This window comes from Actinoplanes sp. G11-F43, from assembly GCF_050589265.1.
Taxonomy (GTDB): Bacteria; Actinomycetota; Actinomycetes; order Mycobacteriales; family Micromonosporaceae; genus Actinoplanes.
Map to the genome: position 1 here is coordinate 113,825 of NZ_JBNZCE010000003.1, position 56,235 is coordinate 170,059.

The window sequence follows — 56,235 nt, forward strand, 5'->3', positions numbered from 1 at the left end:
GCCGCTGCTCGTGCGTTGATCGCGGGCCCGGACGTGCCGGCCACTCGCGCCGAGCTGGCCACGGTGCGGCGTGAGCTGTTCGTCATCCGTACGGCCCTGGTCGGGGCGGTCGCTGTTCGATCAAGAGAGATGTGCGGCGGCGGTTGAGCAGTTGGACGAGGTGACGAGGCGTCTCCAAGGGTTGCTGAGGCGGTCATGATCTGCTGGATCCACAACCGCAGCTCAGACGTTCGTCAGGTATTGAACTACGTGTTCGGGCCGGGAGACCACAGTCCGCATGTCGATCCCCGGGTGGTCGGTGCGTGGCCGATGGCGGTCGGCCGGCGGAGTGTCGGTCAGCAGGCTGGCGAACCTGCTCGAACAGCCTGTCGCTGCTGGCTTCAACCCGCCGCCGCGGCACTGCACGGTGAGCAACAACGCCACGGATCCGGTCCTGCCCGACGAGCAGTGGGCCTCGATCGCGGCCGAATACCTCGCCCGCATGGACCTGTTCATCGGCACCGTTTCCGCCAGCGCCCAAGCAACCCGGCTCCCGCCCGCGGACGGCACCTTCGACTACGTCCGGCCGACAAAAGCCGAATCCGATCACCTGGACACCGCCGTCAGCCCGGCACCATGGCCAACTCGACAAGATCCGACAGCGGAGCATCGCGGCGGCCGGCCCCTTCTCGGACGCGAGCGCAGGACATTCGCCGCTATGCCAAGACGCTGACTAGATCCTGATCACTCGCGGCCGAAGTCGGCCGGAACCTCCCTCGCCTTTGCTTGGAAAGCACTGTCCAACACATCGCCATCGATCAGGCCGTTGAAGCCGTCATCGGTCGGCCAAGATTCGGAGTCCTGGCCCTTCAAACTGCGCCCCAGGGTGTCTTCCAGAAGCTCGGCGGCCGCAGCCAGCCCGAAGTAGTGCAGGGCTTCGACGGCGCGTTTGACGCGAAAAGGTTCGTTGACCTCCACGGCGAAGGCCAAGCCTCCGCCCATCACCGAACCGTGGATGCGCAGCAAGGAAGCAAGGTGCTGAATGCCGACCGGAGTGCCTTCGGGGGCTTCTCCGTCCGCCCCATAGTCACAGGCGTCATTCCAGATCGCGTCGAGGTCCTCCATCACGCTGACATAGGCAAGCACCTGGGAAAGTGCGGCGATGGTTTGGATTGCCTCGACGGTGTCAGCGTCTTCTGCCCGTTCCTGAATCCACCGGTCGGTGACAGAGTCGAGCGCTTTGAGCGCTGCACCGGCCAGGTCCCCCGCCAGCGGCGGCAGTCGAGCGTCAACGGCGGGATCATCCATGGCCAGCGCTTGGAGACGCTCGTCGAACTGGTCACCACCGAGAGCCGTCGCCGCAACGATGACGGACGCGGCGACTACTTGATCCGGAAGGATGTCATGCCCGACCTCCTCGGGCCGGTCTTTCACAGACTGGAACAGACGTTCCAGAGTTGCGGCACGCCGTTCGGGAGTCTCTTCGGCGAGTTCCGTCAAGAACGCCAGGGCCTCATCGCTGGAGAAGGCGCCAGCCCCGGACGCTGCCATGCCGCGCTACCTTCTCCGCAGATCGATTCGCCGACGCCAACCTACAAGATCAGGCCGACCACCCGACACCCTCCCGCGAACTGGTTCAGGCCCAACTCGGTCATCGAATCCGAAAAGTAGGTCTCGGGGGTACGCGTTGAGCCTGAACGTCACCGCGACCGGTGAGCGGACCGCCGCTGTGGCGTTCTATCGGGCCACCGGGTGGCGGTACACGCACACGACGGTGGCCGGGTGGACCGCGCCGGACGGGGCGCCGGTGCGGGTGCGGCACCACCTACTCGACGGTGACCGGGACCGGGAGGCCCTGCCGGGTCTCCAGGACGGCACGCTGCCCGAGGGGTGAGGCCAACTCCACGGTGACCGTGCGGGTGCCGCCGAGGTCCTCGCAATCGGCCTGGTCGGCTGTGGTGGCGCGGACCTCGACGACCACCGCCGTCGTGGACTCGAAGGCGCGGCCGGTGTAGTCGGCGCCGCACGGTTTCGACGCCGGTTCGGGGGCGCCGGTGAACGTGGCGGTCAGGGTTCGGCCGCCGTCGGTGACGACCGCTGACTCGATGCTGATCAGGCCGGGGGAGAAGCCGTCGTCCCAGAAGCGGTCCGCGCTGCCGCTCGGGGCCGCGTGCTGGTACAGCAGGTCCCGGGCGTGGTCGTCGATCCGGTCCGGCCACACTGCCCAGCCGGTGGCGGTCGCTCCGAGCAGCCCGGCCGCCGCCGCCAGTGCCGTCCATCCGTGTCGATTCACCGGAGTGCTCCCTTCAGCGGGGTGGTAGGTGAGACGGCGGGCCGGCCGGATCGGTTCCGCGAAGACAGCGAGTCGGCGGGACGACGGGACGGCGGTGGGTGGTGGCGAGAGGGCGGCGGTGGGATGGGGGACACCCGGGCGGAGGTGGCCGGGAGCGGACGGCCAGACTGTGCCGATGGCTCTGATCCGGTGTGATTTCTACTCCGAGGCGCTGGAGACGGGCACCTCGCTGACGGTGATCCTGCCGGACGACGGGGTGGATCCGCCGCCGGTGCTCTACCTGCTGCACGGGCTGAGTGACGACCACACGGCGTGGAGCCGGTTCAGTGCGGTGGAGCGGTACGCGCAGGAGCGCGGGCTGGCCGTCGTCATGCCGCAGGCGCACCGGAGTTTCTACGCCAACGAGACGTACGGGATGCGGTTCTGGGACTACCTGTCGGCGGAGTTGCCGGAGGTGGTGGGCCGGTTCTTCCGGGTGTCGGGGCGGCGGGACGAGACGTTCGTGGCGGGGCTGTCGATGGGCGGCTACGGCGCGTTCAAGTGGGCGCTGCGGGAGCCGGAGCGGTTCGCCGCCGCGGCCAGCCTGTCGGGGGCGCTGGATCTGGCCTACATCCAGGAGCACGATCTGCGGCCGCACATCCGGGCGCTGACCGCCCGGGTCTTCGCCGACCGGATCGTGGCCGGTGGGGACGAGGATCTGATGCACCTGATCCGGGTCGCGGATCCGGCGGTCCTGCCGCGGCTGGTGCTGCGCTGTGGTGACGACGACCTCCTGGTGGCGCAGAACCGCCGGTTCATCGCCGCGTGTGCGACCGCCGGGGTGGAGCTGGACGCCGGGTTCGAGCCGGGGGACCACAACTGGGAGTTCTGGGATCGCTGTCTGCCGGCGGTGCTGGACCGGATGCTCAAGCCGCTGACGGCGTGACGGGCCGCATCCGCCCGGCGGTCGCCGGACGGTCCGGGCGGGCCGCCCACCTCGCGCGGACGAGACGGGACCGTTTCGTCGGGCGTACCGTCAGAGGGTTTGCTGATAGATCGCCAACCCGGTGTGGGCCGCGGTCAGCAACGGCACGCTGACCTGGTGTCTCTCCGCCTCGGCGACCAGATCGCCGATGATCGCGCCGGCTTCGACGGGCAGTCCCCGGGTGAGGTCGCGGTACATCGACGAGGTGGTCGCCTCGGTGGTGACGATGCCGGCTTCCAGCATGGCGGCGGCCTTGCCGCGGATCGGATGCCCGGCGGCCTCGGCGACCGCGGACGTCTCTGCGGCCAGCGCGTGCAGGAACGCGGGGCCGCCGGGCGCCTTGTTGATCGCGCCGATCGGGCCGCGCATCAGGGTGGTCGCCGCGCCCAGGGTGGCCAGCAGGACCCATTTGTCCCAGAGTTCCTGGACGATCGCCGTCGATGCCCGGGCGTCGAATCCGGCGCCGGACAGCGTGTCGGTGACCGTCACCAGGCGTTCGTCGTCGCCGTGCAGCGGGCCGAAGGACAGCCGGTGCAGGCCGCTCAGCTGGACCACGTCGCCGTCCTCGTCCAGCGTCGCGTGGATCATGCAGACGCCGCCCCAGGCCCGGTCGGCGCCGAAGCGCCGGACCAGCGACTCGATGTGCCGGATGCCGTTGAGCAGCGGGATCACCACGGTTCGCGGCCCGACCGCGGGGAGCAGATCGGTGAGCGCGGCCTCCAGCGCGTAGCTCTTCACCGCGATCACCACCAGGTCGTACGGGCCGTCCGGCTCGGTGATCACGCGCGGCGTGACCACTGTCTCACCGTCCGGCGCCTTGATCCGCAGCCCGCGTTCGGCCAGCCGGGCCGCCCGCGGTGGCCGGACCAGGAACGTCACGTCCCGCCCGGCCGAGGTGAGCCGGCCGCCGAAGTAGCCGCCGGTGGCGCCGGCGCCGAGAAAGAGAATCCGCACAGCGCCATCCTGCCGCACCTCACCGTAGGATCTGCGCCCATGGGAAAGGGCATACACATCCAGGAACTACCCGGGGTCGGCACCCGGTACGACGTGGCGCTGGGCGGTGGCGGGCGGCGGGTGTCGATCGTGGTGTCCCGCGACGGCAAACGCCACCTCTACGTCTTCGAGGACGCGGGTGATGAACCCGACGCCGTGGTCGAGTTGACCGAGGAGCAGGCCCGCAAGGTCGGCGCGGTGCTGTCCGGCACCTACTTCACCGACTAGGGATCCCCGTGCACGCGAACCTCATCGGGCTGGGCGCCCTGATCCTCGTCGCCGGGCTGCTCGCCCGGCTGGGCCGCCGGTTCCGGCTGCCCACCGTTCCGTTCTTCATGCTGGCCGGCATCCTGCTCGGCCCGTTCACTCCCGGTCTGACCCTGTTCGACCACCCCGAGGACCTGGACATGCTCGCCCTGCTCGGGCTGGTGCTGCTGCTCTTCCACCTGGGCGTGGAGTTCCCGGTCGAGCAGGTGCTGGGCAGCGGGAAACGGCTGTTCGCGGCGGCCGGGGCGTACATCGCCATCAACATCGGCGCCGGGCTGGGCCTGGGCTTCGCGATGGGCTGGGGCGCCTCCGAGGCGTTCGTGATCGCCGGTGCGGTCGGCATCTCCTCGTCGGCGATCGCCACCAAGCTGCTCATCGAGTTGCGCCGGCTGGCCAACGCCGAGACCCCGGTGATCCTCGGCATCATCGTGATCGAGGACCTGTTCCTGGCCCTCTACCTGGCACTGCTCACCCCGATCCTGTCCGGGGCGAACTCGGCCGGTGAGCTGGCGCTGCGGATCGGCATCAGCTTCGGCTACCTGGCGCTGCTGTTCGCGGTGGCCCGCTGGGGAGCCCGCTGGATCGGCAAGATCATCGACAGCCGTGAGGACGAGCTGCTCGCCATCCTGATGGTCGGCCTGACCGTGCTGGTCGCCGGGATCTCCGCGGAGGTCGGCGTCTCGGACGCGATCGGCGCCCTGATGATCGGTCTGGTGATCGCCCGCACCTCGGTGAAGGAGCGGGTGGAACGCCTGGTCCTGCCGCTGCGGGACGTCTTCGCGGCGGTCTTCTTCGTCGCCTTCGGGATGAGCATCGACGTCGGCGCGATCGGCGCGGTCGTGGTGCCGGTGCTGATCGCGGTGGGCATCACCGTGCTGACCAACGTGTCGGCCGGCCTGATCACCGCCCGGCTGTTCGGCCTCAACCAGCGCGGCGCCGCCAACGTCGGCCTGACCGTGCTGGGCCGGGGCGAGTTCTCGCTGATCCTGGCCACCCTGGCGCTCGCCGCCGGGCTGGACGAGCGGATCGGCCCGTTCGTCGCCCTCTACGTGCTGATCCTCGCGGTGCTGTCGCCGATCCTGGCGGCCAACTCCCGGATGCTGGCCCGGTTCATCCCGGACCGGTTGCTGCACGACCGCTGGCGGTACGTCCGGGAGGAGACGATCAGCACCGCCTGCACCCACATGGACCGGATCCAGATCACCGAGACCGACACCGACGTCTGCGAGCAGTGTGTCGAGTCCGGTGACACGTGGGTGGAACTGCGCATGTGCCTGACCTGCGGTGAGGTCGGCTGCTGCAGCGACTCGCCGAACAAGCACGCCGACGCGCACTACGCCGACACCGAGCACCCGATCATCCGCTCGCTGGAGCACGACGACGGCTGGCAGTACTGCTACGTCGACGGCACGCTGATCCGCGAACCGGCCGGGACGGCTCAATCGGGCGGCTAACCGGATGTGGTGGTCACCACGTGGGACCGGCCGATGGTCTGGGTCTGGACACCGTCCAGACCCAGGTTCTCCCGGGTGCGCACCTTGTCGACGGTGAAGATGTACGGCGTGCCCGGGGTCAGCCCGGTGACGGTGGCGCTGACGAAACCGCACTTGGCCGGCATGCTCCGGGTCCAGCCCAGCTCCGGCTGCATCCCCTTGACCAGGACCTGGCTGGCCGCGGTGATCCGGTAGTCGACCAGGTCGCTGCCGCCCGGGTTGTACCAGGTGACCACGGCGCTGGTGCTGGACGGCCGCACCCCGAGACCGTCGATGGTCTTGATGTGCTGCTGCGGCGTGCAGGTCGGGCTCGGGGTGGGTTTCGGCGAGCCACTGGCCGGCGGCAGAGTGGGCAGCGTGATCGACGGGGTCGGCGAGGCCTTGCCGTACGACGCGGACGGCGCTCCGGACACGGTGCCCTGATCGAACAGGATCCAGTTGCGGCCCGGCCTGCCGGTGCTCTGCGCCTCACCCCCGCCCTCCGATGACGAGGACGACGAGGAGGAGCAGCCGGCCAGCAGCAGCGGCGCCACGACGAGGGTCAGGACGGCGGACCTCACGACAGGGTCATCGGAAGGCCGCCGCCGAACCTTAGGTTCTGTCTCGCGAATCGCGTCGGAGCGATGCGCCGGACGGAACCTAGCCGTTGCGGTAATGCTCCTTGGAACGTTTGGCCAGATCCTTGGTCGCCGCCGAGTTGGCCCACGTGCCGAGGATGATGCCGGCGCCCGGCACCACCTTGGCGAAGACCCGCTTGGCGGCCCGGATGCCGGCCATCTGCGCCAGTTTCACGCTCAGCCGCATCAGCACCCCGGCCAGCGGCCGGCTGCCGTCACCGGTGAAGATCCGGCTGGCCCGCTCCCGCCCGGCGGCGACCCCGAGAGCCGTCCGCGCGGTCACCGCCACCTTGTGCACCCGCTGGAGCACCAGCAGGTCGGTGGCGCGATCGGGCGCGGCCGGGTCGGTGCCGTAGGCGGCGGCCACGTGCAGCACCATGCGGGCCTGGGTCCAGGCGAGCACCCCGACGTCGAGGACCGCGCCGGGCAGCCCGGCCGCGCCGGAGACCGCCCCGGAGACCCGGGCCAGGGTGGTGAAGCGCTTGATCGCGAGATCGGCCAGCTGGTCCGGGCCGAGCTCCGGGCGCTCGGCGCGCAGCCTGTCGTGCCACTCGGCGGCCTCCGGCCCGAGGCGGCGGACCGCCTCCAGCGCGAGGTGCTCCGGAGCGTACTGCGGATCGGCTTTCATCCGGGCCCAGAGAGTGCCGGGTGGGGTAGCGGTGTCTTCGGCCAGTTCCTTCGTCACAGATCACTCCGAGGGGGGCGAGGAAGAGGATCTGCCACCCATTGTGAAGGGTGCGCGCACGTGCCCGCTCGTTTGGGTGGGTGATGATGGATACCCGCCGGAATCAAAGACGCCGCCCGGCTGTTGTCGCCGAAAACTCTTCATGGAGGTTCGCAGCGTGCTCGACCCGTACGAGCTTTACGAGATCACCGGTGAACTGCCGGAACTCGACGGCCCGGTGCTCATCCAGGCGCTGACCGGATTCGTCGACGCGGGCAGCTCGATCCAGCTCGCCCGGGAGAGTCTGCTGGACAATCTGGAGAACGAGGTGATCGCCACGTTCGACCTGGACCAGCTCCTGGACTACCGCTCCCGCCGCCCCCCGATGATCTTCGTGGCCGACCATTTCGAGAGCTACGAGGAGCCCAGTCTCGAACTGCGCCTGGTCAAGGACCAGCTCGGCACCCCGTTCCTGCTGCTCGCCGGCCCCGAACCGGACCTCCAGTGGGAGCGTTTCATCGCCGCCGTCACCCTGCTGATCGACCAGCTCGGGGTCAGCGTCACGGTCGGCCTCAACGCGATCCCGATGGCGGTGCCGCACACCCGCCCGGTCGGGGTCACCGCGCACGCCACCGACAAGCGCCTGCTCGGCGAGCACGAGTCCTGGCTGCAGCGGGTCCAGGTGCCGGCCAGTGTCGGCAATTTGCTGGAGTTCCGGCTCGGCGAGTCCGGCCGGGACGCGCTCGGCTACGCCGCCCACGTGCCGCACTACCTGGCCCAGACCGGCTATCCGGCGGCTGCCGAGGTGCTGCTCGACTCGGTCACCGCCAGCACCGGCCTGGCCCTGCCGACCGGTGGCCTGCGCGAGTCGGCCAAGCTGGTGCGCGGCGAGGTGGACAAGCAGATCGCCGACGACGAGCAGGCCGCGCGCCTGGTCACCTCGCTGGAGGCACAGTACGACGCGTTCGTCCGGGGCCGGGAGGCCAACCTGCTCGCCGACTCCGACACGCCTCTGCCGACCGCCGACGAGCTCGGCGCCGAGCTGGAGCGGTTCCTCGCGGAGCAGAGTCGCGACGACTCCTGACCCGCCCGGTCCGGAAGAATGACCGCAGGCGCGGGCGCGCAGGATTAACCCACCCCCGGGATGGGCAAACATCTCGCGCGCCGGCCCGCGATCATTGAGGACGGCCGAGGGGTAGGAGCACCGTATGCAGGTCTGGCCTGGTCACCGGTACCCATTGGGTGCCACCTACGACGGGACGGGCACGAATTTCGCGATCTTCTCCGAGGTGGCCGAGGCGGTCGAACTCTGTCTGTTCGACCCGTCCGGCAACGAGCGGAAGGTTCTCCTGCACGAGCAGGACGCGTTCGTCTGGCACGCGTACCTGCCGGGGGTGGAGCCCGGTCAGCGGTACGGCTATCGCGTGTACGGGCCGTACGAGCCGCACCGTGGCCTGCGGTGCAACCCGCACAAGCTGCTGCTCGACCCGTACGCGCGGGCCGTCGACTCGGACATCGACTGGCATCCGTCGCTGTACGCGTACGACTTCGACAACCCGGATCAGATGTCGGAACTCGACTCCGGGCCGTACATGCCGAAGGCCGTGGTGGTGAACCCGTACTTCGACTGGGGCAACGACCGGCGGCCGGACATCCCGTACCACCACTCGGTGATCTACGAGACGCACGTCAAGGGCCTGACCCAGCGGCACCCGGACATCCCCCGGGACATGCGCGGGACGTACTCGGCGATCGGCCACCCGGCGATCATCGAGCACCTGAAGAGCCTCGGCGTGACGGCCGTCGAGTTGATGCCGGTGCACCAGTTCGTGCACGACAACCGGCTGCACGACCTCGGGCTGAACAACTACTGGGGCTACAACACCCTGGGCTTCTTCGCGCCGTACCACGGATATTCGGCGATGGGCTCACTCGGTCAGCAGACCCAGGAGTTCCGGGGCATGGTGAAAGCCCTGCACGCGGCCGGTATGGAGGTGATCCTCGATGTGGTCTACAACCACACCGCCGAGGGCAACCACCTGGGCCCGACGCTGTCGCTGAAGGGCATCGACAACCGGACCTACTACCGTCTGGTCGACGATCAACCCCAGTTCTACATGGACTACACCGGTACGGGTAACAGCCTCAACGTCCGCAGCCCGCAGAGCCTCCAGCTGATCATGGACTCGCTGCGGTACTGGGTGACCGAGATGCACGTCGACGGCTTCCGCTTCGACCTCGCCTCCACCCTGGCCCGCGAGTTCTACGACGTGGACCGGCTCTCCACCTTCTTCGAGGTGGTGCAGCAGGACCCGGTGGTCGGGCAGGTCAAGCTGATCGCCGAGCCGTGGGACGTCGGGCCCGGCGGGTACCAGGTCGGCAACTTCCCGCCCAACTGGACCGAGTGGAACGGCAAGTACCGGGACACCGTCCGCGACTTCTGGCGGGGGGAACCGGCCACCCTGGCCGAATTCGCCTCCCGGATCACCGGCTCCGCCGACCTCTACCAGGACGACGGCCGCAAACCCTTCCACTCGATCAACTTCGTGACCGCGCACGACGGTTTCACGCTCAACGACCTGGTGTCGTACAACGACAAGCACAACGACGCCAACGGTGAGGAGAACCGGGACGGCGAGAGCCACAACCGGTCCTGGAACTGCGGGATCGAGGGCCCCACCGAGGACGCCGGGGTGCTCGAACTGCGGGCCCGGCAGCGCCGCAACTTCCTGGCCACCCTGATGCTCAGCCAGGGCGTGCCGATGATCTCGCACGGCGACGAGCTGGGCCGCACCCAGCAGGGCAACAACAACGCGTACTGCCAGGACAACGAGCTGGCCTGGATCGACTGGGAGAACGCCGACGAGCAGCTGCTGGAGTTCGCCCGCAAGCTGACCGCGTTCCGGCACCGGCACCAGGTGTTCCAGCGCCGCCGGTTCTTCACCGGGCTGCCGGTGACCGCCCGTGGTGGTGGCGACCCGCTGCCCGACCTGGAGTGGTTCACCCCCGACGGGCGGCAGATGGCCGGCGACGACTGGGGCAACGACTTCGGGCGGGCCGTCGCGCTGTTCGTCAACGGCGAGGGGATCCGCGAGCGCGGCCAGTACGGCCAGCGGCACGTGGACAGCTCGTTCCTGCTCTTCTTCAACGCGCACGACGCGCCGCTGGAGTTCGCCACTCCTCCCGCCGAGTACGGGGAGAAGTGGGAGAGAGTCATCGAAACCGCCGAGCCGTCACCCGATCGGCCGTCCGTCGTGGAGGCCGGACACAAGATCTGGGTGCCGGACCGGTCTCTCATCGTCTTGGACAGGACGGTCTGATGCACCCGAGCAGTACGTATCGCGTACAGGTTCGCCCGGATTTTCCTCTTGGTTCTACCGCCGAGATCGTCGACTATCTCGCTGATCTGGGGGTCGGGCACCTTTACACAGCGCCATTGCTGGTTTCGGCTCCCGGGTCCGAGCACGGTTACGATGTCGTCGACCACTCCCGGATAAATCCGGCATTGGGTGATATTTCCGTTTTGAGTTCGGCGTTGAAGGCTCGCGATCTTGGCCTTGTCGTCGACATCGTGCCCAATCATGCCGGGGTTGCGGTGCCGCACGAGAACCCCACCTGGTGGGATGTGCTGAAAAATGGGCGCAAGTCGGATTTCTCGGGCTTCTATGACATCGACTGGGAGCGTGGACGGATCCTGCTTCCCGTCCTGGCGGACGAACCGGACGCCCTCGACGATCTGCGGATCGAGGACGGCGAACTGCGCTACTACGACAAGCGCTACCCGATCGCCGACGGGACCGGCGAGGGCACGCCACAGGAGGTGCACGACCGGCAGCACTACGAGCTGGTCAACTGGACCCGCGGCGACCGGGAGATCAACTATCGGCGGTTCTTCGCCATCACCGACCTGGCCGGCCTGCGCGTCGAGGACCCCGAGGTCTTCGCCGCCACCCACGCCGAGATCCTCCGCTGGTACAACGAGGGCATCGTGCAGGGCATCCGCGTCGACCATCCGGACGGCCTGCGCGACCCCGGCGAGTACTTCAACCGGCTCCGGGACGCCGCCCCGGACGCGTACATCGTGGTCGAGAAGATCCTCGAACCCGGGGAGAAGCTGCCCGCCTGGCCGGTCGCCGGGACCACCGGATACGACGCGATGGCCGAGGTCAACGGGGTCTTCGTGGACACCGGCACGGAGGCCTTTTTCAACACCCTGGACCACCACCTGACCGGGGTCACCACCTCCTGGCAGGACCTGGTCCACGATGCCAAATACCGGGTCGCCACCGAGGTCCTCGCCGCCGAACTGGCCCGCCTGGCCCGGCTGGCGCCGGAGATCGAGCACGCCCCGGTGGCCCTCGCCGAGCTGGCCGCCTGCTTCCCGGTCTACCGCTCGTACCTGCCGGCCGGCTCCCGCGACCTGGCCACCGCGCGGGCCGAGGCGGGCCGCCGGCGCCCGCAGATGATCGGTCTCCTGGACCGGATCACCGCACGGCTCCGCAACCCCGCCGACGAACTGGCGATCCGCTTCCAGCAGTTCACCGGCGCGGTGATGGCCAAGGGGGTGGAGGACAACGCGTTCTACCGCTGGACCCGGTTCGTCGCCCGCAACGAGGTCGGCAACGACCCGGCCAAGTTCGGCGTCACCCCGGACGAGTTCCACGACTTCGCCGCGCAGCGGGTCCTGGACTGGCCGTTCACCATGACGTCGCTGGCCACCCACGACACCAAGCGCGGCGAGGACGTGCGGGCCCGGCTGGCGGTGCTGGCCGAGGTGCCCGGCGACTGGACCGAGGTGGTGCGCCGGTGGGTCCGGCTCGCTCCGCTCCCGGACCCGGCGCTGGCCCATCTCATCTGGCAGGTCGCGGTCGGCGCGTGGCCGGTGTCCAGGGACCGATTGCGGGCGTACGCGGTGAAAGCCGCCCGGGAAGCCGGCACCTGCACGTCCTGGATCCGCCCCGACGAGTCCTTCGAGAACACGTTGCAGCAGATGGTCGACCGGCTCTACGACGACCCGGCACTGCACCGCGAGGTGACCGACTTCGCGGCGTCGATCACCCCGCCCGGCTGGTCCAACTCGCTCGGCCAGAAGCTGACGCAGCTGGCCATGCCCGGCGTCCCGGACGTCTACCAGGGCACCGAGCTGTGGGACCACTCGCTGGTCGACCCGGACAACCGCCGCCCGGTCGACTTCGCGCAACGCCGCGAACTGCTCGGGCGTCTCGACGACGGCTGGCAGCCCCCGGTGGACGACACCGGCGCGGCCAAACTGCTGGTCACCAGCCGGGTGCTGCGCCTGCGCCGGCAGCGGCCGGAACTGTTCGCCGGGTACCGCCCGGTCTGGGCCGAGGGCCGGTCCGCCGAGCACGTGCTCGCCTTCGACCGCGGTGGCGTGGTGGCGGTGTCCACCCGGCTCCCGGTCGGATTGTCACGGCACGGCGGCTGGGGCGACACCACCCTGACACTGGACGGCCACAGCTGGACGGAAGTGTTCACCAACACCGGCTACGGCGGGAACCGCCTGTCGGTGGCCGAACTGCTGCGTACCTATCCCGTCGCACTCCTGGTGAAGGAATGACCCGATACTCGGTCTGGGCGCCGGACAAGCCCGTCACACTGCACCTGGACGGCCGTGAGCACCCGATGGAGCCCGGCGAGGACGGCTGGTGGCACGCCGACGTCGACTCCACCGCCGTCGACTACGGCTTCGTGCTGCCCGGCCAGGACAAGCCGCTGCCCGACCCGCGGTCGCCGTGGCAGCCGGACGGGGTGCACGGCCTGAGCCGGCGGTACGACCACACCGCCTTCGACTGGACCGACCAGCACTGGACCGGACGGCAACTGCCCGGCTCGGTGCTGTACGAGCTGCACATCGGCACGTTCACCCCGGCCGGCACCTTCGACGCCGCGATCGAGCGCCTCGACCACCTGGTCGACCTCGGGATCGACCTGGTCGAACTGCTGCCCGTCAACGCCTTCAACGGCACGTACAACTGGGGGTACGACGGGGTCTGCTGGTTCGCCCCGCACGAGGCGTACGGCGGTCCCGACGGCCTGAAGCGTTTCGTCGACGCCGCCCACGCCAAGGGCCTCGGCGTGGTGCTCGACGTGGTCTACAACCACTTCGGGCCGAGCGGGGCGTACGCGCCGATGTTCGCGCCCTACCTGAGCAGCGGCAGCAACGCCTGGGGCAGCTCGGTCAACCTGGATGGGCCCGGCTCCGGCGAGGTCCGGCGCTACATCACCGACAGCGTGCTGATGTGGCTGCGCGACTACCACATCGACGGCCTGCGGCTGGACGCCGTGCACGCGCTGCACGACGAAGGCGCCGTCCACCTGCTCGAACAGCTCGCCGTCGAGGTCGAGACCCTCTCCACCGAGCTGCGCCGGCCACTCTCACTGATCGCCGAGTCCGACCTCAACGACCCGAAACTGATCACCCCGCGCGAGGCGAACGGGTACGGCCTGCACGCCCAGTGGGACGACGACGTGCACCACGCCCTGCACACCCTGCTCACCGGGGAACGGCAGGGTTACTACGGCGACTTCGGGTCGCTGGACTGCCTGCGTACGGTGCTGGAAGGGGCCTTCTTCCACGCTGGCACCTGGTCCTCGTTCCGGGGCCGCCGGCACGGCCGCCCGGTCGACCGGCAGCGCACCCCCGGCCACCGGTTCGTCGCCTTCCTGCAGAACCACGACCAGATCGGCAACCGGGCGGTCGGCGACCGGCTCACCGCCAGCCTCTCGCCCGGCCTGCTCAAGGTCGGCGCCACCCTGCTGCTCACCTCGCCGTTCACCCCGATGCTGTTCATGGGGGAGGAGTGGGCGGCCAGCAGCCCCTGGCAGTTCTTCACCTCACACCCCGAAGCCGAACTGGCCGACGCCGTACGCAACGGGCGGCGCCGGGAGTTCTCCCGGCACGGCTGGGACGAGGCCGACGTGCCCGACCCGCAGGACCCGGCCACCTTCGAGCGCTCCAAGCTCGACTGGTCCGAGCTGGGCAAACCCGGGCATGCCGAGATCCTCGACCTGTACCGGCGGCTGATCGCACTGCGCCGGAACACCCCCGGGATCAGCGACCCGTGGCTGCACCGGGTCGAGGTGTGGCACGGCGACCAGCACGTGGTGATCCGGCGCGGGCCGTCGGTGGTGGCCGCCAACCTCGCCGGTACGGCACAGACGGTCAGTGTGCGGGCACTGCCCAAGGCGGTGCTGCTGGCCACCTCGCCCGGCGTGATCGTGGAACGGGACCGGCTGGTGCTGCCCCCGGAGAGCGCCGCGGTGGTGTCCGTGCGCTGACCCGTCATCATGTGCTGGTGAGTGCCGAGGAGCCGCCGGAATCGGAATCGCTGGAATCGGGTTCGCCGTCGCCGGACGAGCCGAAGAAGAAACGGGACTGGGATTGTGACCCGGGATGCTGTGAGTGCAGCCTCCCGTTCTGCGACCTGTTCTCGCTGAGCACGCTGATGCTGGTCGCGGCCCTGTTCACCCGTACCTCCGCACCGCGGCGGTCCTGGGGCGAACGGGCCGTGACCGGCGCCATCCGCGCCTACCGGCGCATCTCGCCGCGCCTGCCCACCCGGTGCCGGTACCAGCCGACGTGCAGCGCCTACGGGCTCCAGGCGATCGAACGGCACGGGCTGCGTGCCGGGCTGAGACTCACCGCGGCCCGGCTGGTCCGGTGCCGTCCGGGCGTGCCGTTCGGCACGGCCGATCCGGTGCCCTGAACTTTGGTCGGGGGTGTCCCGTTACCTCCGGGGGATCCCGTTCCCGGCCCGTCTCGGGCACGATGACCTGTCTGGGGAACGGGAGGACGGGGCGATGGGGGACACCGACAACGGCGGCGTGCCGGGCGACCGGCCGACGTCACCGGCGCCGTGGCGGCTGCCACGGCAATTCGCGCCGGAGCTCGTCCGGATGCTGCTGCGCACGCCGCCACCGCCGGCGCCGGGCGATCCGGAGCCGACCGCCGAGGAGATCGCCGACCAGAACATCGCCCAGCAGGAGGTGATCCAGGAGGTCATCTCCGAGGTCGAGCGGGAGATGGTGGTCGACCGGGAGTACCGGTTCAAGGTCTGGCGGCTGGCCGGGCTCGGGCTGCTGATCGTGGTGACCATCGCGGTGGCCGTCGGGCGGCTGCTGATCGGCGGGCCGCCGACCGTCGCCGAGCTGCGCGCGCAGGCCGGCGTGGACACCTGGACCGAGCTGCGGATCGGCGTCAAGGACGACCAGTTCGGCACGGCCTACTACGACCCGGCGACGAAGCAGTGGTCCGGCTTCGACATCGACGTCGCCTACATGATCGCCGAGGATCTCGGGTTCCGGCGCTCCGACGTGCGGTTCTACGGCCTGGAGAGCGAGGACCGGGCCCGGATGCAGGCCGCCGACCCGGCCGAGGCGAACCAGCGGGTCAGCGTGCAGCTGGTGATCGCCAGCTACAGCATCACGCCGGAGCGCGAGGCGATGACCGGAGTGACGTTCTCCCAGGGCTACCTCGACACCGAGCAGTCGGTCATCGCCCTGAAAGGGCACCCGCCGATCTCCGCCCTGGAGGATCTGAAGGGCAAACGGGTCTGCACGCTGTCCACCGCGACCAGCCGGTCGGCGCTGGACAACTTCGGCGCCATCGTGACCCAGAAGAACCGGGTCCGGGAGTGCTTCGCCGCGATGGACGCCGGACAGGTCGAGGCGATCAGCACCGACGCCGCGATCCTCGCGGGATGGAAGTGGAAGTTTCCGGATAAGTATTCTCATTTTGATCTGGGCGTCCACACCACCGAGCGATGGGGCGTCAACGTCGGGGAGAACGCTGCGCTGAAGGAACTGGTCGACCTCACCCTCTATCGCTCGTGGGCGGACCCGGAGGACAACCGGTGGGAGGAGGCGTTCGAGGACAACTTCCAGGTGGAGGTCGAGGCCAACGAGAACACGCCGATCGCCGTCGGTGAGCAGCCCCCGGTGGCGCGGCCCGACGTGCGGTGGATGCCGTGGGAGGACCCGCTGGGATGAGCGACGTCGAGATCCACACCGGAATGGTGTCCAAGGAGCGGGTGCTGCCCCGGACCAGCTACCGGGCCGAGCTCAACTGGCTGCTCGCCGTCCTGCCCGGGTTCCCGCTGCTGCTGCTCGTGCTCCGGCTCTGGTACCTCTCCCGCCAGGACATGCCGACCATGCTGCTGCTGGTGCAGTACATCAACCCGCTCGGCATGATCGGCGCCCTGTTCATCTCGCTGAGCTGGACGATCCCCGCCGCGATCCTGCTGGTCCGGGTGCTCGGCGGCATCCTGCTGGTGAGCGTGCCGGGCCGGACCGCCACCTCGTTCCTCGCCGTCGCCGCGCTGCGGATGCCCGGCTGGGTGGTGGTGATCGCCACCGGGATCGCCGCCTTCACCTGGCAGCTGCGGATGCTGCCACTGCTGATGATGCTGATCGTCGCCATTCTCGGGCTGACCGCGGTGCAGGGTGAGCCCGGCGACCGGTGGGTGATGCGGTGGGTCACCCTGGGCGTCCCGGTGGCCGTCGCGATCCTGGTCTGGATCTTCGTGTGGCCGGGAGTGGTCGCCGCGGTCCGGGCCGGCGATCACACGACCGCCCTGCTGCTGGCCGCGCCGCCGCTTTTCGGGCCGGTCCTGACCGGTCCCGTCCCGGAGCGCTGGGCCCGCATCGCCACCCACTGGCCGGCCCTCGCCTGCGCCTTCGCCCTGCCGTTCACCGTCGGGTTCGCCTTCCTCCAGGCCCCGGTGCTGCCGGACACCGCCGTCGAGGTCACCACCGAGGGAGAACCGGTCCGGGTGATCCGCGGCCAGCTCATCGCCGTCGACGACACCTCGACCACGATGCTCCAGGAGACCGGGCAGGTGAAATTCATCCCCAACGGCGAGGTCACCTCGAAAACGCTCTGCCCGCAGGCCGCCGACACCCCGGACAGCGGCCTCACCGTCCGCGGCTGGCCGGTCGAGGCCCCGGCACTGGAATGGATCGCCCCGGCACGGCCGGTGACACAAATCGATCCACGATGCCTCGGGCGACCCCTGGAGAGGGGCGCGAGTGGTGGATAAGTGTATTTTCACCGACGACATGTGCGACATGCCGCCTACCACGTGCAGACAGGCTGGCGTCGACCTGGCAGGCTGCACGCCATGACCTTGCACCTCCGGTGGGCGGCCGTCACCGACCAGGGACACGTCCGAAGCAACAATGAGGACTGTCATTACGCCGGTGATCAGCTTCTCGTCGTCGCCGACGGCATGGGCGGCATGGCCGCCGGTGATCTGGCCAGCCGGATCACCATCGAAGCCATGGTCTCGCTCGACACGCGGATCGAATCAGAGCACCAGATGGACGCCCTGCACCAGGCGCTCGAACTGGCCAACGGCCGGATCGCCGAGCAGGTGGCCGCCGACCCCTCGCTCCAGGGCATGGGCACCACGCTGACGGCGGTGCTCTTCAACGGGGAGCGGGCGGCGATGGCCCACGTCGGCGACTCCCGGGCCTACCTGCTGCGCGACGGCCGGCTCAACCAGCTCACCAAGGACGACACGTACGTCCAGATGCTGGTCGACCAGGGCCTGATCAAGCCGGAGGAGGCGGCCGTGCACCCGCGGCGGGCCGTCGTCACCCGCGTGCTGCAGGGCGAGCCGGTGACCCCCGCCTACGTGATCGTCGAACCGCAGCGCGGCGACCGCTGGCTGCTGTGCAGCGACGGTCTCACCGGCGTGGTGGCCGATCCGGTGCTGGAGGAGGAGCTGCGGACCGTGGCCGATCCCAAGTCCTGCGCGGAGCGCCTGATCGATCTCGCGCTGCGTGGCGGCGGCCCCGACAACATCACGGTGATCGTTGCTGATGTGGACGCATCGTCGATGTAGGCGCGATGCCGACGTGACCTCCGGAGACTGAGCAGGTATTTTACTCCGGCCGCGATCCTCGCGGCCCGGACTCTGGTGGTGATCACGACGGCGCGACTGATCGGCACGCTGGCGCTCACCCTGGGAGTGGTCGCCTTCGGCGAACTCGTCCTCGGCACGCCACGGCTCTACACCGACACGGCGCAGCTCATCGCCGGCCTCATCGCGGCCGTGGTCTGCCTGCGGATGGGCCGGCAGCGGACCGGCATCCCGCGCAACTGGCGGCTGCTGGCGGCCGGCGGGCTGCTCGTCTGGTCGCTCAACCGGCTCTGGTGGGTCGTCCAGGACCTGGCCGGCATCGACCGGGTGCCGCCGCAGCAGCTGACCGACGTCGGTCTCTTCGTGCTGCCCACGTGCATGCTGCTCGGGCTGCTCGGCGCGGTGCGCACTCGTCCCCGGCCGGCGCCCACCTCACCGTTGCGCGACCAGATCGCCCTCCTGCTCGACAGTGTGCTGATCACCGGGTCGGTGCTGGCGCTGGCGTGGTCGCTGTTGCCCGGCGTACCGGCGGTCCAGGGTTTTCAGGTCTTCCACCTGGTGTACCTGATCGTCGACCTGATCCTGCTCACCATGGTGGCGCTGCTGCTCACCACCCGGCCCGACTCGCCGGCCGGGCGGCGGCCGCTGCGGCTGGTCGGGTCGGCGCTGCTCGCCTTCGGTGTCGCCGACACGGTCCGGCTCCTCGGCGACGGCCCGATCTGGCTGTCCGGTAGCGGCCCCGCGTGGTTCTCCGACGGCGGCCCCGGGTGGTTCTCCGACGGCGGCCCCGCGTGGTTCTCCGATGGCGGCCCCGGGTGGTTCTCCGATGGCGGGCCGGTGTGGCTCTTCAGTGGCGGGCCGGTGTGGCTCGAAGGGCTCGGTCATCTGCTCGGGCCGGCTTTCATCGCGCTGGCCGCTCTCAGCCCCGCCCAGCCGGCGCTGCCACAGCCGGAGCCCGCATGGCTGGAACGCGACTGGTTCCGCCTCCTGCTGCCGTACGGCCCGGTCGTCGTCGCCGGGGTGGTCCTGGTGGCCCGGACGGTCACCGGCGGGACGCTCACCTCGTTCGAGGCCTACCTCGGATGGCTCGGCCTGGCCCTGGTCGTCACCCGGCAGATGCTCACCATCATCGACAACACGGTCCTGTTCGACCGGGTCGCCCTCACCCAGCGCCGGCTGCAACACCAGGCCTACCACGATCCGCTGACCGGCCTGGCCAATCGCACCCTGTTCCGGGAGCGCCTGGTCGCCGCGATCGACGCCCACCAGCGGCGCGGCACTCCGGTGGCGGTGCTCTTCGCCGACCTGGACGACTTCAAACTCATCAACGACACGTTCGGCCACGGCGTCGGCGACCGGGTGCTGCAGGCCATCGGCGAACGGATGCGGGCCGGCGTACGCTCCCAGGACCTGGTGGCCCGCCTGGGCGGCGACGAGTTCGCCATCGTGCTGGACCAGAGCGGCCTGCCGGTCCCGGCCCCACGCCGCCGGGCACCCTGGCGCCGCCGAGCCGACGCGGCAGTCCGGCAGCGTCGCTACGTCCTGTCCGCGGCCGGCGTCCGGGTCTCCGAAGCGGCCTACGACCCCGCCCGGGCGGCCGATCCCCCCACAACGGTTCCCGCCACCGTCCCGCCATCCTCAGATTCGTCTGGATTGCCCGCCGCGGGTTCGCAGTCCCCTTCTGTTGCCTCCGTCGCCTCCTCCGCTGCTGGTGTGGCGCCGCCACTCGACCCCCGTAACCCACTCGACCCCCGTGACCCAGTCGACCCCCGTGACCCAGTCGACCCCCGTGACCCAGTCGACCCCCGCGACCCAGTCGACCCCCGCGACCGGCTGGACCCCCGCGACCGGCTGGACCCCCGCGACCGGCTCGACCCCCGCGACCGGCTCGACCCCCGCGACCGGCTGGACCCCCGCGACCGGCTCGACCCCCGCGACCCCCGCGACCCACTCGATTCCGAGGATTGGGCCGCCGAGGCCGAGGCCATCGGTCAGCGGGTGCTGGCCCGGCTGCGCGAGCCCTACGTCCTCGACGGCCGTTCGATCACCGTCGGTGCCAGCATCGGCCTGGTCACCGCGGAACCCGGCGACCGTCTCTCCGCCGACCTGCTGCTCCGCCGCGCCGACGCCGCGATGTACGCCGTGAAGCGCAGCGGCAAGGGCGCCCTGATCCGCTACACCGGCCCACGCGACGCCGGCCCGAACGCCGACCTGCCGCAGCTCCTCGCGGGCGCCCTGGCCGGCTCTCCGGCAGCCGCCGGTTTCGACGTCCACTACCAGCCGATCGTCCGGCTCACCGACGGCGCGACGGTGGCCGTGGAGGCCCTGGCCCGCTGGACCGACCCGGTCGCCGGAACGGTCCACCCCGACGTCTTCGTCACGATGGCCGAACGCACCGGTCTGGTCTCGGCGATCGACGACTTCGTCCTGGACCGTGCCTGCGCTGACGCCACCGCCCTCGCCGAGTTGCACGGACGCCCGATCGACGTCCACGTCAACGTGTCGGCGGGCCGGTTGGCCGGCCAGGGTCTGGAGGAGGCGGTCCGGGCCGCGCTGACCCGGCACAATCTGCCGCCCGAGCGCCTGATCATCGAGATCACCGAAACCCTCCGGATCCCCGATCTGCCCTGTGCCGCCGCGCTCGTCGAACGGCTGCGGGCGATCGGCGTCCGGGTCGCCCTGGACGACTTCGGCAGCGGCTACAACGCGCTGGCCCAGTTGCACGCCATGCCCGTCGACATCGTCAAGCTGGACTCCACCCTGACGGACGTGGACGCCTCCCCGGACCGGGCCGGCGCCCTGTGCCGCTCGGTGCTGGCGATCTGCGCCGAGCTGGGCATCACGGTGGTGGCCGAGGGCTTGGAGACCGTGGAACGCTCCCGTGCTCTGGCCGACCTGGGCTGCCCGCTGGGACAGGGCTACCTTTACGGCGCGCCCGCACCCCTGAGCCGCCTGGAGAACACCACCACACCCGAGGCCTGACGTTCATCGCGACCGCGGATTCGTACGCCGGGTCGGTTCCGCCGTGGTCGGGTCCTCCGGCCAGGGGTGCCGTGGGTACCGCCCGCGCATCTCGGCCCGCACCTGCGGATAGCCCTGCACCCAGAAGGAGCCGAGATCCCGGGTGACCGCCACCGGCCGCCCGGCCGGGGACAGCAGGTGCAGCAGCACCGGAACCCGCCCCTCGGCCAACCGTGGCGCCTCCCGCCAGCCGAACGCCTCCTGCACCTTGACCGCCAGCACCGGCGCGGCCGGATCGCTGTAGTCCACCCGCACCTTCGACCCGCTCGGCACCGGCAGCCGCTCCGGCGCGACCTCGTCCAGCCGGCCCGCCACCGACCAGGGCAGCAGTCTCCGCAGGCCACCGGCCACGTCGAGCTTGGCGAGATCGGCCCGGCGCCGGGCCGAACCGAGGTCCAGCCACTCCTCGGCGCCGGCCAGCAGTGCGCTGTCGGACACGTCCGGCCACGGTTCGCCGAGCGCCGCGTGCGCGAACGCCAGCCGGCTCCGCAACTCACCGGCCCCGCGACTCCAGGTGAGCAGCCCTAAACCCTCGTCACGCAGCCCGGTGGCCAGCGCTTCCCGCACGAGCGCCGGATCCGGGTCGGTGAGCCGGGTGGAGGCCAGGGTGATCGCGCCCAGCCGCCGGACCCGCCGGGCCACCACGTCGCCGTCGATCCAGCCGATCTCGGTGGCCTCGGCGAGCAGCGGCGCACCCACCTCCCGCGCGGTCTCCTCATCCAGCGGCGCGGCGCTGCGGACCCGGGCCGTCGGCGCCCCGGCCGCCCGGTCCGCGCTCGCCACAGCGATCCACGGAACCCCGGTCAGCGGGCTCCCGGCGGGCAATTCGGCGGCGGTGCCACCAGCCATCAGGTACGCCCGTCCACCCGGCTCCCTGACCCGCGCCACCCGCTCCGGGTAGGCCAGCCCCACCACGATCCCCGCCGCGAGATCATCGGTGAGCCGCCCTCGTCCGCCTCCACTGCCCTCTGGTCGCGCCCCGCCCTGCCTCTCGACGCCCTGCCTCTCGTCGTCCGGTCTCGCGTCGTCCGGTCTCGCGTCGTCCGGTCTCGCGTCGCCCGGTCTCGCGTCGCCCGGTCTCCTGTCGCCCAGCCTTCCGCCGCCCGGTCTCCTGTCGCCCGGAACAGAGCCGCTGGGACCGTCTGGTGGCTGCTCCTCCAGGGACTGTGGGGAGGTGTCGTCCGTGCCGGGGTTGAGGGAGGTCGCGCGGCTGACCGCCCGGGTCAGGCGGCGGACCTCGGTGCGCCAGGTGAAGTCGTCGCTGTCGCGGGCGGCTCGCCAGGCGGTGACCACGTCGCCGGTTGTCGTGCGGTCGTCGTCGAGGACGGCGACCAGTTCGGCGGCCCGGGTCGCGCCCAGCGCCGCGGCGCCGTCGAGCAGCGCCCGGGCCAGGCGTGGGTGCAGACCCGCCCCGGCCAGGGCCCGGCCCCGTGGGGTGACCCGGCCGCCGGCGTCGAGCGCGCCGAGATCGTGCAGGGTGGCGGTGGCGGCTCGCAGCGCGCCTGCCGGTGGCGGGTCGGGCAGGGCCAGCCCGGTCCCGTCGGGATGCCCCCACAATGCCAGGTCCAGCACGAACCCGGTCAGGTCGGCGGCCGTGATCTCCGGCTCGGGCTGGGCGGGCAGCCGATCGTGCAGGGCCGCGGACCAGCATCGGTAGACCCGGCCGGGCGCCTCCCGGCCGGCCCGCCCGGCGCGCTGCTCGGCGCTGGACCGGGAGACCGGCACGGTGGCCAGGGCGCCCAGACCCCGGGCGTGATCCATCCGGGGGACGCGGCTGAGACCGGCGTCGACCACGGCCCGCACTCCGGGGACCGTCAGGCTGCTCTCGGCGACCGCGGTGGCCAGCACCACCCGGCGGCGCGGGCCGGGCCGCAACGCCGCGTCCTGCGCGGACCCGGACTGCCGGCCGTGCAGGGTGACCACGTCGATGTCGCCGAGCCCGCGGAGACGGCCGGCGACGGTCTCGATCTCCCGGGCGCCGGGGAGGAAGGCGAGCACGTCGCCGTCGGCCTCGGCCAGGGCCCGCCGGGCGGTCGCGGCCGCGTGGTCGAGCAGCCGGGGATCGACCCGGAGCCCGAGAGGCGGGGTGACCGGCCCGGCCGGTGGCGCCCAGATCACCTCGACCGGGTGGGTGCGGGCGTGCGCGGTGAGCACCGGAGCGGGGCGGCCGGGCTCGCCGAGGACCGCGGCGAGGCGGTCGGCGTCGGCCGTCGCGGAGGTGGCCAGCAGCCGTAGGTCGGGCCGGAGCGCGGCACGCACCTCGACCAGGAAGGCGAGTGCCAGGTCGGAGTCGAGATGGCGCTCGTGGCACTCGTCCAGGATCACCGTGGTGACCCCGGCCAGCTCGGGATCGGCCTGGAGGCGGCGGACCAGCAGCCCGGTCGTGACCACCTCGACCACCGTCTCCCGGGAGACCTGGCGCTCACCGCGCACCGCGAAACCGACCCGCTGACCGGGTTTCTCACCGAGCAGCCCCGCCATCCGGCGGGCGGCGGCCCGCGCGGCGACCCGGCGTGGCTCGGCGACGATCACCCGCCCGCCGGGCGTGGCCAGCGCGAGCGGGACGAGCGTGGTCTTGCCGGTGCCGGGTGGGGCCACCAGCACCGCGGCGCCGGCCTCGGCGAGGACGGCGGCCACCTCGGGCAGGACCGGGCGGACCGGAAGATCGGGCAGGGACTCGGTGGGAATGAGCACGCGCCAAGTCTGGCCCATCCCGAGGCCGCCTCCCCGGTTGTCCACAATGCCGCTGGCGGCGTTCCGGTTGTCCACAGGCCGGGGCGTTCGGCGAGATTTTCGGGCACGTTTCGTGGCAGGGTGGCGAAACGACCGAGCCTTGTTAATTCTTCGGCCGCCCGGTGCGCACGCCGTGCCCGGCCTGATTGACTGTTCAAGATCGACGAGGGGGTGACCGATGGGTGCGGTGGAAATCTTCAACACTCTGCCCACGGAGCGACTGGAGGGGGAGCTGCTCGCCTGTTGTGCGGCACCCGCCTGGGGCGCCGTGATCGCCGGCCGCCGGCCGTTCGCCGACCGGGCCGAGCTGCTCGCCGTGGCGGATACCGCCGGGCGCGAGCTGAGCTGGGCCGACGTGCTGACCGGCCTGTCCGCGCACCCACGGATCGGCGAGCGGGCCGCCGGTGACTCCCAGGAGGCAGCCTGGTCGCGCACCGAGCAGTCGGCTGCCGCGCGCAGCACCGACGATCAGGCGAAAGCCGAGTTGATCGCGGCGAACAGGGCGTACGAGGAGCGGTTCGGCCACGTCTTCCTGATCTTCGCGAGCGGCCGCACGCAGGCGGAGATCCTGGCCGCCGCGCGGGAGCGGATCGGCAACGACGAGGCGACCGAGCGGGCGATCGTGACCGATGAGCTGCGCCGGATCGCGCTGCTCCGGCTGGAGCGGGTGCTCGATGCCCTCTGACGACGGCACCACGGCCGAGTTCCACGCCCGCATCTCCACCCACATCCTGGACACGGTCTCCGGCGACCCGGCCCGTGACGTCTACGTCCGCCTGGAGCGGCGTGACTCGGCCGGCTGGCTGGCCGTCGGTGAGGGCCGCACCGACGACGACGGCCGCCTGCGTTTCCAGGTGCCGATGCACGACCGCCAGGCCGGTGGTTACCGCCTCTTCTTCTACGTGGAGCCCTACCTGGGCGGTGACTGCTTCTTCCCGGAGATCACGGTCGCCTTCCACGTCCACGACCCGAATCGTCACTATCACGTGCCGCTGCTGCTCAGCCGGTACGGCTACACCACCTACCGAGGGAGCTGACCTTGGGAATCGTGCTGGGACCGAACCGTTACGGCAAGGCGGAGACCCGTCTGGTGCGGGTGCACCGCGACGGTGAGACGCACGGCCTGGTGGACTTCAACGTCAGCATCGCCCTCTCCGGCGAGCTGGCGGCCACCCATCTGACCGGCGACAACTCCGGTGTGCTGCCGACCGACACGATGAAGAACACGGTGTATGCGTTCGCCAAGCGCCACGGCGTCGGCGAGCCCGAGGACTTCGCCCTGCTGCTGGCCCGGCATTTCGTCGACAGCCAACCGCAGGTGCACGGGGCGAAGGTGTCGATCGAGTCGTTCGGCTGGGACCGGCTGGGGCCGCACTCGTTTCGCCGGCGTGGAGATCACACCCGCACGACGGTGGTCACCGTGACCGCCGAGGCGACCCAGGTGGTCTCCGGCATCACCGGCCTGGTGCTGCTGAATTCGACGGATTCGGAGTTCCACGGCTTCGTCGAGGACGAGTTCACCACGCTGCGCCCGGCCACCGACCGGATCCTGGCCACCGCCGTGGACGCGCGCTGGCGGCACCTGGGCGACGGCGCGGACTGGGCGGGATCCTTCGAGGGGGTGCTGGCGGCTCTGCTGACAGCGTTCACCGGGACGTACAGCTATTCGTTGCAGCAGACCCTCTACGCGATGGGCGCCGAGGTGCTGGCGAGCCGTCCGGAGGTGGCCGAGGTCCGGCTCGCGCTGCCGAACAAGCATCATTACCTGGCCGACCTGTCGCCGTTCGGGCTGGACAACCCGAACGAGGTGTTCATCGCCGGAGACCGGCCGTACGGGCTGATCGAAGGCAGTGTGAGCCGCGACGACGCGCCCGCGGCGACGGCGGAGTGGTGGCTGTGATCATCATCGAGAACGCCGCGGTCGCGACGGTCGACCCGGCCGGTTCGGAGTACACCGACGGCCATCTGGTGGTCGGTGACGACGGCCGGATCGCCGCGGTCGGCGCGGGCCGGGCCCCGGACTCCTACCAGGGCCGGCGGATCGACGGCCGGGGCTGCCTGGTCACGCCCGGTCTGGTCAACTCGCACCACCACCTCTACCAGTGGGCGACCCGTGGCCTGGCGCTGGACGAGACGCTCTTCGGCTGGCTCACCACGCTGTACCCGATCTGGGGCCGGCTGGACGCGGAGATCGTCGGCGCGGCGGCCGGTGCCGGGCTGGGCTGGCTCGCGCTCTCCGGCTGCACGACGTCGATGGACCACCACTACGTCTTCCCTCGTGACGGTGGGGACGTGCTGGCGGCCGAGATCGAGGCGGCCCGGCAGATCGGGGTGCGGTTCCACCCGACCCGCGGCTCGATGGACCTGAGCCGCAAGGACGGCGGCCTGCCCCCGGACCACGTCGTCGAGGACACCGACGAGGCGCTGGCGGCCACCGAGGCGGCCATCGACCGCTGGCACGATCCGTCACCGGACTCGATGCTGCGGATCGCGGTCGCGCCCTGTTCGCCGTTCTCGGTCACCACCCGGCTGATGACCGAGTCCGCCGAGCTGGCCCGGCGCCGGGGCGTCCGGCTGCACACCCATCTAGCCGAGACCGACGACGAGGAGGAGTTCTGCCTCGAGCGGTTCGGCTGCAAGCCGGTGGAGTACGCGGAGCGGGTCGGCTGGCTGGGTGACGACGTCTGGCTGGCCCACGGCGTGCACCTGGACGACGCGGCCATCGCGACACTGGGCGCAACCGGCACCGGTGTCGCGCACTGCCCGAGTTCGAACGCCCGGCTCGGCGCCGGTTCGGCCCGGGTGCGTGAGCTGATCGACGGCGGTGTGCCGGTCGGTCTCGGAGTGGACGGCGCGGCCTCGCAGGAGGTCTCCCATCTCGGGGCCGAGCTGCGGCAGGCGCTCTACACCGCACGCCTGCGCGGAGGGCCGACGGCGATGGACGCCCGTGAGGCGCTACGGCTGGGCACGATGGGCGGGGCCCGCTGCCTGGGCCGCCAGGACGACATCGGGTCCCTGGAGCCCGGCAAGCTGGCCGACCTGGTGATGTGGCGTCTGGACGGTCTGGGCCATGACGGCATCGACGACAGGGTGGCCGCACTGGTGTTCGGCCCGCCGGCCCGGGTGGACCTGGCCCTGGTCGGTGGCCGGCCGGTCGTCGAGCGGGGCGAGCTGGTCAACGCCGATGCGGACACGCTCACCGCGCGGGCGCGCAGCGCACATCGCCGTCTCCTGGGGTTGTCGTAGCGAGAAGCGAGCAGAGCGGGGAGGCGAGGAGAGGGTGGACCGGACCGGGCGACCATGAATAATGCTCGATTACGGTACGGGGGAGTAACCACACTGAGAGGAATCGTCAACGATGACCGAGATCCTGTCCGACGAGGCGGTCGCGTTCGTCGCCGACCTGAACCGGCGCTTCCGGCCTCGCCGTAACGAGCTCCTCCAGGCTCGTGCCGCGCGCCGAGCGGAGATCGCGGCCGGCGCCACGCTGGGGTTCCTGGCGGAGACCGCCGACATCCGGGCCGCCGAGTGGTCCGCGCCGCCCGCCCCGGCCGACCTGCGGGACCGGCGGGTGGAGATCACCGGGCCGACCGAGCGCAAGATGACGATCAACGCGCTCAACTCGGGTGCCAAGGTGTGGCTGGCCGACCTGGAGGACGCGAACACCCCACACTGGCCGAACGTCGTCGACGGCCAGCAGAACCTCTACGACGCGGTCCGGCGGACGATCACGCTGGAGACCGAGAAGAAGACGTACGAGCTGAACGGCGGGCCGTACCCGACGATCGTGATGCGCCCGCGCGGGTGGCACCTGGACGAGCGGCACCTGCCGGTGGACGGCGAGCCGGCCGTCGGCGCCCTGGTCGACTTCGGCCTCTACTTCTTCCACAACGCCAAGGAACTGCTCGAACGGGGCTCCGGGCCGTATTTCTACCTGCCGAAGACGGAGTCCCACAAAGAGACCGCCCTGTGGAACGACGTCTTCACGTACGCGCAGGAGGCCCTGGGCATACCGGTCGGCACCATCCGCGCCACCGTGCTGATCGAGACCATCCCGGCCGCGTTCGAGATGGAGGAGATCCTGCACAGCCTGCGGCCGCACATCTCCGGGCTCAACGCCGGGCGCTGGGACTACCTGTTCAGCATCATCAAGTATTTCCGGGACAACCCGGCGATGATCCTGCCGGACCGCGCGGCGGTCACCATGACGGCGCCGTTCATGCGGGCGTACACCGAGCTGCTCGTGGCCACCTGCCACAAGCGCGGGGCGTTCGCGATGGGTGGCATGGCCGCCTTCATCCCGAGCCGCCGCGATCCACAGGTCAACGAGGTGGCCCTGGCCAAGGTCCGGGAGGACAAGGAGCGCGAGGCCGGTGACGGTTTCGACGGCTCGTGGGTGGCACATCCCGACCTGGTCCCGGTGTGCCGGGAGATCTTCGACCGGGTGCTCGGCGACAAGCCCAACCAGCTGGCCCGGAAACGTCCCGAGGTCGTGGTGGACGCCGCGGATCTGCTGGAGGTGGCCGGCACCGGCGGCGCGGTCACCCGGGCCGGGCTGCACAACAACGTCAACGTGGCCCTGCAGTATCTCGAGGCGTGGCTGCGCGGTAACGGCGCCGTCGCGATCCACAACCTGATGGAGGACGCCGCCACCGCGGAGATCTCGCGCTCCCAGGTCTGGCAGTGGATCCACAACGGGGTCCGGCTCGAGGACGGGACGCCGATCACCGCCGAGCTGGTCGGCCGGATTCTGGACGAGGAGCTCGCCGGGATCCGCGAGAGCGTCGGTGACGAGGCGTGGACGGCCGGGCGGTACGACGACGCGCGCAAGCTGTTCGAGCGGGTGGCGCTCGCCGACGACTTCGCCGACTTCCTGACCAGCGCCGCATACGACTCCATCGACTGACGCCGTTCGCGGGGGACGGCCGGAGGCGGGCGCCGACGAGGAGCGCTCGTGGGTAGCCCCGGGGTGATGCCGCCCGCAGGCATCGCCCCGGGGTGGCGCCCGCGGGCAATCGCCCCGGCGCAAGGCCGCAGGCATCGCCCCGAGGGCGGCACCAGCGCCGGAACGCGACGGCGGTGCCGGGAACGAAACGCAACGGCGGTGCCCGGAATGGAACGCAACGGCGGTGCCCGGAATGGAACGCAACGGCGGGGCTTGGGACGGAACGCAACGACGATCGACTGGAGGCGGCACATGCGCCTGACCGACCGGGACTATGACGACATCGACGCGAGTCTGGCCGCGCACGACGCGTTCCTGCGGGCGCGCTACCCCGGGGATCGTCCCGGCCGGCAGCCGGTGCACACCGTCTACGTTCCGGCCGACCGGCTCGACGACTTCCGGGACTGGGGGAGCATCGCGCTGGAGACGATGGACCGGCACGACTTCCCCTGGCCGGATCCGGCGGTCCGGGAGAAACTCGGCCGAGAGCCGATCGAGGACCTGCGTGTCGACTTCGAGGACGGCTACGGCGTCCGCGACGACGACCAGGAGGACATCGCGGTCCGGGAGGCGGCCAAGATCCTCGCCGGCGGTCCGCGGCCACCCTTCCTCGGCATCCGGATCAAGTCCCTGGAGGCTCCGACCCGCCGCCGCTCGCTGCGCACCCTGGACCTCTTTCTGGACACCTACCAGGATCTGGTCAACATCACCCTGCCCAAGGTCAGCGGTCCGGACCAGGTCCTCGCGATGGTCACCCTCTGCGAGCGGATCGAGCGTTCGTACGGTCTGAGCGCCGGCGCCCTCACCTTCGAGATCCAGATCGAGCTGCCGTCGGCGGTGCTCGCCGCGGACGGCTCGGCGGTGGTGGCCCGCCTGATCACCGCGGCCGGTGGACGGTGTACGGGGCTGCACTACGGCACCTATGACTACAGTGCGGCGGCCGGGGTCGCGGCCGCGTACCAGTCGATGGAGCATCCGGTCGCCGACTACGCCAAGGCGGTGATGCAGGCCGCGGTCGCGCAGACCGGGGTGCGGTTGTCCGACGGCTCCACCAACATCCTCCCGGTCGGTGACACCGATCAGGTGCACCGGGCGTGGGAGCTGCACCGCCGTCTGGTCCGGCGTTCCCTGGAGAACGGCTACTACCAGGGCTGGGATCTGCATCCGGCCCAGTTGCCGACCCGTTACGCCGCCACCTACGAGTTCTTCCGGGACGGCCGGGACGCCGCGGTCACCCGCCTGCGGCGATATCTGGACCGGCAGGACAGCGGGATCGCGGACGAGCCGGCCACCGCCCGGGCGCTCGCCGGCTATCTGTTGCGCGGTCTGGACTGCGGCGCCCTCGACGACGCCGGATTCTCCCGGGACGACCTGGCGGCGCTGGCCTGAGAAAGACGGTCGGCCTGAGAGGGCGGGAGAGACGGTCGGCCTGAGAGGGCGGGAGAGACGGTCGGCCTGAGAGGACGGGAGAGACGGTCGGCCTGAGAAAGACGGGAAAGGCGGTCGGCCTGAGAAAGACAGGAAAACGGTCGGCCTGAGGCAGACAGGAAAAACGGTTGGCCTGAGAAAGACGGGAAAGGTGGCCGGCTTACGAAAGGCGGCCGCAAGAGGAGTGCGGCTGAGGGGAGGAGCCGATGGGCCATGACACCGGTTTCGGCGGATGCATCGAGATCGTTCCGCCGTTGAATCCGCACGAGGTGGAATATCTCGACCGGTTCGCCGAGACGAGGCACGATCACCGTTCCACCGGGCCGTACTCGGTGTACCGGGGTGACGCCTCGGCTGATGAGATCGTCGGCGGCGGGAGGGCCCAGCCGGAATTGCCGGGACACTGGTGCCGGTGGGTGCCCACCGCGGCCGGTGGCGGCCTGATCTGGGATCAGGAGGAGAATTTCCACGACGCCGAGAAATGGCTCGCCTATCTGATCGACACCTTCCTCAAACCGGGCGCCACCATTCGGGCGGAGTCGGCCAATCCGGTCGAGGGCCGGTTCTATCCGGCGGCCTTCGAGCATTTCACCTGCGATCACGTGCTCAACGGGGTGATCGAGGCGGTGGGCGAGGGCGAGGACGATCTCTGGCGGATCGAGGTGCGGGACAGCGTGGTGTTCGTGATCCGGATGGCTGTCCCGCCGGATCCGGCCGGGATCGATCCGCGTGCGCCGAACGAATGGACGACTGTGGAACGGGCCGAGTTCGAGGACCGTACCCGCCGCGATCATGTTTTTGTCGTCGCCAACGGTGAGACGAACGACCTGGGCCCGGCGGAGAGATCCGGTTTCGCTCCGGTGGAGAGATCCTGAGGCGTCAGACCACCGAGAACCAGGGGACCATCAGGAGCGCGCCGAGCGTCAGCCAGGTGGCCACCTCGTGATGACCTTCGTTGGCGATCCGGACGGCCTGGTGGAGCATCCCGCCGATCGCGACGGTCAATGCTCCGGCGGCGATGATCTGCGCGACGCCGGGCTGGGTCAACCAGTCCGGGACCAGGCTGACCAGCGAGACCGGATCGACCACGGCCATGCCGGCGAGGGCGGTCACCAGGACCGCGAGAACCGCGACGGCGATGCCGAGCGGGATGTTGTTGGGACCCTGGTCCACCTCGGCCGAGCCGATGGTGCCGGGCTGCTGATCCGTCACGCCGCTAGACCATAGCGGTAGTGGCAACTTCGGTGGGGTGTCGAACCATTCGGGTTCGGGGCGAGTACTACAGGGGGCAACGCACCGAACGCTGGGAGGACGTCGTGCGGAAACAGCCCTGGAAGCATGCCGTGGCGGCCGAGCCGGTCACCGTGCCGGAGGACACCGAGCACACCTGCGAGCGGCCGTCCTGGGCCTGCCGGGCGTGTGGGCATCCCTGGCCGTGCGCGCCGGCGAAGGAGTCGCTGGCGGCGGGCACCGACCGGGTGCTGCTGATGATGTACCTGTGGGGACACCTGGACCAGGCCATGACCGAGCTGCCGGGGCGACCACCGGCCGAGATGTTCGACCGGTTCCTGAACTGGACCGACGAGCTGGTTCAGGCCTGAGGGGCGGCCGGGGCGACCTGGTCGCGGAGCCAGGACGGGTCGGGGTTCACATGCGCCTGACCGCCGATCACCACGGTCGGCACGATCTCGTCGCCACCGGTGATCTCCCGGACGGTGGCGGCGGCCGCCGGATCCTGCCAGATGTCGACCCAGTTGAGGCGGGCCGCGTCCGGGCCGAGCCGGGCCCGCAGCCGCAGGCAGAAGACACAGCCGGGCCGCCAGTAGACGACCGGCCGGTTATCCACAGGCTCCGGCCGTGGGAACGCCATCGGTGACAGCACGACGGCGAGTCCGAGGAAGACGGCCAGCAGCAGGGCCGCGGTGCCGGGCGCGCCGTCACCGGTCTTGACCACGGCGATCAGCACGCCGAGAGTGGCGGTGAGCCCCGCGAGGCTCCAGCGACGCAACATGGAGCGGCACGCTACTCCGCTACCGGCGGTAACGACACGGCTGACCGGAATCCTGGAACAAGCTGGTACACATCCCGGGCCTGTGGACAAACCTCGGGTGCGAAACAAACCGCCGATAGGGTCGGCACATGGCTGATCTAGTGGTGCGGTCTCAACGGGTGGTGCTGCCGGACGGCGAGCGGGCGGCGGCGGTCCTCGTCGACGGCGGGAAGATCACGGCGGTGCTGGCCTACGACGCCGCGGTGACCGCCGGGGCGGATGTCGACCTGGCGGGCACGGCGTTGCTCCCGGGCCTGGTGGACACCCATGTGCATGTCAACGAGCCGGGCCGGACCGAGTGGGAGGGGTTCGCCACGGCGACCCGGGCGGCCGCGGCCGGCGGCGTCACCACGATCATCGACATGCCGCTGAACAGTCTGCCTCCGACGGTGGACACCGAGGCGCTCACGATCAAGCGGGCGGCCGCGGCCGGGCAGTGCCACGTCGACGTCGGGTTCTGGGGTGGCGCGATCCCGGGCAACGCCGGTGACCTGCCCGGCCTGCACGACGCCGGGGTGTTCGGCTTCAAGGCGTTCCTCGCCGACTCGGGTGTGCCGGAGTTCCCGCCTGTCGACGCCGGTCAGCTGACCGAGGCGATGACCGCGGTGGACGCGCTGTTCGTGGTGCACGCCGAGGATCCCGGCCATCTGCGTGACGCGGTCGGCTCGGCGGCCTACGCCGACTTCCTCGCCTCCCGGCCGCAGGAGGCCGAGCACGCGGCGGTCGCCACCGCGATCGGGGTGGCCCGGGCGACCGGCCGGCGCGTGCACATCCTGCACCTGTCCGCGGCGTCCGCGCTGCCGCTGATCGCCCAGGCGCGGGCGGGCGGGGTGCGGGTCACCGCCGAGACCTGCCCGCACTACCTGACCCTCGACGCCGATGAGATCCCGGACGGCGCGACCGAGTTCAAGTGCTGCCCACCCATCCGGGACACCGCCAACGCCGACCGGCTGTGGGAGGCGCTCGCCGACGGCCTGATCACCTGCGTGGTGAGCGACCACTCGCCGTGCACTCCCGATCTGAAGCGGCAGGACACCGGCGACTTCGCGGCGGCGTGGGGCGGGATCGCGTCGGTGCAGCTCGGTCTTCCGGTGATCTGGACCGCGGCCCGGGAGCGGGGACATACCCTCGCGGACGTGGTGAAGTGGATGGCACGCCGCCCCGCCGAGCTGGTGGGGCTGCGCGCCAAGGGCCGGATCGAGGTCGGTGCCGACGCGGATCTGGTGGCCTTCGAGCCGGACGAGGAGTTCGTGGTCGACGCGCACACACTGCATCATCGAAACCCGGTCACGCCGTACGCGGGCCGGAAGTTGCGGGGTGTGGTGCGTACGACCTGGCTGCGCGGTGGCACGGTGACCGGCGGCGATGCCGGCGGGATGTTCCTGAGCGACACGAGGGGGATCTGATGGATTTCAGCGCGCTGCCCGATCTGGCGTCGCGGGCGTTCGGCGGTGGGGTCGTGCATTGCAACGACGAGTTCTTCGCCGCGGCCGACCACCTGGTCCTACCGGATCCACCCGGGCACGCGCCGAAGACGTTCGACCACAAGGGACAGGTGTACGACGGGTGGGAGACCCGCCGGCGTCGTGCGGACGGGTTCGACTTCGCGGTGGTCCGGCTCGGAGCGCCCGGGGTGATCCACGGGGTGGACATCGACACGGCGTTCTTCACCGGCAACTATCCACCGTTCGCCTCGGTGGAGGCGACCGAGCTGCCCGGCTATCCCGGCCCGGCCGAGCTGGACGCCGCCGACTGGGTGGAGGTGCTGCCCCGGTCGCCGCTGAAGGGTGACGGCCGCAACCTGTACCCGGTGGACGACCGCCGCCGGTTCACCCATGTGCGGCTCAACATCTTCCCGGACGGTGGCGTGGCCCGGCTGCGGGTGCACGGCGAGGTGGTGCCCGACCCGGAGCTGCTGCCGAAGGTGTTCGACGTCGCCGCCGCGGAGTTCGGCGCGACCGTCGTGGACTGCAGCGACATGTTCTACGGCCATCCGCAGCGGATGCTGATGCCCGGCCTGGCGCGAAACATGGGCGACGGCTGGGAGACGTCCCGCCGCCGTGACGACGGCAACGACTGGGTGCTGGTGCGGCTGGCCGCCCCGGCCGTGCTGCGGTTCGCCGATCTGGACACCAGCCACTTCAAGGGCAACGCGCCGGGCTGGGCCGGGCTGACCGGATTCGACGCCGAGGGGGTCGCCTATCCGCTGCTGACGCGGGTGGCGTTGCGGCCGGACACCCCGCACCGGTTCGCGGTGGCGAAAGCGCCACGGGTGACCCAGGTCCGGCTGGACATCTTCCCGGACGGCGGCATGGCCCGGCTGCGGCTGCTCGGCCGGGCCGACCGGGCCTTCCTGAGGGAGCGGCTGGCCCGGTGAACCGCACAGTGACCCTGGTGCTCGTCGATCCGGCCGGTGAGCCGCTCGGGGCTCTGCCGCCGTTCGCCGTCGAGGTGCCGTGGTGGCAGGAGGTCTCCGACGTGGTGGCCGGGGCCGGGATCGAGGTGACCGTGCTGCGCCTGCTGCACGGTGACCGGCCGGACCCGCCCGGCGGCCACGTCACCTATCTGGCGACGACCCGCGAGCGGCCGTCCGGTCTGCTCCCGGTGGACATCGATCTCGGGCCGCACCCGTTGCGCGCGCCCTGGGCCGAGGCACACGGCGCGTCCGAGTCGCTGGCCTGGGCGACGGGTGCGCTGGACCGGATCGGGCTGTCCGGGGCGGTGGCCCGCCAATGGCGTACCTGGAATCTGTCCGCGATCTGGCGGTTCGACTCGGCGGCCGGCGAGCCGGTGGCGTGGCTCAAACAGGTGCCGCCGTTCTTCGCCCACGAGGCGGCGGTGTTGAGGCTGGTGGAGGAGGTGTCGCCGGGGCTGGTGCCGTATGTGTTCGCCGCCGGTGAGCCCGGCCGGGTGCTGCTGTCGCACGTGCCGGGCACTGATCAGTGGGACGCCGGCGCCGCCCGTTGCGCCGAGGTGCTCGCCGCGTTCCATCCGGTGCAGGAGCATTTCGCCGGGCGTACGGGTGAGTTGCGTGCCGCCGGAGTTCCGGAGTTCTCGCTGGCCGGAGTCGCCGAGATCGCCCGGCCGTACCGCGACGGGATGCCCGGTCTGGGAGAGCTGATCGACGGTCTGCCGGATCGGCTCGCGGCGGTCGCGGAGTGCGGCCTCCCGGACACTCTCGTCCACGGCGATCTGCATCTCGGCAACATCCGCCACGACGATGGTGACGGTGGACCGGTCATCGTGGACTGGGGCGACGCGGTGGTCGGCAATCCGGCTCACGACGTGCTGCGGCTCACCCGTGACCCCGGGGTGATCCGGGAGTGGGCGGCGCGCTGGCCCGGCTGTGACGCCCTGCGCGCCGTCGACTTGCTGCGGCCGGTCGCGGAGTTGCGCCAGGCGGTCGTCTACACGAACTTCCTGGCGAACATCGAGCCGTCCGAGTGGCCCTACCATCACGCCGACGTGGCGGCGGCGTTGTCGAGGGCGTGTGCTGTGGATTCCCGCTGATATCCACAACCCTCACCGTATCGGCGCCGTGTTACGTACCGTGTCAGCTATGGAAGATGCCCGCCGGCGCTACCTCGACCTGATCCGGTCCGACGGCGTCGAGTTCTCTGCCACGCTGGCCGGTGCGTTCGCCGCGGTGCCCCGGGAGATCTTCGTGCCGGACGGTTTCCACCGGCGGGACGGGCGCCGGGTGGTGCCCGCCGACCGTGACTACCTGGCCACCGTCTACAGCAACGACGTCCTGGTCACGAAGATGGACGGCGACGTGCCGGTCAGCTCCTCCAGCCAGCCGTCCCTGATGGCCGCGATGATCGAGGGGCTGGCCGTCCGGCCGGGGATGCGGGTGCTGGAGATCGGTGCGGGCACCGGCTACAACGCGGCGCTGCTGGCGACTCTCGGCGCCCAGGTGACCACGGTGGACGTGCAGCCCGACGTGGCGAGCCGGGCGCGGTCGGCGCTGGCCCGGGCGGGTCTGCCCGGGGTCCGGGTGGAGACGGCCGACGGATACACCGGCGGGCCGCCGGAGCGGTACGACCGGATCATCGTGACGGTGGGTGTGGCCGGTGTCTCCCCGCTCTGGCTGGACCGGCTCGACCCGGGCGGCCGGATCGTCGTCCCGGTCGAGCACGCCGGCACCCACCCGGTCCTCGACGTCCGTCCCGGCCTGATGTCCGCCCGGGTGGTCTGCGCGGCCGGGTTCATGAGCGCGTCCGGTCCGCTGACCGCCCGCCATCCGCGCAGTCATCCACCGGCCGCGGTCGCCCTGGACGGCCTGACCGAGACGTCGCCGGCCCGCTGGCGGCCGTCGCTGGACGCGCGGGCGTACCGCGATCTGTGGTACGCGGCGGGCGCCTGGCATCCACGCAGCAGTCACGCCTCGATCGCCGGCCGTGAGTCGAGTTATCTGGCGATCCTGGACGACACCGGCGAGGCCGGTTCGGTGGTGCTCGCCGACGGGGCGATCCTGGCGTCGGGGGAGTCGGCGGAGCGGTACACCGCGGTCGGCATCGCTCTGGCGGACCGCTGGTGGGCGCTGGGCCGGCCGCCGATGACCGCCTGGCGGGTGGGTCTGGCCCTGGGCGGCGATCCGGCGGCCCCGATCTGGGCCCCGTCCTCCTGGACCCTGGATCCGATCACGCCCGGCGGGTAGGAGAGGGCCGTCACTTGTATTTCAGATTTGAAGGAGTAGTCTTCGGGCATCGGAACCAGGAGGTCTTGAGATGCCCGCGATCACCGTCGACGACGTTCTAGTTCTTCCCCGGCTGCCGCAGCTGGACCCGGTGGCCACCGCGTTCCGGCCGGTCCGGCGGCTGACCACCGCGCCCCAGGGGTTCGAGGGTGAGGGGTTCCCGGTCCGGCGGGCCTTCGCGGGCGTTCCGATGACCGAGCTGGACCCGTTCATCCACCTGGACCAGATGGGTGAGGTCGACTACGCGCCGGGCGAGCCGAAGGGCACCCCGTGGCACCCGCACCGGGGGTTCGAGACGGTCACCTACATGATCGACGGGATCATGGACCACCAGGACTCGCTGGGCAGCGGCGGCTCGATCGCCAACAGCGACACCCAGTGGATGACGGCCGGCTCCGGCATCCTGCACATCGAGGCGCCGCCGGAGCACCTGGTGACCAGCGGTGGGCTGTTCCACGGGCTGCAGCTCTGGGTGAACCTGCCGCGGGCCTCGAAGATGATCGACCCGAAGTACCAGGACATCCGCGGCTCCAAGGCGGCGCTGCTGACCACACCGGACGGTGGCGCGCTGATCCGGGTGATCGCCGGGGAGATCGCCGGGCACAGCGGACCGGGTTCCACCTTCACCCCGATCAACCTGGCCCACGTCACCATGCAGCCCGGATCCCGGCTCGACCTGCCCTGGCAGCCGGACTACAACGCGCTGGTGTACGCGCTGAGCGGCGAGGGCTGGGTGGGCACCGATCTGCGGCCGATCCAGTTGGGCCAGCTCGCGACGTACGGGCCGGGCGACGCGGTCCGGGTGGAGGCGAAGACCGAGCTGGACCTGTTCATCATGGGTGGCCGGCCGATCCGGGAGCCGGTCGCGCACTACGGGCCGTTCGTGATGAACACCCGGGCGGAGCTGAAGCAGGCGTTCGAGGACTTCCAGAAGGGCCGGCTCGGGGTCATCCCGGCGGGACGCGTGCCGCACACCGACTGAGGGCGGGCCTAGGCTGGGCGGTATGGACCGAATCCAGCGATTCGCTGACGTCGTGGTCCGGGCTGGTGTGAACGTCCAGCCCGGACAGGGAGTCATTCTGCGTACCGACACCGCGCATCTGGAGATCGCCCGCGCGGTCGTCGAGGCGGCCTACGCCGCCGGCGCCGCCTGGGTGGAGCCGCTCTGGTCGGACGGGCCGATGCGCCGTTCCGCCGTCGACCACTCCAGCCTGGAGTCGCTGACCGCGAGCCGCGGCTGGGCGCTGCAGCGCATCCGGGAGTGGTCTGAGCAGGGCATCGCCTCGATCACCCTGCTCGGTGACCCGGATCCGCACGTGCTCGACGGGGCCGACCCGGCGAAGGCCGCGGCATTCCCCACCGACGAGGCGCGGGCCATGCGGGAAGCACTGATGGGCAGGTTGCGGTGGACCGCGGTGGGCGCGCCCAATCCGGGCTGGGCCACCCAGGTCTTCGGCGAGCCGGACACCGAACGGCTGTGGGAGGCGGTGGCCACCGCGATGCGGCTGGACGCCGAGGATCCGGCGGCCGCCTGGCGGGAGCGGGCGGCGACGCTGGCCGAGCGCGGCGCGGCGCTGGACGCGCTGGAACTGACCTCCATCCGGTACGAGGGATCAGGCACCGATCTGACCGTCGGCCTGATCCCCGGCTGCCGTTGGACCGGTGGTGGGCTGGTCGACGCGGCGGGAGTCCCGTACATGCCGAACATCCCGACCGAGGAGGTGTTCACCAGCCCCGACCGGATGACCGCCGAGGGCACCGTGCGGGTGACGAAGCCGCTGGTGCTGAACGGGCAGCTGGTCCTCGGGCTGCGGCTGGTGCTGACCGGCGGCCGGATCGTCGAGGTGACCGCGGACTCCGGCGCCGAGGCGGTGCGGGCCCAGCTGGAGACCGACCCGGGTGCGCGCTACCTGGGTGAGGTCTCCCTGGTGGACCGGGACAGCCGGATCGCCCGGGCGGGCATCGTCTTCCACAACACGCTCTTCGACGAGAACGCCGGCTGTCACGTGGCCTGGGGCTCGGGTTTCCCGTTCGCGGTGCCGGACGGGCTGGCCAAGAGCCCGGCTGAGCGGGAGGCGATGGGTTTGAACGCGTCGAACGTGCACACCGACGTGGTGATCGGCGGCGAGGGCATCACGGTGACCGGGACCGGCCCCAAGGGCGTGACCGAGATCATCCGCGACGACGAGTGGGTCCTTTAGGAGGCCATCAGGAGCATTGCTCCGGCACCCATGAGCACGAGCAGCAGGACCGCGATGAGCAGGCCCTTCTCAGCGGAGTCGGTCGTCGTGGCGGTGGTCAGCGGCTCACTGCTCATGGGTGTTCCTCCGCGGGGGTCGGGGGCCGCCACTGCGGATGCGGGCAGTGGACGGTGGGCTTACGGTGAGGGCGTCGTCGACCTCGAAGGGGTTGCTGTGCCGCCGCAGGAATGGCTCTTGACCGCAGATGAACGTGGCAACCCGGACACCTCCATACCCATATGGAACACCGGAAACACGGTCGAGCCGCTGATTCACGGGCAAAGTTACTTCGATCGGCTGGTGACCGAAATCGAGGCGCTCGAACCGGGTGATCACCTCTTCTTCACCGACTGGCGTGGCGACCCGGACGAGCGGGTCCGCGACGACGGCCCGACCGTCGCCGAGCTGTTCGCCGCCGCGGCCGCCCGGGGTGTGGTCGTCAAGGGGCTGCTGTGGCGGTCCCATCTGGACAAGCTGGCGTACAGCCAGGAGGAGAACCGGAACCTCAGCGACGAGATCGAGGCGGCCGGCGGCGAGGTGCTGCTCGACCAGCGGGTCCGCCGGGGTGGCTCACACCATCAGAAGCTCGTCGTGCTGCGGCACCCGGGCCGTCCGGAACTCGACGTCGCGTTCGCCGGCGGCATCGACCTGTGTCACAGCCGCCGGGATTCCCGTGATCATCGAGGCGATCCGCAGGCGGTGGCGATGGCTGCGGCGTACGGGAAGAATCCGCCCTGGCACGACGTACAGCTGGCGTTGCGGGGTCCGGTTGTGGGGACCTTGGACCAGACCTTCCGGGAGCGGTGGACGGACCGGGTCCCGCTCGATCAGGACGGCCCGATCGCCACGGTGACCGACCGGTTGAAGGGTGAGGATCTGAGCCCGGATCCGTTGCCGGAGCAGCCGCCGGACCCGCCCGAGTGTGGAACGCAGACGGTGCAGGTGCTGCGGACCTATCCGGCGATGCGCCCGCCGTACGGCTTCGCGAAGCTCGGTGAGCGCAGTGTCGCCCGTGGCTACACCAAGGCGATCCGGCGGGCTAGGCGGATCGTCTACCTGGAGGACCAGTACCTGTGGTCGAAGGAGGTCGCGCAGCTGTTCGCCGACGCCATGCGCGACAACCCGGACCTGCACCTGGTCGCCGTCGTGCCCCGGCACCCGGACGTGGACGGCGGGTTCGCGCTGCCACCCAACCAGGTCGGCCGGGAACAGGCGATCGAGCTGTGCCGGCGGGCCGCCGCGGACCGGGTGCACGTCTTCGACCTGGAGAACCACGAGGGCACACCGATCTACGTGCACGCCAAGGTGTGTGTGATCGACGACGTGTGGAGCAGTGTCGGCAGCGACAACTTCAACCGTCGATCGTGGACGCACGACAGTGAGCTGTCCTGCGCGGTTCTCGACGAGGAGCGGGACGAGCGTGCGCCGCTCGACCCGGCCGGGCTCGGCGACGGCGCACGGCGGTATCCGCGTGAGCTGCGCCTGGCCCTGATGCGCGAGCACCTGGACCGGGACGAGGGCGACGACGCGGACCTGATCGACCCGGGTACGGCGGTCGAGGCGATGACCGCCGCCGCGGACCGGCTGCGGGACTGGCGCGACGGTGGACGGGTGGGACCGCGGCCGCCGGGACGGCTCATCCCGCACGAGACGTCGCCACTGCCGTGGCACCAGCGGTTGTGGGCGCTTCCGGCGTACCGGCTGATCTACGATCCGGACGGCCGTCCGTGGCGGGACCGCCGCTCCGGGACCTGGTAGGCAGGGCGCCGGGGTATGGCTAGGTATACCCCGGAAGGTAGCGCTGGACGGCTGTCCCGGCGTACCGCCCGCTGGCTACCTTGACCTGGTGATTGACGCCGACCACCTCGCCCCGGCCCTACTGGACCGCCGTTACCTGCGCTCGGCCTGGCCCTGGCGGGCGGCCGGCCACCTGTCGACAGTCCTGCTGTTCGCCGCACCGCTGGCCTTCGTGTTCTGGCTGATGCTGCTGCCCTGGCTGGTGGCCGGCAACCGGCTGCTCGACGGAAACCCGATCACCCTGCCGGTGCTCCTCCTGATGGCCCTCGGCGCGCTGGGGGTCGCCGGCTTCGGGCCGGTGGTCGCCCTGCCCCTGGCCGCGATGTCCCGCCGATGCCTTCGGATGATCGACAAGCGCCCCCTCGCCGCGCCCCGGCATCCGGTCGGCGCGCACCTGCTCGCCGTCCTGAACGCGGAGTCCACCTGGCGTGCCGTCCTCTACGGCGTCGTCCTCTCCCTGCTCACCCCGCCGCTGATGGTGATCGGGGGAGCTCTGCTCGCCGCCGAGGTGACCCTGCTGTTCAGCCCCTGGCTCACCGAGTGGAACCTGGGCGACGTGACGATCGACGGTGGCATCGGCTCGGTGCCGTTCATGCTGCTGGGCATCGCCCTCGCCCCGGTGGGGCTGTACCTGCTCGGTGGTGTGGCGGCCGTGCACGGCACCCTGGCCCGCAGAATGCTCGGCGGCAACGGTGACGCGTTGCGCGACCAGCTCGGCGAGGTGGGGCGGTCCCGGGCCCGGCTGGCCGACGCGTTCGACGCCGAGCGCCGCCGGATCGAGCGCGACCTGCACGACGGCGCCCAGCACCGGCTCACCAGCCTCACCCTGCACCTGGGCATGGCCCGGCTGGACGTGCCCGAGGACTCGCCGGCCGCCGTGCCGCTCGGGCAGGCGCACGAGCAGGCCAAGGAGCTGATGGTGGTGATGCGTGACCTGGTGCACGGCATCCGCCCGCAGACCCTCGGCGATCTGGGGCTGCCGGCCGCGCTGTGGGAGCTGGCGGCCGCCTCGCCGGTGCCGGTGGCGGTGGAGGCCGCCGAGATCCTCGACCGGTTGCCCGAGCGGGTCGAGACGACCGCCTACTTCGTCGCCGCGGAAGCTCTCACCAATGTGGCCAAACACGCGCACGCCACGTCCGCGCAGATCCGGTTGACCCGTTCCGGTGACGGGATAGTGCTGGAGGTTCAGGACGACGGGCGCGGCGGTGCCGACCCGGCGCGTGGCAGCGGTCTCACCGGCCTGGCCGACCGGGTCGCGGCGGCCGGCGGAAAGCTACTGCTGGCCAGCCCGGTCGGTGGTCCCACCCTGCTGCGGGTCGAGCTGTGACCCGGGTGGTGCTCGCCGAGGACGGCGTCCTGCTCCGGGAGGGGCTGGTCGGGGTGCTGGTGCGGTTCGGGTTCGAGGTAGTCGCCGCGGTCGGTGACGCGGCCGAGCTGATGACCGCGGTCAAGGAGCACAGCCCCGACCTGGTGATCACCGACATCAAGATGCCACCGTCCTTCCAGGACGAAGGGCTCCGGGCGGCGGTACGCCTCCGTGCCGACCATCCCGGGCTGCCCATCGTGGTGCTCAGCCAGTATGTGCAGCAGGAGTACGCCGCCGACCTGATCGGCACCGGCGACTCGGTCGGTTACCTGCTCAAGGACCGGGTCGCCGACATCACCGAGTTCGTGGCGGCGCTGCGCACGGTGATCGCCGGCGGCACCGTCGTCGACCCGGACGTGGTGCGCCGCCTGATCACCCGGCCTCTCGATCCCCTCGCCGGGCTCTCCGGCCGGGAACGGGAGGTGCTCGCCCTGATCGCCGAGGGCCGTTCCAACTCGGCGATCGCGGCGGCCCTGTTCATCGGCGAGCCGGCCGTCGGCAAACACGTCGGCAACATCCTCGTCAAGCTGGGCCTGCCACCGACCGACGACACCAACCGCCGGGTCCTGGCCGTCCTCACCTACCTGCGTGCGAGGTGACCCGTCACTTGCCTCTGACCTTGGCGAACACCCGGCCGATCACGGCCAGCTCCTCGTCGTCCAGATGGTCGATGAAGCTCTCGCGCACGGTCGCCAGATGGGCCGGGGCGGCCTCGCGCAGCGTCCGCACGCCGAGATCGGTGAGCACCGCCTCCTGGCCACGCCCGTCGTCCGAGCAGTTCTCCTTACGGACCAGTCCACGTTTGATCATCGAGGTGACCTGGTAGGTGATCCGGCTCGGCGACAGCCACAGCCGGGTGGCCAGCTCGCCCATCCGGATCCGGCGGCCGGGCGCGTCGGCCAGAGCGACCAGCACGTGGTAGTCGTTCATGCTCAGGCCGGTGGCGGCCCGCAGTTCGTCCTCGAGGCGGGTGTGCAGCGCCCACGAACTCTCGATGAAGGTGCGCCAGTGCGCCAGCTGGGTCGGGGTCAACGGTTCGGCCATGACCCGAACCGTACTCCTTCAAATCTGCAAGAAGGTTAGGGTGTGACGTGACGATCCGCCGAGCACTCCCGGGCGACGCCGCCGAACTGGTCCGCCTGCGCGGGATCATGCTGAGCACACTCAGCCCCCGGGACTGGAACGAAGACTGGCGCGAACCCGCCGGCAGATCCCTGGCCCGCCGCCTGTCCACCGCCGAACCCGATCACGCCGACCTCGCCGCTTTCGTCGCCGAACGTCCCGACGGCAGCGGCCTCGCCTCCTGCGCGGTCGGCGTGATCGAGGAACGCCTGGGCAACCCGCACAACGCCGACGGCCGGGTCGGCTACATCTTCAACGTCTGTACCGAACCGGACATGCGTCGTCGCGGCTACTCCCGCTCCTGCATGACGGCGCTGCTCCAGTGGTTCCGCGACCGGGACGTCCGGGCCGCCGATCTACGCGCCTCACCGCACGGCGAGCCGCTCTACACGTCCCTCGGATTCGTCCGCACGTCCGACCCGACGATGCGACTACGTCCCTGAGAATCCCATCCAAGCTTTCTCCTTTCCCATGTGAGCGTTCGTTTCCGGCTCAATCTTGAAGGATGATCACCCGTTTCGGGTATTCCTCTGGGCTGCTGGCCCGTCCGCGGTCAATTCCCCGCGCGGTGTCCGCTTTCCGGCCCCGCTCTGGCCGATCTTGGCGGATTTTCCACCGGAAACGGTGATAAATATATCAAGATCTCGGCTGGACGGGTTGCCCGCGCGAGAGATTGACCGCAAGTGATCAGGCAGCCGAGAACAAGACTCTTTCCGGTGGTAAATCCTCCAAGGCTTCGGCTGGCCATTCGCCCTTGCGAAGAATTGACTGCGGAAAATCAACAAATCGCGAACAAGAAGCATCATCCGGTACGGGTGGGTAAGGTCCCGTGGCTACCCCGCGAGGTGGACGCTCCCACCGGACCGATCCGCGACCGCCGGGCGAATGCGGCCCCTCACCGCCTTGGAGCCGACAGGGGAGGGATGGCCGGAATCGGTCAGGCGGCCGGGGATTCCAGTGTCCGGGTCAGGCGTTCGCGGGCCTCGGCGAAGTCGACCCCGCCCTCGGCCAGGATCAGCATGGCCCGGCCGCTGCCCTCGCGCAGGATGCCCAGCAGCAGGTGCTCCGGTCCGATGTGCCGGTGCTTGAGCCGTACCGCCTCCCGTAGCGACAACTCGAGGGCCTTCCGGTTCCGCTCCGAGAACGCCGGCCCTCCGATCGATGGCAGCCAGTGGGCGAGGAAACCGGTCCGGGGTGAGGGCTCCGACGTGCCGGTGTGCCGAATGATCGCCGCCCGCACGTACTCCTCGCCGATCGCACCGGCCGCGCCGTGCAGAGCCGCGCGGATCGCCGCGTTCTCGCCGGTGACCAGTGCCAGCAGGGTGTGCTCGGTGCCGACCTGGTGGTGGCCCAGCGCGCGGGCCTGCTGCCGGGCACCGACAACGGTTTCACGGGCGGCCGTGGTGAATCGCTCGAACATCTCAGTCCTCCGGTGATGACGACCCGCTATTGCTGTCAACCTACATTGACGACTGCCTGAAGTCAATCCAGGTTGACGCGGTGTGGTTCAGACTCGGGTGCGGTGCGGTGCGGTGCGGTGTGTTCGGGTGCGGTGTGGTTCGGGCGTGTGGTCCGGATGCTGTGAGGTTCGGGGCCTCATGGGGTTCGGATCGTCATGCGGTTTGGGAGTTGTGAGGTTCGGAACGTCGTGCGGTTCGGGTGGAGCCTGCCGGTGAGCCGGGCGCTGCTGGCCAGTCGTCAACCTGGTGATCGGTCCCGCTTGTGGGTGATCGTGCGAGCGCGGAGTCCGGGGAAGTGTGGGAGGCGTCGTGGCGGGTATCGCCGACGGTTGTTCGGGACCCCGGCAGGTGTTCGGAACCGTCACGGAAAGGACCACGACATGACTGACAAGACGGACACTGCTGATCAGAACGTCGCCACTGACGGGAGGGATGCCGCCGACCGCAAGGGCGCCGCAAGCCGAAAAGGCACCCCTGGGGTGAGTAGTGCCCCTGATGAGAAGGGCGCCGCCGACGATGCGGGCAGCGGCAACGCGATCAAGGACCCGGCCGACTGGGTGACCGGAGATCAGCCGGCGACCGGGGCGCAGGAGTCCTATCTGCACACGCTGGCCACTGAGGCGGATGAGGAGGTTCCGGACGGGCTGACCAAGGCGGACGCCTCCCGCAAGATCGACGAACTGCAGGAGAAGACCGGCCGAGGCGTCTGACGTCGACGCGAGCGCGGCAGGAAGCGACCCCGGGAGGGTTGCTGGATAGAACGTTCGCCGGGCGGAATCGGACGGAACACGAGCGCCGGGCGAAATCGAATGGAACACGAGCGCCGGGCGAAATCGGACGGAACGCGGGCGCTGAGCGAAATCGGACGGAACTTAGGCAGCGGGCTGAACCGGGCGGAAACCGGGCGCCCGGTGGAAGCCGGGCGCCGAGCGGAGACCGGGAGCCGGGTGGAGACCGGGCACCGAGCGGAATCGGGCGCCGGGAGAGGCTCTGGCAGTGGGGTGGGAGGCGCGGAAACGCGGAGAGGCCGGCCCCGAAGGGTCGGCCTCTTCCACGTGTGGACCTGGAACGGGTGGGTCAGTCCCAGGCGGGCAGGGTGCCCAGGGAGACGGTCAGTTCGACCGGGTGGTGGACCGGTGCGGCGACCGTGAAGCGGGCGCCGAACGGGTCGCGCAGTTCGGCGAAAGCGGTCAGGCCCGCCTCGGACGGTTCGACGATGACCGCGCCGCCCATCCGCTCGCAGTGGTCGGCGGTGGCCTGGATGTCCTCGACCTGGAACGCGGCACGCCACCAGGCACCCCGGTATCCGGGGGCGAGGCCGGCCACCGCGTCGTGTGCGTGGTTGAGCCATTCACCGGTGCCGAGGTTGTGCTGCAGCAGCCAGCCGAACGCGGAACCGTAGAAGCGGGCCGCCCCGTCCGGGTCGTCGGTGAGCAGTTCCGGCCAGGACATGGTGCCGGGCTCGTTGCCGGCTTGCGCACCGGCGAAGTCGTGGCCCTGCCAGAGGCCGATGATGGCGCCGTTCGGGTCGGCGACGATGGCGCGCCGCCCGCCGTGTGCCTCGGCCGGGTGGCTGAGGCAGTGACCGCCGGAGAGGGCGACCTGCTCGAGCGTCTCCTCCATGTCGGGGGTGCTCAAGTGGGTGAGCCAGCCGTCGGGCCGGTCGAACTGGCTGCGGGTGAGGCCGGCGACGGCACGCCCCCCGAGCTTGAACCGATCACCCGCCGACTCCCAGCCGAACAACTCTGCGTAGAACTGTGCCGCGCGTGCGGGGTCCGCACTCGCCAGTTCCACCCAGCAAGGTGTCAAGGGTGCATAGCCTCTGATCCGCATGAGCCGCTCCATGGTGGACATCCCCAGTTACCTTCGTACTCTACGGCACTGATAACGCTTCGTCACCACCAGCCGGTTCATTGTCCGGTTTAGAGCAGTATTAACTTACTCTTTGTGAGCAAGCGAGTGATCCAGGTTACGCATCACCGGAGTGGCCGCTACTCCGTGCAGCACAACGGACACGACGACGACGAATGCCGCGGTCGCCCACAGGAGTTCGGTCTGCGGGAAATCAGCGTGTGTAACTGCGTACGCTAAGTAATAAAAGGTGCCGACGCCACGGATGCCGAACGCGGCGATCACCCAGTGTTCCGATCGATGGCCGGGGGCGCCCCGGAGCGCGGTGAACGCCGCCAGTGGACGGACCACCAGGATCAGTGCCAGCCCGGCCAGCGCGGCCTGCCAGGTGAGCGGTGTCAGTAGCCCACCGACCACGGCGCCGCCGAGCAGCAGCAGCAACAGGACGGTCAGCAGCCGCTCCACCTGTTCGGCGAAGTCGTGCAGGACCTGGTGGTATTCGTGCGAGCGCTCGGCCGCCCGGATCGCCCGCGCCGCCACGAACACCGCGAGGAAGCCGTAGCCGCCGATCACCTCGACCAGCCCGTACGCCAGGAAGGTCGCGGCCAGGGCCTGGAACCCCTCGGAGTGCCGAGCCAGCCGCAGCGAGTCGCGCCGGGCCCGGAAGAACAGCTTGCCCAGCACCTTCCCGATCAGCAGACCGCCGACCACCCCGGCGGTGATCTTGTAGAGCACGTCCGTCAGCACCCAGTCGGCCAGCCAGCCGGCCGGGTTCAGCCCGTGCGCCGCGATCGCGATCGCCGCATAGACGAACGGGAACGCCAGCCCGTCGTTCAGCCCCGCCTCGGAGGTGAGGGCGAACCGTACCTCGTCCTCGGAGTCCTCCTCGTCGGTCGGCTCACCCACCTGCACATCCGAAGCCAGCACCGGATCCGTCGGTGCCATCGCCGCGCCCAGCAGCAGCGCCGTCGCCGGCACCAGGCCGGCCCACCACCAGCCGAGCAGCGCGGTCGCCGCGATGGTCACCGGCATCGCCACCATCAGCAGCCGGCCGGTCGACGCCCAGCGCCGCCGGCTGAACGGACGGTCGATCTTCAGGCCGGCGCCCATCAGCGCGACGATCACACAGATCTCGGTGAGATGCTCGGTCAGCATCGGATGGGCCAGTGGATCAGCCTCGGGCAGCCCCAGAGGCAACCCGAAGAGCAGCATCCCCAGCCCGAGGAACGTCATCGGCATCGACAGTGGCCGACGCTCCAGCACCCTCGGCAGGATGCCGGCGAGCAGGGCGCCGGCACCGAAGAGAGCGAACAACGCATCGGAGACCGTGACCCCCGCCAGAATCATGCCCGCGCTTTACCCGCCAAGAGCATCTCGAACCACACGGTTGATCCACGCACCGTCGGGTCGGTGCCCCACGAGTCGCTGAGCTCCTCGATCAGGCCCAGGCCGCGGCCCCGGCTGGCCAGCGTGTCGGCCCGCGCCCGGATCACGCTGCCCCGGGTGCCGGTGTCGGCGACCGACACCAGCAGGCGCTCCGCGTTCAGGTCGATGTGCACCTGGGCCGGGGTGCCGGCGTGCAGCAGCGCGTTGGTGGTCAGCTCGCTGGTGCACAGGATCGCCGAGCCGATCACCGGCTCCGGCACACCCCACTCGCGCAGCCGGGTGGTCATCCACTGCCGCACCCGGCTCGGACCGGTCGGCTCGGCTGCCACCTGCATCGTCGCCGACCGGCTCATGGCCAGCGCGTGCTCCACCGCCAGCACCGCCACGTCGTCGTCGGTGGTGCCCTCGACCGCGGCGGTGGCCAGCGAGCACATGTTGCGCGGATCGCCGCTCGGAGACGCGGCCGCCGCGGCGACCAGCGCGTCCAGCCCGTCGTTGAGGGCCCGGCCGCGCCGCTCCACCACCCCGTCGCTGAACATCAGTATGGTGTCGCCGCGCTCCAGCCGCAGGGTGCCGGTCTGCCAGCGCCCGCCCAGGCCCAGCGGGGCGCCGGGCGGCACCTTGATCAGCTCGGCGGTGGCCGGCGCGCCACCCTGTCCGGCCCGGCGCAGCACCGGCGGCGGGTGGCCGGCGCTGGCCAGGGTGACCGTGCCGTCCGACGGGTCGAGCACCCCGTAGACGACGGTCACGAAGATCTCCTCGTTGCGCGACTCGGCGCCCAGCGAGCCGACCAGCCGGTCCAGCCCGGCCAGCACGCTCGGCGGCGCCGGATCGGTCAGCGCCATCGCCCGCAGTGCGGCCCGGACCTGCCCCATCACCGCGGCGGCCCGCACGTCGTGCCCGGCCACGTCGCCGAGCACCATCGCCAGCCGGCCGTCGGTCAGATGGAACGCGTCGTAGAAGTCGCCGCCGGCCGCGTTGCCGTCGACCCCGACGTCATAACGCGCGGCGATCCGGAACGTGTCCAGCTCGGGCAGGTGCTCGGGCAGCATGCTGCGCTGCAGCAGCTGTGCCGTCCCGTGCTGGGCCTCGAACTGCCGGGCCCGCTCGGCCGCCTGCGCCACCAGTTCGGCCGCCGCCTTCAGCAGGGCCCGCTCGGCGGGCAGCCAGACATGCGCCCGCCGGAAGCCGACCGACAGCGCGCCCCGCACCGAGGCGGTGCGCAGCGGCAGGGCGGCCAGCGCCCGGATCCGGGACTCGTGCCGGTCGGTGGCCACCTCCCGCAGCGGCTCGCCGTCGGAGACGAACGTCGCCCGCCCGGTCTCGGCCGCCGCCACCGCGGGCGCCGCCGGATCGGCGCTGATCCGGCGCCACACCGGGGGCAGCCGCTCGTCCGCCTCGTCGAGCATCTCGCCACGGATCCGCCGGACGCAGCGGTAGGCCAGGCCGTCGTCGACGGCGAGGACACAATGATCAAGATCAAAGGACGCCATCGCGTACGTCAGGACGACGCGCGTCACATCGTCGATGGTGAGCGCCCCGGCCAGCCGTGCGGTCAGCTCGCCGAGGCTCTGCAGCCGGTGGATCACGTGGGTGGTCTCGGCGGCCACCGTCAGCACCCCGGCCACTGCGCCCCGCGAGGTGCGGATCACCGAGTGCCCGCGGGTGTAGAAGGCCGGCTCGGTGTGTCCCGGCGCGAACTGCACCTGGCTCTCCGGCTCCAGGATCGCCCGGCCGCCGTGGTGCACCTGCTGGATCACGTCACCCAGGCCGGGCTGCTCCCACGCGGCGCCGAACGCCCGCGCGGCCGGCCGGCCCAGCGCCGACGGGTGCAGCGCGTCGAGCACCTCGGCATAGGCGTCGTTGTAGAGGACCAGGAAGTCGTCACCGATGGTGAGCAGCATCGGCACTGGGGAGGCGAGCACCAGCTCGACCGCGGCGCGGACCGCCGGATCCCAGCCGGTGATCGGGCCCAGCGAGGTGGACGACCAGTCGAAGGCGTGCACCAGGGCGGCGCAGCCGATGCCGGTGTGCGGTGTGCCGGAGGTCTGGACGGGCAGCGTGAGCGGGGACGGGTGGAGGCCCCCTGAGCCATACGCTCCTGAGCCGTACCCTCCCGAGCCATATCCTCCCGAGCCGTACCCCGCCGTGCCGACCATGCGGAAAGCCTATCCCGTGTGGTCCGTTTGTACGATGCCCCACCGGCCGACCGTCCGGTTCCTGACCATTCTCCGCTATCGTGCCGCGTCTCGACGTGAGGATGTTTCGGGTGCTTTGCAACCGTACGTGACGGCGCGATGCGTAAGTGATCCTGGGGTGACCGTTGTGGTCGCGCCGTGATCGAACCGCCGTGCGGTGTGACCCGTTACACCCCGGAACCCCAGGCCGGCCCGGCCGGCGAGCACCGGTGCGAGGCGCCCATGGCGTGGAGCGAGTCCGCCCGGGCGATGGTGGACGGCGACGGCCGGGAGTGGCCCGTACCGGCAAGCGGTTGCTCCTCCGGAACCCCGGCCCCGGCGCGCCGTGCCGCCCCCGCGAACCGTGCGCCGCGCCTGTTCCTGACAACCGTGCGTCCGGTGTCGACTGTCGGAGGCATACGGTAATCCTCGGGTCACTCTGCGGATTCGGGAGGGCGGATGGCCGGTGACGGGCTCAGTCGTGGCCTGAGCGACATGTGGCGGTCGGTGGTGCTGCTCCTGCCGTCGGCCGTGGCGTTCCTGGTCATCCTGATCGCCGGCTGGCTGCTCGCCCGCCTGGCCCGCGCCATCACCGCCCGGACCCTGCGCCGGATCGGCTTCGACCGGGCCGTCCAGCGTGGCCCGGCCGGCCGCCTCGCCCGGCCCGGAGTGCCCGGCGCCACCGACGTCTGCGCCCGCCTCGCCTACCTCGTGGTGCTGCTGTTCACCCTTCAGCTCGCCTTCGGAGTGTGGCCGCCCAACCCGGCCGGCGACCTGCTCAACGCCCTGATCGCCTGGCTGCCACGGGTCTTCGTCGCGATCGTTGTGGTGGTCGCCGCGGCAGCGCTCGCCGGAGCCGCCCACGACCTGATCCTGGCCGTGCTCGGCGCTCTGGGGTATGCCCGGGTCCTGGCCCGCGCCGCCGCCACGGTCATCGTCACCCTCGGCGTCATCGCCGGACTCGACCAGGCCGGCATCGCCACCTCGGTCACCCGCCCACTCCTCGTCGCGGTCCTCGCCACCGTCGCCGGGGTGATCATCGTGGGCGTGGGCGGTGGCCTGATCCGGCCCATGCAGCACCGGTGGGAGGGATGGCTGGACCGGGCGGCGGCGGAGTCCGCGGTGATGCGGGAGCAGGCCCGCGCCTACACGGAGGAGCGGGCCCGCCGATCCGATCCGGCACCGGAGGTCACCCAGGCGGGCGAATCTCCGGCGACCCCATCGGCGGATCCGCCGGCGGCGCCTGATCTGCCGGCCGCATCCGGCCCCGCCCCGCAAGCCGCGCCCGGTTCGCCGGTTGCGGCAAGCCCATTCGGTGGTTCCGGCCGGGACGGCGGTGACGCCCCCGCCGCCGTCGTCGCCGATCCAGGCGCTGGATCGAACGCGCGCCGAGAGGAGCACCGGGATTCCGCCGCCGGTCCGGGCGCTGGATCGAACCCGCGCGCAGAGGAGCACCGGGATTCCGCCGCCGCCGAGCCGTCGGTGCCCGAGGACTGGGAGGCCCGATGGGCCGAGGAGGAGCGGCGAGCCCGGGAACTGGACGGCGACCGGACCCAGGTGATCAACCCGCCGGCCGGTGGGACGGCCGGCGGAGCGACGGGAGACGGACCGGCGGGCGGTGCGGCGACGACCGTGACGCGACCCGGGACCGTGGTCTTCAAGCCCGGCGTGCGCCCGCCGTCCGCCGTGCCCCCGGACGATGAGCCGACCGCCGTCACCGGCGAGGAGAGGACGGTGTTCCTCCACGACGAGGAACCGACGACGTTCATCCGGGACGACGAGCCGACCACCATCATCACCGGCTGGGCGGAAAACCACGGGGCCGGCCAGGACACCACAGCGATCCTGGCCGACGGGGAGAGGGCCGATGGCGAGAGGGCCGGCGGCGAGAGGGCCGGCGGCGACAGGGCCGTCGGTGCGCCGGCCGACGCTGCGACGGTCGGCGGCACCACGGACAGCGGCACGACGGACGACGGCGAGAAGACGGTGGAACGGCCGCGCCGGCCGGAATGACGGAGGGCCGGCACCGGAGATGTCCGGTGCCGGCCCTGACGGTCCGGGTATGTCGGTGCGGGGAGGCCGAGTCACCCGGCCCGTCGGGGGGTCAGCGCGCCGTCGGCAGCGTCTGCGCGAGCAGGCAGACGGCGAGCAGGCGGCGCAGCACCCAGTCGTTCTCGGACCAGTCGATCGGCCCCTCCGGCGCGGTCCACCCGTGCTGGAGGGCGGCGTCGCGCACCCCTTCGGCGTACGCGGCCAGCAGGATCGCGCTCAGCGGCCGGGTGTCGGCGTTGAGGCTGTCCCGCACACCGGCGGCGTGCTGGTCGATGACCGACAGGAACCCGGGGTTCTCCTGGGCGACGGCGAGACCGGTGACGCCGACGGCGGCGGTCAGGTCGGCGAGCGAGGCGTGGGCGGAGCGCTGGGCGGCGCGGGCGGCGGCGTTGCTGAAGAGGCCGTTCATGTGGAGAAACGTTAGGCAGCCCGGGGTGACTGTCGGTTCTCCGCGCGTTGCAGCCCGGTTGAACTCGCCGTGAGCGGGAAATCGGCTCGGGCGGGCGATAGGGGGAGACGAAGGGGGAGACGATGACGGCTACCGGGCGGCAGGCGGATGGTGGACCGGACCGGGCGCATCGGCGGCCGCCGGGCCTGGACGATCTCACGGTCGAGGCGCTGGGCAAGCTCAGCGAGGCGCTGGAGACGGTGGAGCGGGTGCGCGGCCACCTCTACAGCGCCCACCAGCTGGTCGGCACCGCGGACTTCGCCTTGGACGAGGCGGTGTCGCTGTTCATGCGGGCGGGGCACACCGCGACGGCGGAGCGGATCCAGCGGGAGCTGATCGGCCGCAACGTCATCCCGGGGCGCTGGACGTTCCAGATCGTCGAGGAGTTCGATGACGGCTACTACACCGAGTTCCGTGACGTGGAGCGGTCGGCGCGGGAGGAGTTGGCGGGCGGGCGCCGGCATCTGTACGAGGCCGAGCTGAAGGAGAGCCGCCGGACACACGGCCGGCCGGGCCACGGGGCCCGGCCGGATGCCGGTGGTGAGGATTACTCCCGGTAGTCGACCGGTTCGGGGCGGCGCCGTTGGACGTCGTCCGCGATGATCACGGTGGCCACCAGCATGGCTACCACCACGGCGAAGAACCAGGACGCGTCTTCGACCAGTTTTGCCGCCAGGGGAGCCTGGAACGCGGCGAGCAGAAAGCCCACCCAGGCGAATTGGCGCTGACGCTCAGAGAGGAAACCGACAGATCGCACTCGGACAGTCTGGCGCGATATGGCCGGATCGCCGTCACCCGTTCGGCCGATTCTCAGTTGTCCGATGGTGCCCACCGACTTGCGCGTCAGCAGATCCATCGTCGTGGTCGCCGGTCTCACCATGATCGCCGCCGGAGGTCTGGCGGTGCTCGGTGGGACCGCCGAACCGGACCGTCCACCCCGGTTCGTGATGCCGGATCCGCCGGTCACGGCCGTTGCGGTGGACCGGGTGGCGGCCGGGCCGTTACTGGACCGTACCGGCGCATGGCTCACGCTGGGTGACGCCGCGAGCCGGGTCCGGATCCGGTTCGCGGATCTGCCCGGCCAGCTCTACCGGATCAGTACCGCCCCGGACGCGGGGGTGGCGCCGGTGGTGACCCGCCGTGGCGGGCTGGTGGCGGTGCGGTTGACGGCGACCGGCGAGGACGGCCTGGACGAGGTGCGGATCGTGCTGAACCGGGACGTCCGCTGGGACATCCGCCTGCCCGCCGGCGCCGGGGAGCAGCAGCTCAACCTGCGGGACGGGCGGGTACGCCGGGTCTCGATGGGGTCGGCCGGCCTGACCCGGGTGTGGCTGCCGGAGCCGGAGGGCACGGTCCCGCTGGTGTTCACCGGAGGGGTCGGCACGGCGGTGCTGACGGCCCGGAACCGGGCGCCGTTCCGGATCCGGTTCGATGCCGGCGCCGGTTCGGTGGAGACGCCGTGGACCGCGAACAACGGCACCGCCGCGGGTGCCGTGCTGCGGGAGCCGTCGTTCCGCTGGAGCCGGGACCGCTACCGGGTCCGGGCCGAGGGTGGGGTCGGCGCGCTGGTCGTCGAACGCCGTGGTAGCCGGTGAGAGCCGCATCCGCCCGGCGGCCGGGGACGATCCGGGGTGCCGCCCACCGGGCCGGGGCAGGCACGGGGCCTTGCGTAGCCCGTACGAGATCTAATGGGGTCCGGTGTGCCCGGTGGTGCTGGGCCGCTCGCCGGTGGTGACCCGCGGCTCTTCTCCGCTGTCGTTGTCGGACGCGTCGTTCTGGCCGTCGGTGTCCCAGGTCGCCATCGCCTTGTTCAGCTCGTCGAGGGGGAGCCGCTCCTCGTCACGCCAGGTGCTGTCGTTGTCGGTCATGGGTGGTGGCGTACCCGCGCCGGGGCAAGCGAAACGGCCGCCCGGAGGCGGCCGTTCACCACGCGGATGATCATGCGCCGGGCCGGTCCACCTGACCGCGCCAGGAGCCGGTCTCGATGCCGCCGCGGCTCTCGATGAACTCCTTGAACCGGTGCAGATCGCCCTTGACCCGGCGGTCGATCACACCGAGCTTGTCCCCGGCGGTCTCGACGAAGCCCTGCGGGTCGAAGTCCATCTGGACGGTGACACGGGTGTGATCGTCGTCGAGCCGGTGGAAGGTGACCACACCGGCCTGCTTCTCACCGCCGGTGGCGTGCCAGGCGACGCGCTCGTCGGGCAGCTGCTCGGTGATCTCGGCGTCGAACTCGCGCTTGACTCCGGCGATCTCGGTCTTCCAGTGCGTGTGGGTCTCGTCGAGCTGGCGGATCTCGCTGACACCCTCCATGAACCGGGGGAACTCCTCGAACTGAGTCCACTGGTTGTACGCGGTGCGAACCGGGACGTTGACGTCGACGAATTCGGTGACCGTGCTCACGAGTATCTCCCCTCCATGACCTTGTCGTTCGTTCATCAGTGGGGTGCCCGGCGGTGGGGCCTCTAAACTCGCCGGATGGAGACCGTCGACGCGATCGTGATCGGAGCCGGTCACAACGGCCTGGTCGCTGCCAACCTGCTCGCCGACGCCGGATGGAGCGTCCGGGTGATCGAGGCGACCGGGCAGCCCGGCGGGGCGGTCCGGTCCGGGGAGATCACCGCGCCCGGCTACCGGTCCGATCTCTTCAGCGCCTTCCACCCCCTGGGGTACGCCTCCCCGGTGCTGCGTTCGCTGGACCTCGGTCTGCGCTGGTCGCACGCCCCGGACGTGTTCACCCACCTGCTCCCGGACGGCCGCGCCGCCACGGTGAGCCGGGACGTGCTGCGGACGGCCGCCTCGGTGGAGCGGTTCGCGCCCGGTGACGGCCGGCGCTGGCGGGATCTGTCCGCCGAGTGGGACGCCGTCTCGGACCGTCTGCTGGCCGCCCTGTTCGCCCCGTTCCCGCCGGTCCGCGCCGGTCTCGGCCTGCTCGGGAGCCTGGGCGCCGGGGAGGCCCTGCGGATGGCCCGCCGCCTGCTGCTGCCGGTGTCCCAGCTGGGCCGGGAGCTGTTCGACGGGGAGGGCGCCCGGCTGCTGCTGGCCGGCTGCGCCCTGCACACCGACCTGTCGCCGGACGAGGCCGGTGGCGGCGTCTTCGGCTGGCTGCTGGCGATGCTCGGGCAGCAGATGGGCTGGCCCACGCCGGCCGGCGGCGCCGGGGAGATCACCGCCGCCCTGGTGCGGCGGTTCCCCGGCGAGATCGTCTACGGCGCCCCGGTGTCCCGGGTGCTGGTGGCGCGGGGCCGGGCGATGGGGGTGCGGACCGTGGACGGCCGGGACTGGCGGGCCCGCCGGGCGGTGATCG

General features: G+C 71.0%; 54 protein-coding genes (1 of these 54 running past the window's edge). 37 read left to right on the top strand and 17 right to left on the bottom strand.

All coding sequences use genetic code 11. The features are described 5' to 3' along the window. Nucleotides 1-277: 277 nt before the first annotated feature. Entirely contained in the window at nt 278-712 is a 435-nt protein-coding gene (locus tag ACQ0O7_RS02400; protein ID WP_430780060.1) for a hypothetical protein, read from the top strand. An 11-nt stretch (nt 713-723) separates the two neighbouring features. On the opposite strand, the gene ACQ0O7_RS02405 is transcribed toward ACQ0O7_RS02400, so the two are convergent. Beyond that, on the bottom strand, nt 724-1,530 hold the full coding sequence (locus tag ACQ0O7_RS02405) for a DUF4259 domain-containing protein (protein ID WP_430780061.1): 807 nt from the start codon (nt 1,528-1,530) through the stop codon (nt 724-726). A 136-nt stretch (nt 1,531-1,666) separates the two neighbouring features. Here ACQ0O7_RS02405 and ACQ0O7_RS02410 point away from each other — a divergent pair, with 136 nt between their 5' ends. Continuing rightward, a complete protein-coding gene (locus tag ACQ0O7_RS02410) occupies nt 1,667-1,873 on the top strand; it encodes a hypothetical protein (RefSeq protein WP_430780062.1) in 207 nt (68 codons plus the stop codon). On the opposite strand, the gene ACQ0O7_RS02415 is transcribed toward ACQ0O7_RS02410, so the two are convergent. Further along, nucleotides 1,805-2,272 carry a hypothetical protein gene (locus ACQ0O7_RS02415; RefSeq protein ID WP_430780063.1) on the bottom strand — a complete coding sequence of 156 codons (468 nt, stop codon included), beginning with the start codon at nt 2,270-2,272 and terminating at the stop codon, nt 1,805-1,807. The two genes, ACQ0O7_RS02410 and ACQ0O7_RS02415, sit on opposite strands and share 69 nt — an antisense overlap. 175 nt (nt 2,273-2,447) lie before the next feature. Here ACQ0O7_RS02415 and ACQ0O7_RS02420 point away from each other — a divergent pair, with 175 nt between their 5' ends. Further along, a complete protein-coding gene (locus tag ACQ0O7_RS02420) occupies nt 2,448-3,197 on the top strand; it encodes an alpha/beta hydrolase (RefSeq protein WP_430780064.1) in 750 nt (249 codons plus the stop codon). A gap of 90 nt (nt 3,198-3,287) precedes the next feature. On the opposite strand, the gene ACQ0O7_RS02425 is transcribed toward ACQ0O7_RS02420, so the two are convergent. After that, a complete protein-coding gene (locus ACQ0O7_RS02425; RefSeq protein WP_430780065.1) occupies nt 3,288-4,190 on the bottom strand; it encodes a ketopantoate reductase family protein in 903 nt (300 codons plus the stop codon). 39 nt (nt 4,191-4,229) lie between these two features. Here ACQ0O7_RS02425 and ACQ0O7_RS02430 point away from each other — a divergent pair, with 39 nt between their 5' ends. Continuing rightward, a complete protein-coding gene (locus ACQ0O7_RS02430) occupies nt 4,230-4,457 on the top strand; it encodes a potassium transporter TrkA (protein WP_430780066.1) in 228 nt (75 codons plus the stop codon). A gap of 8 nt (nt 4,458-4,465) precedes the next feature. Beyond that, a complete protein-coding gene (locus ACQ0O7_RS02435) occupies nt 4,466-5,950 on the top strand; it encodes a cation:proton antiporter (protein ID WP_430780067.1) in 1,485 nt (494 codons plus the stop codon). On the opposite strand, the gene ACQ0O7_RS02440 is transcribed toward ACQ0O7_RS02435, so the two are convergent. Together ACQ0O7_RS02440 and ACQ0O7_RS02445 are read right to left on the bottom strand one after the other, a co-directional pair. Next, nucleotides 5,947-6,549: a fibronectin type III domain-containing protein gene (locus ACQ0O7_RS02440; protein WP_430780068.1), complete on the bottom strand. Its 603-nt coding sequence runs from the start codon at nt 6,547-6,549 to the stop codon at nt 5,947-5,949. The two genes, ACQ0O7_RS02435 and ACQ0O7_RS02440, sit on opposite strands and share 4 nt — an antisense overlap. A 79-nt stretch (nt 6,550-6,628) precedes the next feature. Continuing rightward, the gene (locus ACQ0O7_RS02445) at nt 6,629-7,234 is read right to left on the bottom strand and encodes an EcsC family protein (RefSeq protein ID WP_430780327.1); all 606 of its coding nucleotides are present in this window, start codon (nt 7,232-7,234) and stop codon (nt 6,629-6,631) included. 214 nt (nt 7,235-7,448) lie between these two features. On the opposite strand from ACQ0O7_RS02445, the gene ACQ0O7_RS02450 reads away from it, so the two are divergent. The 9 genes from ACQ0O7_RS02450 to ACQ0O7_RS02490 all read left to right on the top strand — a co-directional run bounded on the left by ACQ0O7_RS02450 (nt 7,449) and on the right by ACQ0O7_RS02490 (nt 21,135). Then, nucleotides 7,449-8,354: a proteasome assembly chaperone family protein gene (locus ACQ0O7_RS02450; RefSeq protein ID WP_430780328.1), complete on the top strand. Its 906-nt coding sequence runs from the start codon at nt 7,449-7,451 to the stop codon at nt 8,352-8,354. Between the two features lie 124 nt (nt 8,355-8,478). Continuing rightward, complete coding sequence (glgX, locus tag ACQ0O7_RS02455) at nt 8,479-10,590, top strand: glycogen debranching protein GlgX (RefSeq protein WP_430780069.1); 2,112 nt, start codon at nt 8,479-8,481, stop codon at nt 10,588-10,590. After that, complete coding sequence (gene treY, locus ACQ0O7_RS02460; RefSeq protein ID WP_430780070.1) at nt 10,590-12,848, top strand: malto-oligosyltrehalose synthase; 2,259 nt, start codon at nt 10,590-10,592, stop codon at nt 12,846-12,848. The genes glgX and treY overlap by 1 nt, the downstream gene beginning before the upstream one ends. Further along, nucleotides 12,845-14,569 carry a malto-oligosyltrehalose trehalohydrolase gene (gene treZ / locus ACQ0O7_RS02465; protein WP_430780071.1) on the top strand — a complete coding sequence of 575 codons (1,725 nt, stop codon included), beginning with the start codon at nt 12,845-12,847 and terminating at the stop codon, nt 14,567-14,569. The genes treY and treZ overlap by 4 nt, the downstream gene beginning before the upstream one ends. A gap of 17 nt (nt 14,570-14,586) precedes the next feature. After that, on the top strand, nt 14,587-14,997 hold the full coding sequence (gene yidD / locus ACQ0O7_RS02470; RefSeq protein WP_430780072.1) for a membrane protein insertion efficiency factor YidD: 411 nt from the start codon (nt 14,587-14,589) through the stop codon (nt 14,995-14,997). A 94-nt stretch (nt 14,998-15,091) separates the two neighbouring features. Beyond that, nucleotides 15,092-16,279, top strand: coding sequence for a transporter substrate-binding domain-containing protein (locus ACQ0O7_RS02475; protein ID WP_430780073.1), 1,188 nt, complete (start codon nt 15,092-15,094; stop codon nt 16,277-16,279). Further along, the gene (locus ACQ0O7_RS02480) at nt 16,276-17,328 is read left to right on the top strand and encodes a hypothetical protein (protein WP_430780074.1); all 1,053 of its coding nucleotides are present in this window, start codon (nt 16,276-16,278) and stop codon (nt 17,326-17,328) included. Before ACQ0O7_RS02475 ends, ACQ0O7_RS02480 begins: the two co-directional genes overlap by 4 nt. 81 nt (nt 17,329-17,409) lie before the next feature. Further along, nucleotides 17,410-18,135, top strand: coding sequence for a PP2C family protein-serine/threonine phosphatase (locus ACQ0O7_RS02485; RefSeq protein WP_430780075.1), 726 nt, complete (start codon nt 17,410-17,412; stop codon nt 18,133-18,135). Nucleotides 18,136-18,210: 75 nt separating this feature from the next. Next, entirely contained in the window at nt 18,211-21,135 is a 2,925-nt protein-coding gene (locus tag ACQ0O7_RS02490) for an EAL domain-containing protein (protein WP_430780076.1), read from the top strand. Nucleotides 21,136-21,138: 3 nt separating this feature from the next. Here ACQ0O7_RS02490 and ACQ0O7_RS02495 read toward each other — a convergent pair whose 3' ends face one another. After that, nucleotides 21,139-23,886, bottom strand: a complete 2,748-nt coding sequence (locus ACQ0O7_RS02495; protein WP_430780077.1) for an ATP-dependent RNA helicase — start codon at nt 23,884-23,886, stop codon at nt 21,139-21,141. A gap of 199 nt (nt 23,887-24,085) precedes the next feature. Between ACQ0O7_RS02495 and uraD the strand changes: the two genes are divergently transcribed. The 7 genes from uraD (at nt 24,086) to ACQ0O7_RS02530 (ending at nt 31,155) form a co-directional block, all read left to right on the top strand. Then, a complete protein-coding gene (gene uraD, locus ACQ0O7_RS02500; RefSeq protein WP_430780078.1) occupies nt 24,086-24,592 on the top strand; it encodes a 2-oxo-4-hydroxy-4-carboxy-5-ureidoimidazoline decarboxylase in 507 nt (168 codons plus the stop codon). Further along, nucleotides 24,582-24,944 (top strand): hydroxyisourate hydrolase, encoded by a 363-nt coding sequence (gene uraH, locus ACQ0O7_RS02505; protein WP_430780079.1) that lies wholly within the window; start codon nt 24,582-24,584, stop codon nt 24,942-24,944. The genes uraD and uraH overlap by 11 nt, the downstream gene beginning before the upstream one ends. A gap of 11 nt (nt 24,945-24,955) precedes the next feature. Then, nucleotides 24,956-25,807 carry a factor-independent urate hydroxylase gene (pucL, locus tag ACQ0O7_RS02510; RefSeq protein ID WP_430780329.1) on the top strand — a complete coding sequence of 284 codons (852 nt, stop codon included), beginning with the start codon at nt 24,956-24,958 and terminating at the stop codon, nt 25,805-25,807. Further along, entirely contained in the window at nt 25,804-27,153 is a 1,350-nt protein-coding gene (locus ACQ0O7_RS02515) for an 8-oxoguanine deaminase (protein WP_430780080.1), read from the top strand. Before pucL ends, ACQ0O7_RS02515 begins: the two co-directional genes overlap by 4 nt. Nucleotides 27,154-27,265: 112 nt before the next feature. Further along, nucleotides 27,266-28,813 (top strand): malate synthase A, encoded by a 1,548-nt coding sequence (gene aceB, locus ACQ0O7_RS02520; RefSeq protein ID WP_430780081.1) that lies wholly within the window; start codon nt 27,266-27,268, stop codon nt 28,811-28,813. 291 nt (nt 28,814-29,104) lie between these two features. Continuing rightward, the gene (locus ACQ0O7_RS02525; RefSeq protein WP_430780082.1) at nt 29,105-30,241 is read left to right on the top strand and encodes a DUF6986 family protein; all 1,137 of its coding nucleotides are present in this window, start codon (nt 29,105-29,107) and stop codon (nt 30,239-30,241) included. Between the two features lie 245 nt (nt 30,242-30,486). After that, nucleotides 30,487-31,155: a hypothetical protein gene (locus tag ACQ0O7_RS02530; protein ID WP_430780083.1), complete on the top strand. Its 669-nt coding sequence runs from the start codon at nt 30,487-30,489 to the stop codon at nt 31,153-31,155. Nucleotides 31,156-31,159: 4 nt separating this feature from the next. Here the strand turns inward: ACQ0O7_RS02530 and ACQ0O7_RS02535 are convergent, their stop codons facing one another. Continuing rightward, a complete protein-coding gene (locus ACQ0O7_RS02535) occupies nt 31,160-31,492 on the bottom strand; it encodes a hypothetical protein (RefSeq protein WP_430780084.1) in 333 nt (110 codons plus the stop codon). A 104-nt stretch (nt 31,493-31,596) separates the two neighbouring features. Between ACQ0O7_RS02535 and ACQ0O7_RS02540 the strand changes: the two genes are divergently transcribed. Further along, entirely contained in the window at nt 31,597-31,881 is a 285-nt protein-coding gene (locus ACQ0O7_RS02540) for a hypothetical protein (protein WP_430780085.1), read from the top strand. Here the strand turns inward: ACQ0O7_RS02540 and ACQ0O7_RS02545 are convergent. Next, nucleotides 31,872-32,291: a glutaredoxin family protein gene (locus ACQ0O7_RS02545; protein WP_430780086.1), complete on the bottom strand. Its 420-nt coding sequence runs from the start codon at nt 32,289-32,291 to the stop codon at nt 31,872-31,874. The genes ACQ0O7_RS02540 and ACQ0O7_RS02545 overlap by 10 nt on opposite strands. Before the next feature lie 128 nt (nt 32,292-32,419). Here ACQ0O7_RS02545 and allB point away from each other — a divergent pair, with 128 nt between their 5' ends. From allB to ACQ0O7_RS02590, 9 genes are all read left to right on the top strand, one after another. After that, entirely contained in the window at nt 32,420-33,736 is a 1,317-nt protein-coding gene (gene allB / locus ACQ0O7_RS02550; RefSeq protein ID WP_430780087.1) for an allantoinase AllB, read from the top strand. Further along, entirely contained in the window at nt 33,736-34,707 is a 972-nt protein-coding gene (alc, locus tag ACQ0O7_RS02555; protein WP_430780088.1) for an allantoicase, read from the top strand. The genes allB and alc overlap by 1 nt, the downstream gene beginning before the upstream one ends. Beyond that, complete coding sequence (locus tag ACQ0O7_RS02560) at nt 34,704-35,840, top strand: phosphotransferase family protein (RefSeq protein ID WP_430780089.1); 1,137 nt, start codon at nt 34,704-34,706, stop codon at nt 35,838-35,840. The genes alc and ACQ0O7_RS02560 overlap by 4 nt, the downstream gene beginning before the upstream one ends. Before the next feature lie 49 nt (nt 35,841-35,889). Then, nucleotides 35,890-36,990: a protein-L-isoaspartate O-methyltransferase family protein gene (locus ACQ0O7_RS02565; RefSeq protein ID WP_430780090.1), complete on the top strand. Its 1,101-nt coding sequence runs from the start codon at nt 35,890-35,892 to the stop codon at nt 36,988-36,990. Between the two features lie 70 nt (nt 36,991-37,060). Then, complete coding sequence (locus tag ACQ0O7_RS02570; protein WP_430780091.1) at nt 37,061-38,011, top strand: pirin family protein; 951 nt, start codon at nt 37,061-37,063, stop codon at nt 38,009-38,011. A gap of 22 nt (nt 38,012-38,033) precedes the next feature. Further along, nucleotides 38,034-39,230, top strand: a complete 1,197-nt coding sequence (locus ACQ0O7_RS02575; protein WP_430780092.1) for an aminopeptidase — start codon at nt 38,034-38,036, stop codon at nt 39,228-39,230. A 213-nt stretch (nt 39,231-39,443) separates the two neighbouring features. Then, nucleotides 39,444-41,027, top strand: a complete 1,584-nt coding sequence (locus ACQ0O7_RS02580; protein WP_430780093.1) for a phospholipase D family protein — start codon at nt 39,444-39,446, stop codon at nt 41,025-41,027. 88 nt (nt 41,028-41,115) lie between these two features. Continuing rightward, nucleotides 41,116-42,393 carry a histidine kinase gene (locus ACQ0O7_RS02585; protein WP_430780094.1) on the top strand — a complete coding sequence of 426 codons (1,278 nt, stop codon included), beginning with the start codon at nt 41,116-41,118 and terminating at the stop codon, nt 42,391-42,393. Continuing rightward, on the top strand, nt 42,390-43,031 hold the full coding sequence (locus tag ACQ0O7_RS02590) for a response regulator transcription factor (protein WP_430780095.1): 642 nt from the start codon (nt 42,390-42,392) through the stop codon (nt 43,029-43,031). Before ACQ0O7_RS02585 ends, ACQ0O7_RS02590 begins: the two co-directional genes overlap by 4 nt. Nucleotides 43,032-43,035: 4 nt before the next feature. Here the strand turns inward: ACQ0O7_RS02590 and ACQ0O7_RS02595 are convergent, their stop codons facing one another. Beyond that, a complete protein-coding gene (locus ACQ0O7_RS02595) occupies nt 43,036-43,476 on the bottom strand; it encodes a MarR family winged helix-turn-helix transcriptional regulator (RefSeq protein ID WP_430780096.1) in 441 nt (146 codons plus the stop codon). A 47-nt stretch (nt 43,477-43,523) separates the two neighbouring features. On the opposite strand from ACQ0O7_RS02595, the gene ACQ0O7_RS02600 reads away from it, so the two are divergent. Further along, nucleotides 43,524-43,997 carry a GNAT family N-acetyltransferase gene (locus tag ACQ0O7_RS02600; RefSeq protein ID WP_430780097.1) on the top strand — a complete coding sequence of 158 codons (474 nt, stop codon included), beginning with the start codon at nt 43,524-43,526 and terminating at the stop codon, nt 43,995-43,997. A gap of 494 nt (nt 43,998-44,491) precedes the next feature. Here ACQ0O7_RS02600 and ACQ0O7_RS02605 read toward each other — a convergent pair whose 3' ends face one another. Next, nucleotides 44,492-44,974 carry a Clp protease N-terminal domain-containing protein gene (locus tag ACQ0O7_RS02605; RefSeq protein ID WP_430780098.1) on the bottom strand — a complete coding sequence of 161 codons (483 nt, stop codon included), beginning with the start codon at nt 44,972-44,974 and terminating at the stop codon, nt 44,492-44,494. A 420-nt stretch (nt 44,975-45,394) separates the two neighbouring features. On the opposite strand from ACQ0O7_RS02605, the gene ACQ0O7_RS02610 reads away from it, so the two are divergent. Next, on the top strand, nt 45,395-45,724 hold the full coding sequence (locus ACQ0O7_RS02610; protein ID WP_430780099.1) for a DUF3072 domain-containing protein: 330 nt from the start codon (nt 45,395-45,397) through the stop codon (nt 45,722-45,724). Nucleotides 45,725-46,091: 367 nt separating this feature from the next. Here the strand turns inward: ACQ0O7_RS02610 and ACQ0O7_RS02615 are convergent, their stop codons facing one another. The 3 genes from ACQ0O7_RS02615 to ACQ0O7_RS02625 form a co-directional block, all read right to left on the bottom strand. Further along, on the bottom strand, nt 46,092-46,808 hold the full coding sequence (locus ACQ0O7_RS02615; protein WP_430780100.1) for a VOC family protein: 717 nt from the start codon (nt 46,806-46,808) through the stop codon (nt 46,092-46,094). A gap of 144 nt (nt 46,809-46,952) precedes the next feature. Continuing rightward, nucleotides 46,953-48,212 carry a cation:proton antiporter gene (locus tag ACQ0O7_RS02620; protein ID WP_430780101.1) on the bottom strand — a complete coding sequence of 420 codons (1,260 nt, stop codon included), beginning with the start codon at nt 48,210-48,212 and terminating at the stop codon, nt 46,953-46,955. Further along, the gene (locus ACQ0O7_RS02625) at nt 48,209-50,410 is read right to left on the bottom strand and encodes an ATP-binding SpoIIE family protein phosphatase (RefSeq protein ID WP_430780102.1); all 2,202 of its coding nucleotides are present in this window, start codon (nt 50,408-50,410) and stop codon (nt 48,209-48,211) included. The genes ACQ0O7_RS02620 and ACQ0O7_RS02625 overlap by 4 nt, the downstream gene beginning before the upstream one ends. A 477-nt stretch (nt 50,411-50,887) precedes the next feature. Between ACQ0O7_RS02625 and ACQ0O7_RS02630 the strand changes: the two genes are divergently transcribed. Next, nucleotides 50,888-52,441, top strand: a complete 1,554-nt coding sequence (locus ACQ0O7_RS02630) for a mechanosensitive ion channel family protein (RefSeq protein WP_430780104.1) — start codon at nt 50,888-50,890, stop codon at nt 52,439-52,441. 91 nt (nt 52,442-52,532) lie between these two features. Here ACQ0O7_RS02630 and ACQ0O7_RS02635 read toward each other — a convergent pair whose 3' ends face one another. Next, nucleotides 52,533-52,889 (bottom strand): DUF6401 family natural product biosynthesis protein, encoded by a 357-nt coding sequence (locus ACQ0O7_RS02635; RefSeq protein ID WP_430780105.1) that lies wholly within the window; start codon nt 52,887-52,889, stop codon nt 52,533-52,535. A 122-nt stretch (nt 52,890-53,011) separates the two neighbouring features. Between ACQ0O7_RS02635 and ACQ0O7_RS02640 the strand changes: the two genes are divergently transcribed. Then, nucleotides 53,012-53,488: a hypothetical protein gene (locus ACQ0O7_RS02640; protein ID WP_430780106.1), complete on the top strand. Its 477-nt coding sequence runs from the start codon at nt 53,012-53,014 to the stop codon at nt 53,486-53,488. On the opposite strand, the gene ACQ0O7_RS02645 is transcribed toward ACQ0O7_RS02640, so the two are convergent. After that, on the bottom strand, nt 53,476-53,784 hold the full coding sequence (locus tag ACQ0O7_RS02645; RefSeq protein WP_430780107.1) for a hypothetical protein: 309 nt from the start codon (nt 53,782-53,784) through the stop codon (nt 53,476-53,478). The two genes, ACQ0O7_RS02640 and ACQ0O7_RS02645, sit on opposite strands and share 13 nt — an antisense overlap. Here ACQ0O7_RS02645 and ACQ0O7_RS02650 point away from each other — a divergent pair. Then, complete coding sequence (locus ACQ0O7_RS02650) at nt 53,765-54,523, top strand: hypothetical protein (RefSeq protein ID WP_430780108.1); 759 nt, start codon at nt 53,765-53,767, stop codon at nt 54,521-54,523. The two genes, ACQ0O7_RS02645 and ACQ0O7_RS02650, sit on opposite strands and share 20 nt — an antisense overlap. A 90-nt stretch (nt 54,524-54,613) precedes the next feature. Here ACQ0O7_RS02650 and ACQ0O7_RS02655 read toward each other — a convergent pair whose 3' ends face one another. Together ACQ0O7_RS02655 and ACQ0O7_RS02660 are read right to left on the bottom strand one after the other, a co-directional pair. Beyond that, nucleotides 54,614-54,796 (bottom strand): hypothetical protein, encoded by a 183-nt coding sequence (locus ACQ0O7_RS02655; RefSeq protein ID WP_430780109.1) that lies wholly within the window; start codon nt 54,794-54,796, stop codon nt 54,614-54,616. Between the two features lie 70 nt (nt 54,797-54,866). After that, nucleotides 54,867-55,331, bottom strand: coding sequence for an SRPBCC family protein (locus ACQ0O7_RS02660; RefSeq protein ID WP_430780110.1), 465 nt, complete (start codon nt 55,329-55,331; stop codon nt 54,867-54,869). 75 nt (nt 55,332-55,406) lie between these two features. On the opposite strand from ACQ0O7_RS02660, the gene ACQ0O7_RS02665 reads away from it, so the two are divergent. After that, a protein-coding gene (locus ACQ0O7_RS02665) for a phytoene desaturase family protein (RefSeq protein WP_430780111.1) crosses the window boundary here: on the top strand, nt 55,407-56,235 show its 5' portion. The gene runs 743 nt beyond the window's last position; 829 of the gene's 1,572 nt are visible here — the first part of the coding sequence; its start codon is at nt 55,407-55,409; its stop codon lies off the right edge, out of view.

Bases quoted from the DNA above. Each gene is read 5' to 3' on its own strand.
- ACQ0O7_RS02400 (WP_430780060.1), top strand. From the start codon at position 278: ATGTCGATCCCCGGGTGGTCGGTGCGTGGCCGATGGCGGTCGGCCGGC.
- ACQ0O7_RS02405 (WP_430780061.1), bottom strand. From the start codon at position 1,530: ATGGCAGCGTCCGGGGCTGGCGCCTTCTCCAGCGATGAGGCCCTGGCG.
- ACQ0O7_RS02420 (WP_430780064.1), top strand. From the start codon at position 2,448: ATGGCTCTGATCCGGTGTGATTTCTACTCCGAGGCGCTGGAGACGGGC.
- ACQ0O7_RS02430 (WP_430780066.1), top strand. From the start codon at position 4,230: ATGGGAAAGGGCATACACATCCAGGAACTACCCGGGGTCGGCACCCGG.
- ACQ0O7_RS02445 (WP_430780327.1), bottom strand. From the start codon at position 7,234: ATGAAAGCCGATCCGCAGTACGCTCCGGAGCACCTCGCGCTGGAGGCG.
- glgX (WP_430780069.1), top strand. From the start codon at position 8,479: ATGCAGGTCTGGCCTGGTCACCGGTACCCATTGGGTGCCACCTACGAC.
- treY (WP_430780070.1), top strand. From the start codon at position 10,590: ATGCACCCGAGCAGTACGTATCGCGTACAGGTTCGCCCGGATTTTCCT.
- treZ (WP_430780071.1), top strand. From the start codon at position 12,845: ATGACCCGATACTCGGTCTGGGCGCCGGACAAGCCCGTCACACTGCAC.
- ACQ0O7_RS02475 (WP_430780073.1), top strand. From the start codon at position 15,092: ATGGGGGACACCGACAACGGCGGCGTGCCGGGCGACCGGCCGACGTCA.
- ACQ0O7_RS02480 (WP_430780074.1), top strand. From the start codon at position 16,276: ATGAGCGACGTCGAGATCCACACCGGAATGGTGTCCAAGGAGCGGGTG.
- ACQ0O7_RS02485 (WP_430780075.1), top strand. From the start codon at position 17,410: ATGACCTTGCACCTCCGGTGGGCGGCCGTCACCGACCAGGGACACGTC.
- ACQ0O7_RS02495 (WP_430780077.1), bottom strand. From the start codon at position 23,886: ATGGGCCAGACTTGGCGCGTGCTCATTCCCACCGAGTCCCTGCCCGAT.
- uraD (WP_430780078.1), top strand. From the start codon at position 24,086: ATGGGTGCGGTGGAAATCTTCAACACTCTGCCCACGGAGCGACTGGAG.
- uraH (WP_430780079.1), top strand. From the start codon at position 24,582: ATGCCCTCTGACGACGGCACCACGGCCGAGTTCCACGCCCGCATCTCC.
- aceB (WP_430780081.1), top strand. From the start codon at position 27,266: ATGACCGAGATCCTGTCCGACGAGGCGGTCGCGTTCGTCGCCGACCTG.
- ACQ0O7_RS02525 (WP_430780082.1), top strand. From the start codon at position 29,105: ATGCGCCTGACCGACCGGGACTATGACGACATCGACGCGAGTCTGGCC.
- ACQ0O7_RS02530 (WP_430780083.1), top strand. From the start codon at position 30,487: ATGGGCCATGACACCGGTTTCGGCGGATGCATCGAGATCGTTCCGCCG.
- ACQ0O7_RS02545 (WP_430780086.1), bottom strand. From the start codon at position 32,291: ATGTTGCGTCGCTGGAGCCTCGCGGGGCTCACCGCCACTCTCGGCGTG.
- allB (WP_430780087.1), top strand. From the start codon at position 32,420: ATGGCTGATCTAGTGGTGCGGTCTCAACGGGTGGTGCTGCCGGACGGC.
- alc (WP_430780088.1), top strand. From the start codon at position 33,736: ATGGATTTCAGCGCGCTGCCCGATCTGGCGTCGCGGGCGTTCGGCGGT.
- ACQ0O7_RS02565 (WP_430780090.1), top strand. From the start codon at position 35,890: ATGGAAGATGCCCGCCGGCGCTACCTCGACCTGATCCGGTCCGACGGC.
- ACQ0O7_RS02570 (WP_430780091.1), top strand. From the start codon at position 37,061: ATGCCCGCGATCACCGTCGACGACGTTCTAGTTCTTCCCCGGCTGCCG.
- ACQ0O7_RS02575 (WP_430780092.1), top strand. From the start codon at position 38,034: ATGGACCGAATCCAGCGATTCGCTGACGTCGTGGTCCGGGCTGGTGTG.
- ACQ0O7_RS02595 (WP_430780096.1), bottom strand. From the start codon at position 43,476: ATGGCCGAACCGTTGACCCCGACCCAGCTGGCGCACTGGCGCACCTTC.
- ACQ0O7_RS02605 (WP_430780098.1), bottom strand. From the start codon at position 44,974: ATGTTCGAGCGATTCACCACGGCCGCCCGTGAAACCGTTGTCGGTGCC.
- ACQ0O7_RS02610 (WP_430780099.1), top strand. From the start codon at position 45,395: ATGACTGACAAGACGGACACTGCTGATCAGAACGTCGCCACTGACGGG.
- ACQ0O7_RS02620 (WP_430780101.1), bottom strand. From the start codon at position 48,212: ATGATTCTGGCGGGGGTCACGGTCTCCGATGCGTTGTTCGCTCTCTTC.
- ACQ0O7_RS02625 (WP_430780102.1), bottom strand. From the start codon at position 50,410: ATGGTCGGCACGGCGGGGTACGGCTCGGGAGGATATGGCTCGGGAGGG.
- ACQ0O7_RS02630 (WP_430780104.1), top strand. From the start codon at position 50,888: ATGGCCGGTGACGGGCTCAGTCGTGGCCTGAGCGACATGTGGCGGTCG.
- ACQ0O7_RS02635 (WP_430780105.1), bottom strand. From the start codon at position 52,889: ATGAACGGCCTCTTCAGCAACGCCGCCGCCCGCGCCGCCCAGCGCTCC.
- ACQ0O7_RS02640 (WP_430780106.1), top strand. From the start codon at position 53,012: ATGACGGCTACCGGGCGGCAGGCGGATGGTGGACCGGACCGGGCGCAT.
- ACQ0O7_RS02645 (WP_430780107.1), bottom strand. From the start codon at position 53,784: ATGGATCTGCTGACGCGCAAGTCGGTGGGCACCATCGGACAACTGAGA.
- ACQ0O7_RS02655 (WP_430780109.1), bottom strand. From the start codon at position 54,796: ATGACCGACAACGACAGCACCTGGCGTGACGAGGAGCGGCTCCCCCTC.